A 57,671-nucleotide genomic window follows, 5' to 3' on the forward strand; every position below is an offset into this window, starting at 1 on the left:
CATGCTTTCACTCATAAGACCGTTCGTAAAGCCGAGGCGGAAAGCGCTGGCCGGCATTGCAAGCGACAGTCCCTTCAGCAGAGCAAAGATGATCAGCACGTTGGTGAAGGCCATTCCCTTGGGGAAAACCGTTTTGCCACGGAGCTGCAGCCAGAACCAGTACAGGAACACCGGCAGCATCAGCGCTTCGGATACGGGCACAAGCCAGGAAAGCCGGGAGAACAGCCCCTCGCAGACGGGCAGCGCCTCCGTTGCGTAGCCATTCCCGTTCATCCAGGCAAACAGCGTCAGGATCATGACGTAGAACAGGTGCAGGGCAATCCAGGGTGTCAGTCCGAAGGCGTTGAGATAGTGATAGACCTTGCGCTGCTTCCCGTCTTTGATATATCCATCCACCGCAAACAGTGCGATGCCATACAGGATGATCCCGGGAAAAGCCAGGGCCATGGCCAGATCGAACCGCCACTGCGGGATGGCCGCCACGCCTTCCGTCAGCCAGGACAGGGCACCGTGATACGCAGGATTCCCATACATCATCAGCCAGTCCCCGCCGCCGTAGCACAGGCAGCCCAGGATGCCGCAGAGCAGCGCGGCCTTCATGTGCTTCTTCATCCAGTATCCCCCCAACGCTTACATCATTCTTCCGATCAGCCAGTATAACCCGCCCACTGCCGCCGCCAGCGGCACCGAGAACGGGATCAGCTTCAGCAGCTTCCACTGCTTCACACGGGGGCTGTGCCAGGTGCCGTTGAGATCCTCCGTGCCGGGGATCAGCCACCAGTCGGACAGGGCGACCCAAATGGTGTCGATGAACAGCCAGTCGAAGAATTCCGCGCCGAGGAACAGCGCGTAAAATTGCCAGCAGCAGTCCCAATAAGTCCTCGCGCCGTTGATCCCAAGAATCATGACGCCGGGGATCACCAGCATCCATGCAATGAGCAGGGTGAAGGCGAAGCGCTTTCTGCTCCGAAATTCCGCTTCGGTGATCAGGCCTAGGGCTTTGACCCGGTCAATCATCACCTGCGGATAGAAGAAGATGCCGCCGATGGGGCCGCGTCTGTGCACCAGCACCGCCATGTAGGCCGCGTAGCATACCCACAGGATCAGGATTTCCATGACAATGGTCCAGAACATGTCTGTATCTCACTTTCTGCAGCAAAAGCAGCCGATCCCCTCGACCACTGTTACCTCAGCATTTTCGTACATTTGGGACAGCCTCTCCCGCAGGCTACTTTGCGTTTCATAAGGCGCGGTGAAAAAACCTTTCGGCTGATAGAGATGCCGGATGAACCAGTCTGTTCTTCTGCACTCGTCCCGGATGTAGAAGCATCCGCAGAAGGTACCGCCCTTTTTCAGCACCCGGAAGGTCTCCCTGTACGCCGCCTCCTTGTCCGGGAAGGCGTGAAAGCCGTTCAGGGACAGGACGATGTCAAAGGATTCGTCCGCAAAGGGGAGCGCCCCCACGTCGCCCTGGGTGAAAGTCACGTTGGCAATGCCAAGCCGCTTTGCTTTCTCCTGCGCTGCGGCCATCATGTCCGGGGAATAATCCAGGCAGGTGATAGCCGCCCTGGGCAGCGTCTGATAGACCGGCATGGTCAACACGCCTGTGCCTACCGGCACCTCCAGCAGCTTGCCTGAAAAGTCCTCCGGAATGCCGGAGAGTGCCTTCTCCAGGTAGGCTGCGTTCTTTTCTCCGTCCATGTTCCATACTATACGGCAGATGGCCTTCCCCAGCCATGTGGAATAGGTCATCATGCCGTCATAAAAGCTGGCCTGTCCGCCGGTGGTTTTGTAGGCATCCCTGATCTGATCTTTTCTGGACATGATGATCTTTACCCCTTTGCTTTTTCAAATTTGAAGCAGAAGTCCAGACCTGCGTAATTGCACCGTTTGACAGCCGTGAAGCCGCTCTTCAGGGCCTGCTGTTCAAACTCCTTCATCGTGAACAGCGGCTCCTCCGCGTGCTCCCAATGGAAGAGGGCGTCCGTCAGATGGACCCCTTTCCGCGTCAGGTCGTTGATGTACATCTCGCCGCCGGGTCTGAGAACACGGAAGGCTTCATCCAGGAATCGCCTCCAGCCCTCCACGTGGTGGAGGATCATAAAGTCTACGATCATGTCGAAGCTCCCGTCCGCAAACCGACTCAGATCGGCCGCGTCCCCCTGGACAAACCTTGCGTCCGGCAGCCCAAGCGCTTCCGCCTTTTCCAGCTGCTCCGGCATGATATCCATGCCGGTATAGCTTTTCGGATGGTCTTTGACGATCAGGGACGCGGAATAGCCGGACCCGCAGCCGACCTCCAGGATATCCTTCCCGGCGAAATCCATACCCCAGGCCTTAAAGCCGCTGATTTCCATGTGCTCGTTGATCCATTTGCGCCAGCCGGACTGCATGGCGTCGTATTCCTTGAGACTCAGTTTCATATTCAGCGCCTCCTTATCTGAACAGCGTACAGATCCACGCCGCGAGGGCCGAAGCCGCCGGGAAAATGACCAGAAGCTTCAGCAGCTGGCTTTTCAGGTTGTACCCGTATTTCCGGCCATTGTATACGGGCGCCACCTCGGGATAATAATACTGGAAGAAATGGAAACGGCACAGCAGAAACCAATCAAAGAAGGTCATGTCGTAGGCTTTGTAGATCGTAAAGATCAAAGCATAGCGCAGGAAGAACTGTATAAAAGAAAAGCTTCTCCGAAAACCGTCCCAGACGGCAATCACACCCACGCCCAATATCATCAGGATACTGATGATCATCAGCGCCCATCCCATTGCCTTTGCGCCGCAGAATAATTCCTTATTACGGGGCTTCAGGAGCTCCAGGGCTTCCTTCGGGGCTGATGAGAAAAACCACTTGTTTGTGCCATCATATTGAACGAAAGCCACGGCAGATATCAGCAAGAGCGTGATTGCCGCGCAGAACACGATGGCCAAGAATACTGTCAACAGCATGCTGTCCCTCCAATTCTTATTTTTTCACGCTGACCAGCAGGCCGTTTTCCTTCTTCACCAGCTCGTACGCCTGCGCAATGGGATGACGGTCTCCCACGATGCAGTAATCGCAGCAGGGCGATTCGACGCACGTCCCTTCCCGGATCAGGCAGGCGTGGAGCTTCTGCATGGCCAGATGGTCGCAGTTGCACATGACGGGCAGTACGTCCTCCATGTGATGGCGTTTGGCGAATTCCGCGTTGGGACATTGGGTAAAGCTGTAGCGGATCACGCCGTTTTCCCTGTCATAGGAGCAGGAACCCATCCGGAAGGAGCCGGGGAAGCGCCTGATCTCCTTGACCCGGATGTCGTTGGCCTTCTGAAAGATCCGGCTGGCCAGGCGGTTGTCCAGCCTGCGGTTGAGGTTGAAGACTTTGCCCAATGCATCGAATGCTCCCATAAAGCAGTCAAAAATGTCCTGCTGCACTTCTTCCAGCTTTGGCTTGTCCGGAACGACTTTGTACCAGGCGAAGATCAGGACCGGGTCATAGATGCTGACCTTGATCTTTGCGCCGGCCATGGGCGGCTCGTCCCGGAGAAACTCGCAGTACTGCAGCTGGATCTTCTCCCAGAGCTCTTTGCAGGCAGGATCGTCATACCAGCGATGCAGGAGCCGCAGAACGCATTTCTTCGACTTCCTTGTGTAGACCGCGTGCCGGGTGCGGTCGATGGGCAGGTCCTTTTCTTTCACTGTGCCACCTCTATTTCTTTTCCGGATCGAACCGCAGACGATAGTCGCAGCATTCCGCGCCCTCCGATACCGCCGTGGTGCGCTCGTAGCGAATGCGGTGAAAGCCCTGCATATAGGCTTTGTCCATACGGCAGATGCACAGCACGGCTTTCTCATTGCCCAATTTCCTGGCCAGCTCATGATACGGGCAGGAGAGAATATCCACCCCGAACATCTCAGGCGGTTCGGATACGATCCGGCGCTGATAGCCGAGGTTTTCTCCGCTCATGCGATCCATAATGCTGTCCACATGCCGCCAGATCAGCCCGGAAACGCCCGGAACGCTGGTGATGCAGTGTACAATCCCGGCAAAACGTCTGCCCATGGCGTCGCCGTAGGCATTGAGCAGATCCACCGCATCCGCCCCGGAGGCGGTCAACGCGCGGTACAGCGCGACTGCGGGCAGAACCATCGCGCCTTTGTGCTTTTTCAAGGCCGCGTTGCCTGACAGCATCGACTGATATTCCTTACCTGCGTCATCCCAGATGGTATTTGCCTGCGCTCTTCCAAGTGCCATGACAAGGCGCCTGCGAAACCCCCGGTAGAACCATTGCCTGTTTAATGGATTCATGACATCCGTCCTTTCCTGAGCAGCCGGATCCATTTCCGTTGCCTGTGGGCGCAGAACGCCTTTGCCCACAGCCAGACGAACACAATCATTTCATGCTTCCCCTGGCGTACTGTTTCCGGATCGCGTCCCAGCCCGGCATCTGTGCTTTTAGCTCCCGCCAGTTTGGCATGGGGAATTCCGGCCTGCGGGCAAGTACCTTCTCGAACTCCTCATCCAGCATCTCCATCTCCTCAAAGGCGTTCCGACAATGCTCACAGGCGATGAGATCCCCTGCGGTTTTCCACTTGGCCATGCCAAAGTAGAGAAACTGCATGACTGTGCCTTTGATTCCGGGGGCGTAGTATTGATCGTCGCCCTCCGGCAGAATTGGGATGCCCTGCGCCTTCAGCATCGTGTACGCCTCCCGGGAGGCCATGCGCATGAGCCTTCGCTGTTTCCCAGTGGAGCCTGTCAGATCCCCGTTGCAGGCATAGGCCAGATAGCAGATGGGAAGCACCGCCGCCAGATGGCAGATAAGATAGGCTTCCATATCCGGCTGCCAGTTGAGCCTGTAGCCGCTGCCGTTGAACATTGTTTCCAGCTTCGCCTTTGTACCGCTGCCCGGCAGGCTGTGCAGCCCGCCGATATCCATGGCGCCGACGCCGGCCCGTTCGCAGATCAGCATACCTTTTTCATGATCCCGTTTGCCCGCAGTGGCCTGAAAGCCGAACAGCACCTGCTTTTCGCACACCGAATGATCCAGAATTGCCTGCTGCATATCGGCGTGACGCATGTTGTTGCCTACCAGCACAATAATCGGAGCATGAATGGCCGCCAGCGGTTCAAGGATCGCCGGCATTTTGTTGTACGGCATGACGGCGAATACTGCGTCATAGGCTTTTTCCTCTTCAATGCCGCCGATCACCCTCGGGTGATCCAGCGTGGTCTTCCGCTGAAGATGATGGCGGATCCTCAACCCGTTCTGCTGAAGCTGCTCTTTCCATGGACCGCGAGCCAGCAGTGTCACATCATTTCCGACCGCGCAAAGGACGTGCGCCAGATAACAACCGATCACGCCGGAACCGTAAACCAGTACTTTCATCATCTTTTACCTCACCAGCACGATCAGCCATCCAACCAACGCCGCGGGGATCAGCGCAAAGAGGGTGCCCGGGAAGAGCATTCCTTTTACATGAAACCACTTCTGATGATAGGCCCTGTCCATATGTTCCGTGCCTTCCAGGCGGAACATGGGCAGATTGGCAAACAACACCCAATCCAGAAAACAGGTGTCATACACGCCTATCCAGGCCATCAACCCGAAGGTCAGCCAGAATCCCTGCCAGAAGGTGGCGGCTCCGGCAATCGCTGCGCACACAAACAGGATCCCTGTAAAAATCAGCACCCCCAGTGATTTCGTTAGCAGCACGTTTTTGGATTGATAGCTCACATCCACCCGCGTATGTGTCTTGAAATACTCCTCCTGGATGTCCGGCGGGTAATTGTGGATACTGGCCGGACTGTATTTTCTGTCACCGCGGTAATAAGCAAAAATGATAGCTGTAAACAAGGCAGCGAAAGCAGCGGCTTCCAAAGCGATGACCCACCAAAGCATGTTGATCGATCTCCTCTCAGATGTTGTGGGGCGGCCAGGGGATACAGCGGTTCACCCGCTTCATATAGTCGGCATAGTCCTGCCCGTACAGATTGAGCAGCCATTTCTCTTCCGTAAGCTTCAGGGCAACCGTCAGGATGACCCAGTTGATAGGAATGGTTAGCAGGCTCCAGGTATTGTGCCACTGGAGGCAGATGCCGGCAAACAGTATCCACCAGCCGCTGTACATGGGATTGCGCACCCAGGCATAGATGCCGCCGGTCTGCAGCCGGTTCTCGGCGATGCTTGCGTCCATGTCCGATCGCAGCGCGCCAATGAACCAGACAGCTAGCCCTGAGATGATCAACAGCACACCGGCGATCCGGCAGAGCAGCGCCCATGGGCCCTCCAGAATACCTGTTTTCCAGACATATGCGGACAGTATGATCCCTATGGCGGTAACTGCGCCCATTGCGAACACGATCATCGGGCCGATGCCATACAGGGGCAGCTTTTGCCCTTTCTTCACATAGTTCTTCATACCGGCGTCACCATAAACTCATCAATCGCCTTCAGCACAGGGACCGTGTATCGCTCCCCGCCAAAGAGCCATTGTTCATGCTGCATATCGAATTCCCGGATTTCCGGATCGCGGAAGTACTTCCTGTAGCGTTTCAAATATTTCTCGCCCATCTTATTGGCATAGATGAAGTGGACCAAAGTGTGTTCCACATGGATGTCGTCTTCAAGATGGGTGAGCAGATCCGTGTAGTACTCGTTCCGGATGGATTCGGGCTTGAATTTTGAGAAGCAGCCCATGAACCTGTCAGCCGTTTCATCGCTCATCTCAAAGAATGACTTGAGCTTTTCCCGGGTCTTTGCCTGCTTCTTTTCGCTGCTGGTGAAACTGGTCAGCAGCGGCACCACAAGCTTCGACTGCAGCCAGGCGCTTAACTTTCCGCTCTGGTCGAGGTCGGGACTGCCGAAGATGCCGTGATCGATATGCACCTTCTGCCGCATGATCAGCTGTCCCACGAAGGTGCTGCCCAAAGATGAGCCGAGCGCGCCGTTCAGCTTCCCGCCGAAGTGTTCCTGAATATACCACTCGATCCTCTCCGTCACCGTGATCATATCCGGGAAGACTGCGTCACTTCCGTCAAAGCCGTCGTAGTTGACGCAGATCAGGTGATACTTTTTCCCAAGCCTGTCCAGTACTGTGGCGAAATTCGTCTGATAATCGCAGGCGGTACCCGGAAGGAGCATTAGTGTCTTGCCTGACAGATTGCCCATCTCATCAAACTGCATGGTTTATTTCTCCTTTGCCTTTTTCATCGTGGCCAGCAGTCCGCCGAACATCCACAGGTTTCCGATGCTGATCCAGCCTGCTGTCAGGGCGTTGCGAAGCGGCGCCTCCGGGAAGAACTTCAGCAGCATGGTCAGCGCCATGCCCACCGCCGGACAGAAAATCCAGCACCACTTGGGATAAGGTGTCAGCCCTTTGGAAAAGGCGGCGATGTGGGCGATCTGATGCACCAGCCAGAAAATGAAGAACAGGATCATGCTGGGCAGCAGGAAATACAGGCCGAAGCGGACGGTGGCGTCCAAGGCCGTCTCCGAGTTGGCTGCCATCATGTACTTGTAAAAGAACACGCTGGCCAGGCAGGGAACGTGCACGCCGCAGCCGCCGAAGGCCAGGACGCCCAGGATGCCGCTGCGGTACAGGTGCGCCATGCGGGAGGAATACGGCACAATCAGCCGGTACACGGCGAAAGAACACAGCGCTTCCAGCGGGATCCCGATCAGCCCCAGCAGCGAGGACCAGAAGATCCGGCCGTCGGACAGGTTCAGATAGGCGGAAAGAAAGCCCTCCAGGCCTTGCTTTGCCGCGTCATGCATCCCCCAGCCCAGCAGCATGTCGCCTGCCAGGACCATCAAGCTAGCAGCGATGCCGATCTTCATCAGATGGGCGATTCTGGGCCAGTCCGGCTCCTTATTCATTCAACGTCGCCTCCTTCATCAGCCGCACCATCAGATCCCAGCCCTCTTTGGCCTCTTTCACGATCGGAAAGACAGGATAGCAGTGGAACATCCCATCGCCGACGATCATCTGATAATCCACGCCGTATTTCTTCATAGCCGCCTCAAAGGACGGCGCGCAGGCGTACAGCGTCTCATCGGAACCATAGATGAAGGTCACGCGGGGACAGTTTGTAAAATCGCCCCGCTGCAGCCAGAGCATGTAGTCTGGCACACTGTCGTCCCCGTGGCGCATGACCTCCACAGCGGCTTTCATATATTGGGCCGGGATGGCGACGTCCTTTTGATCCAATTCCAGCATCCGCTGCCATTCCTCCTCGGTATCCACACAGGTTCCCGGAGAGATGGCCATGATATATCCCGGCAAGGGCGTATCCGGATGCCCGTCATTGATGTATGGCACCATACCCAGCGCCAGATTCCCGCCGGACGATGTGCCCAGAACGGAGATGCGCTCCGGAGCATAATCCCTGAGCATCACTTTGTAAGTCTCATGGATCATCTCATAGGCTTTGGTCAGCGGATAATCCGTGCAAAGCGGATAATAGGGAATGAACAGATCGAGCCCTGTTTCCCTTGCAAACCGCAGCGCCTTTTTAACAGACGCAGGTCTTGGCGCGCTGATCATGCCGCCGCCGATCAGGAACAGATTCGCCCTGTCCGTATGCTCCCTGTGAATCAGCTTCAGCACTGGAAAACCCATGACGTCAATTCGGCTGATTTCAAAAGCATCATCCTTCAAAGCCGGGATGCGGTTCTTCGCGTTCTGCTTCCTCCGGTTTTCCAGCAGCTCTTCCGTCGTGGCGCTGAGCCAACGCTTTTTGAGTCCCGCCGCTACGACAAGCTTTTTCAGGACCTCATACTTGACAGACATTCGTATCACCTCGCATGTTAGCATGTGCTAACTCATCAACAAAAATAAATGCACGATACGTGCTTATCTGTTTATTTCTGCCTGCTTCTTCTCTCTGACATTTCTTTTGGCTTAGGCCCGGATCTGTGCTTTTCTGGTTTGACTGCGCTTTCCGGAATCGCCCAGGATCTGCCCAGCCGCTCTGCGCCTGGAATTCTTCCATCCAATGCGTACTGATTCACCCAGCGCACAGAGATACCCCAGCGCTTTGCAATTTCCTGTACAGAGCAATAGCCTTTCACAACAACACCTCGTATCATGGGTTCTCGACACCAGGAGGCAGCGTTGTTAGCCGCCTCTAACTATATTATATTCCATTTTTCGCAGAAGACAAGCAGAAAAATGAAAATACACCAAAAAATCAGTTTGCGGAATCTTCGCACTCTGCTTCCTGAGCTGCATTTGCACACCTCCAACGGTGAACACCGTGCTCAAAATGGCGTGGATACTCCTTGAACACTCATCTGCGATTACAGGCGGTTCATCATGAATTCTCGGAAGCCCAGTACAATCAACGGTTGAACGAGCAGGAATACTCTCCAACTGCTTTCTGCAAACTTTACCGCCTAAGCAGAGTTTACACAGCGTGCAATAAAGAACAATCAGGAATATGAATCGCTCATGACGCAACAAAAAAGCTGCCTCCGAAGAAGCAGCTTAGTCAATATTATGCATAGATCACTTCATAAAGAAGAATCTCCTCTGCCCGCTGTTGTATATTGTTCATACATCCAACCCACAACAGTTTCCAGCCTTTCTGAGTATAATCTGTACGGTTTTATTCAAAAGATGCTTAGGTCGCAGACTTTATCTACAGAGAGTCTATTCTGGCAGTGTGGTTCAAAACAGCTTGATTGAAAAAGCCGTCTCCGAAGAGGCGGCCGTATGGATGATGTTTATGCATAGATCAGTTCGTTGAGAATTATTTCTTCTGCCTGCTGCCGAATGTTGTTCATCCGTCCGACCCAGGCAAGTTGGTCTCGCGCTTTCAGATCTTCGTGAATTCCTTCGGCACCTGCCATCTGGTGAACCATTCGATCCATTCTGTCGGAGCAGCAGGTGTCGATTTCGGCCAGGTGATCATACAGCTTACCAGAGAGGAGAAGCCGCTCATACAGCCCGGGACGATACTCTTCCAGGTAGGCTTTCCGCATCCGGCCATAGCGGCCAATGGCCTGGTTGGGAGTCTCAGGGAGTTCCAGATCAGGAAAATAATAGTCTCCATGAAGCGTATAATGTATGCCGTTTTCAATGATTTCCTTTTTCAGATTTGTCATGGTAATGACCTCCTTCGATTCGTTACTTGATCAGTGTACTTGCTTTCGTACCCGTCAAACAGCGCATCTCAGCAGATCATCTCCGGGTGTTGGTTTCCACCCCAACCTCCACCCCAATCAGGGTTTCATCAGAGTGCATGATATTTACTATTGTTGTGTAAATCGGTTTTATAATCGAACCAAATTATACAGAATTGCACATTATTTACAGCCGTCTCCGACTTCAAGTCCTGTTTCCCGCACCAAAGAGCTTCTGAGAAATCAGAAGCTCTTTTTCGTGCGTGCTCAACTATTTACCAGGAATCGGTTCCCGGGTCATTTTTGCTTTCTGAACTGGGCAGGAGTTACGCCTTCTTCTTCCCGGAAGCATCGGATGAAATAATTGGGAGTTGCAAAGGCAAGATGGTCAGCAATCTGCTGAATGGACTGATTCGTGGACAACAGCAGCATTTTGGCACGGTTGATTCGCGCTTTTTTGATATACTGATGAATCGACTGTCCGGTTTCTTTTTTAAATTTCTCTGTCAGATAATAATCCGAATATCCGACCAAAGCTGCCAGGGAACTTATCTCCAGCTTTTTATCCAGACCAAGTTCAATATAATCACAGCACCGCTGTATGGGCTGGGAGTAATTTGGATTGGCGTGCAGGTGGTGCACGTGATATATGAAATCGTGATACATAGCGCTGGCCAGGGCGGACAATTCTCCGGAATCAAAGCAGTTTTCAATGGACTGAATATAGGAATTGTTCAGCGGATAAGCAATTTCCGGCGAAAGCCCGCCCTCCATTGCTGCCCGGCTTACGAGTGTGGTAAAGACTACCAGACTGGTTTTTGCCTGGCGAAGAGGATCCTTACCGTGTACCGGAACGCCGGGACTTATATTGATGGAGTGCTGAAGAGCACGCCGGTAGTTGATATCCCCGGTGCGTACCATGGTAAGCAGTATGTTTTCCGCCTGGTATACCTGATTCAGATCGCGATGCTCATCCGGTGAAATAGTTATCTCTTTTTCACCGGAATCAGTACTCATAAAGGCATCCAGCCCCAACTGATCATTGTTCAAGGCATTGTGCAGCATAACAGCATAGCGGATAAAAGACGAAAAGGACAAAACCGGCATTTCATCCAGGTGTGACAGCAGTGACTGAATCCATTCTTTCGGACGGGACGATACAGGCAGCAGAACGCGCCTGACTGTGTCCGCATCCGGCTGCTGATAGAATACGGGACCGATGACAAACATCAGTTCCCGGTTTCGGGCCTGCTGGAAGATCAAAACCCACTGCATTCCCACAGCACTGCCGATCAGCAGCGGACGCGTATTTACCCGATCCGCTGCTGCCCGCATTTTATCATAGGCACCCAGATGGACAAATAAATCCGGAAGCAGATCATCAGGATTTGATGCGGCAATAAGCTGCCCTTTCCGATTATAGCACCACAAATACAGTTTCTCATTGGCGGGCAAGGCGCGAATCAGGTAATCCAGCCTTTGCTCACCGGGAGTCAGCATATCCATCATCATTCCACCCTTACCCCCAAATTCTATCATATTGATTATCAATAATATTGTTGACCGGAAATATTATAAACAGTTTTAATCCCATGGATCAACAGCAAAGTTCCTGAATTTTTATCATTTTATACTGATTCTTTGACTTTTTTTGCACGAATCAATCTATCTATAATATGGACAGGATGGTAATTAACCAGCCAAACAGGACAAAATAACAAACTGACCATCAAAAGAAAGGAAGGTTTTCATGACAAACACGAATGCCATTCAGAACACTGACGGTGTGCAATACCGCAAAGCCAAGCTTTGGCAGATTATCCTGATCGCTTTCAATGCCTTTAACGGCATGGCGGTTTATTTCCTGATCGGTCTGGCAAGTTACTCTGCTTCCATCGGTTATGGCATTGCCACGCTGATTGTGGGCGGACTGCTGACTTTCACCCGCATTTTCGATGCGGTGACCGATCCGCTCCTGGCCTTCCTGTACGACCGGGTGAATACCCGCTGGGGAAAGGTTCGTCCCCTGATGCTGCTGGGCTGGGCCATCCAGACCGCCGGCCTGCTGTGCATGTTCAACTTCTTCTCCAGCAAGGGGCACGGCGTGCCGGTGTTCCTGCTGTTCTACATGGTGTACGTCATCGGCTATACCATCATCAACATGACCGCCCAGACCCTGCCTGCCCTGATCACCAACGATCCCAAGCAGCGCCCCACGGTAGGTGTGTGGCAGACGGTGCTGAACTATCTGACCCCCATGGCGCTGAACATTATCGTATACACCAAGCTGATGCCTGCCATGGGCGGCAGCTTTAACCAGGAATTTTTGAACGTGGTCACCTGGCTGTGTGTCGGCATTTCCTTTGTCGGCGTGCTGCTGACGTGCATCGGCGTGTCCCAGTATGACAAGCCTGAAAACTTCAAGGGCATCAAGAACGAACGCCTGAAGCTGCGGGATATGTTGGATGTGCTGAAGCACAACAAGCCCCTGCAGAGCTACATTGCTTCCGCTGCGTCCGATAAGATCGCCCAGCAGGCATCCTCCGCGTCCATTGTCAGCACCATGCTCAACGGTATCCTGATCGGTAACATGGGTCTGGCGACGACGCTCAGCATGATCGGTATGCTGCCATCCATTCTTTTTGCCGCCTACGGCGCGCGCTATGCTGGTAAACACGGCCATAAGGAAAGCATCGTCACCTGGACCCGGAACTGCATATTGGCCAATCTGGTTCTCATTGCTTTCTTCATCATCACCCGCCAGACGGTGGGCACAGAAACCATTGCCAACATGGGCGTGACAATGATCCTCTTTGTAGCCCTGACCTTCATCACCAACGGCTTTGCCATGTGCGTAACAACGGCAAATACCGGCTTCATGGCGGATATCATCGACTATGAGCTGGACCGCAGCGGCAAGTATATCCCGGCAGTCGTCACAGGCACCTACAGCCTGGTGGACAAGATCGTTTCCTCCTTCTCCGCAGCCATCGCCACCGGCTGCGTGGCCCTGATCGGCTATACCGCCACCATGCCTCAGCCCGGCGACCCCGCTACCTCCGGCGTGTTCTGGATGACCATGTTCCTGCGCTACGGTCTGGCTATCCTGGGCTGGATCGTTACCCTGATCGCCATGCGGTACTGCAAGCTGGATAAGAATGAAATGGTCAACGTTCAGAAGCGGATCGAGGAAAAGAAAGCTTCGGCGCAGAATGAACTGTTTGAAAAAGAACTGCACAAAGGAGATCCTGCCAATGCGTGAAATCACAGTATTAAAGGAAGGCTGGCGTTTCGGCAAAAGCCGGGACGCCGCCCTGGAGGCGGTTTCGCTGCCCCACACCTGGAATGCCGTCGACGGCCAGGATGGAGGCAACGACTATTACCGCGGCACCTGCTGGTACGCGCGGGAGCTGTCCGCGCGGGAAGCCTCCGGAGATACTGTGTTCCTCGAGCTGAATGGCGCTGCCCACACCTGTGAAGTGTATCTGAACGGGGAAAAGCTGTGCCATCATGAGGGCGGATATTCTGCCTTCCGGGTGGAACTGACCGGAAAGCTGCGGGACAGGAACCTGCTGGAGATCTCTGTAAGCAATGAAGACAGCGATCACGTATATCCACAGAAGGCGGACTTCACCTTCTACGGAGGACTATACCGTGAAGTACGGTTGATTTCCGTCCCCAAGGAACATTTTGAACTGGTGAAGGACGGAACACCCGGTATTAAGGTGACACCCATCGTAAACCTGAAAAAAAAGACTGCTTCTGTTACCGTGGAAACCTGGCAGAATGCGGACACCGTTACTGTTACTGTGAACGGTGAAAAGAAAACGGTTCCATCTGAAAACGGCCGCGCGAAAGCAGAGTTCGTGATCGAAAACGTTCATCTGTGGGACGGCGTTGACGACCCGTATCTGTATACCGCAACAGCCACGCTGGACAGCGGGGATGAAATCCATGCCCGCTTCGGATGCAGGAAATTTCACTGTGATCCGGAAAAGGGTTTCTTCCTGAACGGACGCTCATATCCCCTGCGGGGTGTATCCCGCCATCAGGACCTGAAGGGCAGGGGAAACGCACTGACATATGAGGATCACGCTGCCGATATGAAAATCATCCGGGAAATCGGTGCGAACACGGTGCGCCTGGCGCATTATCAGCATGCCCGGGAATTCTATGATCTGTGTGATGAAAACGGGATCGTGGTATGGGCGGAAATCCCTTACATCACTATGCACATGAAGAATGGCCGGGAAAACACGCTGAATCAGATGCGGGAACTGATCACCCAATGCTATAACCACCCCTGCATTGCGGTGTGGGGCCTGAGCAATGAAATCACAGCTGCCAGCGCGGTTGACGAGGATCTGCTGGAGAACCATCGGCTGCTGAACAACCTTTGCCACCGGATGGATAAGACGCGCCTGACCACCATGGCCGACGTGTTCATGCTGGAGATCGACAGCCCCATCCTGGAGATCCCCGACATCAACAGCTACAATCTGTACTTTGGCTGGTATCTGGGCGAGCTGGAGCAGACGGATGAATTCTTTGACGAGTACCATGCCAAGTATCACAACCGGGTGATTGGCTTTTCCGAATACGGAGCCGACGCCAACCCGGCCTTCCATTCCTCCCATCCCGAAAAGGGCGACTACACCGAGGAATATCAGGCGCTTTACCACGAGCATATGCTGCGCATGATTGAAGCACGGCCGTACCTCTGGGCTACCCATGTGTGGAACCTGTTTGACTTCGCCGCCGATGGGCGCGATGAAGGCGGCAAGCATGGCGAAAACCAGAAGGGCCTTGTCACCTTTGACCGGATGCTCCGCAAGGACGCCTTCTATCTCTATAAGGCCGCCTGGAATAAAACAGAGCCCTTCGTGCATCTGTGCGGCAAGCGGTATATCAACCGCTGCGAGGAAGAAACCGAAATCAAGGTGTATTCCAATCAGCCCCATGTGAAGCTGTATGTGGATGGAGCCTTCGTGGGCGAGCAGGATGGGAAAACCTTGTTCCGCTTCCGCATCCCGCTGATGGGTGAGCATCTGGTGGAAGCTTTTGCGGGTGACGTCCACGACAGCATGTGTGTCTGCCGGGTTTCCGAACCGGACGAAAGCTATATTTTCAACAAAGCTGCCGCTTCCGTCACCAACTGGTTTGACAGCGGGGATATTGACCCGACCTGTTTCTCCATCATGGACACCCTGGGCGAAATCCGTCAGCATCCCCAGGCCGGGACCATTGTGAACCAGATGATGGCCAAAGGAGCATCCGAGCGGGGCGATGTCGCCGACGCGGTGAAGGATAATCCTGCGCTCCAGCGCATGATGGGCCGCATGACCATGCTGAGCCTGCTCAAGCAGGGCGGCGCGGATGAACAGAGCATCAAGCAGCTGAACCGCATTTTGCAGGGGATCAAAAAATGAGGAAAGCAGTACAGCAAATCATGCTGGGGACCGTGACGGGCAGCGAAGCCGCTGCCCGTACGACCCTGCAGCGCATCAAGGCCGCCGGCTATGACGGCCTTGAACTCAACCGCTTCATGATTCATCCCTCTTCCCTGATGATCCGCATGATGACCCGGGCGGCGGGCATGCCCACCGGCAAGGGCGGGAATCTGGACTGGAAGAAGCTCATGCGGGAATCGGACCTGTCCGTCATCAGCCTGCATACCGATCTGGGAAGCCTGGAGAGAGAAGTGGAAGCCGCAGCCATGGAAGCCCGGGAATTGGGTACGGACAAGCTGGTGATCACCGGCATGTACCGCTTTGATTATGGGGACGAAAAGGCTGTGCGGGATCTGGCATCCCGGCTCAACAAGGTGGGCGAAGTGCTGAAAATGATGGGGCTTTCCCTTTTGTACCATAATCACAATGTGGAACTGCTGCAGGTAAAACCCGGTTTGCGCGCCTATGACCTGCTGCTCTCTGAAACCGATCCTGACTGTGTTGGCTTTGAGTTTGACAGCTATTGGTTCACGGATGGCGGCGCGAATGCCAGGGACTGGATGCGCCGCCTCGGAAGCCGCATGAAGCTGTGGCATATCACCGACCGGGGTTCCCATCAGAGCGGCCCGGCTATGACTCCCATTCTCAAGCAGGACAGCATGGAGCTTGGCACCGGCAATATGGATCTGGAAGGGCTGAAAGACATTGCCCTGCAGAACGGCACAGAGGCTGTCGTGCTGGAAAGCCATAAAAACTGGATTGACAAGGATCCCGTCAAAAGTTTGGAACTCAGTGCAAAATGGCTGAAAGAGAGGTGCTGAAATGCTGATCAGGAATGCGGTCCTTCCAGCCTGGCAGGCCCAATGGATCGACCCCGAGATGGCCCATGATGCGGGAGTCAAACAGCCTGCATCCTGCCTGTGCCGCCGGTTCACCGTAGAAATGCCCGGCAGCGCACGCCTGTATATCACCTGCCATGGCCTGTACGCCGCTTTCCTGAACGGGAAGCGGGTGGGTGATTTTGTGCTGGCGCCCGGCACCGGGGATTACCGCAAGCGCCTGACAGTGCAGTGCTATGATGTAACGGAACTGCTGAAAACCGGTGAAAACGAGCTGGCCGTCACCTTGGGCGACGGTTGGTATCGGGGCGGCGTGGGTATCGACGGCCTGCGGAATTTTTACGGGGATGACCTGGCCCTGCTCTGCCAGCTGGAATTGAACGGATCCGTCATTTTGTGCAGTGATGAAACCTGGGAGGCCAGTCAATCCGGCCCCATTCGGGAGAATGATCTGGAAATCGGTGAAATCTATGACGCCCGGATGGAGAAGATTACCGACTGGCACGGCGTGACTGTGCGGGACTTCAGCTTTGACAATCTGGCAGAGACCCAGAGCGTGCCCATCCTGGAGCAGGAACGCTTTCCGGGCAGGATCATCAAAACACCCAACGGTGAAACGGTTGTTGACTTTGGCCAAAACCTGGCAGGCTATACGGAACTGCGCGTTACCGCCAATGCTGGCCAGAAAATCATCCTGTGGCATGGGGAAACCCTGGATGAGAATGGAAACTTCACCCAGAAAAACTTTGAGCCAGGGGATCGCAACAAAAACGGCGGCATTCCCCAGAAAACCGAATATACATGCAAAGACGGCCTGAACGTGTACAAACCCAGTTTTGCCATTCACGGTTTCCGCTATGCCAAAGTGGAAACGGACATTGATCTGACGGACGCCCAATTCACCGCCATCGCAGTGTATTCCCGGATGCCTCAGACGGGTTTCTTCACCTGCGGAAACGCGGATGTGAACCGCCTGTTCCAAAACAGCCTGTGGAGCATGCGTTCCAATTTCTGCGATATCCCTACCGACTGCCCGACCAGAGAGCGGGCGGGCTGGACGGGTGACGCGGGTGTATTCGCCCCCACCGCTGCTTATCTCATGGACTGCTATCCTGTACTGCGCAAATGGCTGGGCGAATGCCGATCAGCCCAGGAAGAAAATGGCCTGGTACAGAATATCGCGCCTGTTAACGATCAACGGAATCAGATTACCATGATGCTTCAGGGCAGCGCCGGGTGGGGAGATGCCTGTATTCTGGTGCCCTGGGCGCTGTATCAGGCTTATGGGGAGCCAGCCATCCTGGAAGAAAACTACGATATGATGACCCGCTGGCTGGCCTTCTGTGAAAACAGGGCAAGGGAAAACACAAGGCCTCAGAACGAGAACAATCCCTGGAAAGAATACCTGGCAGACCAGGGCTTCCACTTCGGCGAATGGTGCGAACCGGATGTGAATAATATGCTCGCCATGCGGAAAAACGCCACGGAAGGTGCGCCGGAAGTGGCTACCGCATATTATTATCGTTCCGCTTCTTTACTGGCGCAAATCGCCGAAGTCCTGAGAAAACCTGAGGATGCTTCGCGTTACGCTGAAATTGCGGAAAAAGCAAAAAAAGCCTATCGCTTCTGCTGCCTGAAGGATGGCCAAATTATCTCTGACCGGCAGTGCGAATACGTGCGGCCCATTGCCTTTGGCCTTCTGGATGGGGAAGAAAACCAACAAGCGGCAGACGCTTTGAACGCGCTGGTGATCAAAAACGGATATCATTTGAATACCGGCTTCCTGTCCACTCCCGATCTGTGCCGGGTGCTGGCGGAAAACGGCCACACAGATACCGCCTATAAGCTGCTTTTGCAGAAGGACTGTCCCGGCTGGCTGTATGAAGTGAAGCAGGGCGCGACTACGATCTGGGAAACCTGGGACGGCGTGCGGCCTGACGGCACAGTGCACGATTCCCTGAATCACTATTCCTATGGGGCTGTTTGCGGGTGGCTGTTCAGCGGCGTGTGCGGCATTCAACCGGAAGCAGGCAAACTGACGATCCGTCCTTACCCGCATCCCTCCCTGGGCCACGCGGAGGCAAAATGGCTTTCTCCCGTGGGTGAGATCCGCAGCGAATGGCAATATGAAAACGATCAGATTCTGATGAATATCGCGGTCCCCGTTTCGGCTGAAATCATACTGCCGGATGGCAGGAAATACCAGGTGAAGGCAGGTGCGTACAGCTATGAAGTATCTCTGTAATCCCGTCAACATTAACTACCGTTATCAGTTTAATGCCGATCCCAGGCTGCACGGAAAAATCCAGATCTGCCGGGAAGCTGCTGACCCTTCCATGATCTTTTTCCATGGCCGGTATTATATCTTTGCTTCCATGACGCTGGGCGTGTGGGTATCCGATGATCTGTCCAACTGGGAGAACCATCGGCTTCCCAGGGAACTGCCTTTGTATGATTACGCCCCCGACGTACGGGTGATGGGCGACTGGGTATATTACTGCGCCTCCCGGCGGGAAGAGAACTGTGACCGGTACCGTACAAAGGATATCCTGAACGGGCCCTACGAAAAGATTGAAGGCAGCTTTCCTTTCTGGGATCCCAACCTGTTCATTGACGATGACGGGCGGGTGTATTTCTACTGGGGATGCTCCAATATCACGCCCATCTGGGGCGTGGAACTCGATCCCCAAACCATGCAGCCCATCGGTGAAAAGCGTGTGCTGGTGGAAGGCCATCCCTTTGAAATCGGCTATGAGCGAGTGGGAGAGGATAACAGTCAGCTGCCTGCCTCTGAAGCTGAAATAGACGCGGCTTACGAAGCGTTCCACAAGCGGCAGGGCATTTCTGAGGATCAGGTGCCGGAACAGGTGAAGCCGCTAATCCGGGGCATGTTCTCCAGAAAACCTTATATCGAAGGGGCCTGGATGGACAAACAGAATGGCAGGTATTATCTGCAATACGCCTGCCCGGGCACCCAGTACAATACCTACTCCGACGGCGTGTATGTGAGTTCCGGCCCGCTGGGGCCCTTCACGCTGGCAGACAATAATCCATATTCCTATAAGCCCGGCGGCTTCCTGCCCGGCGCGGGGCATGGCAGCACCATGCGGGATGAACAGGGTAACTGGTGGCACACATCCACCATGCGGATCAGCATGAATCATGATTTTGAACGCCGGGTGGGGATCTGGCCCGCAGGCTTCGATGCGGACGGTGAGCTTTTCTGCAACCAGCGCTACGGAGACTGGCCCATGACCCTGGAGGGTGATCCCTGGCGCAATCCCGCCTGGATGCTGCTGAGTGCGGGCAAAAAGGCCATAGCTTCTTCATTCACGGATGGCCATGAGCCGGAAAAAGCCACGGAGGAAAACGTGCAAAACTGGTGGCAGGCCGCATCCGCGGACCGGCACGAATGGCTGCAGATCGATCTGGGCCGGGAATTTGATGTGCATGCCATCCAGATTAATTTTGCCGATGATCAAATCGACATTCCCTGTCCCGGGCAGGTGTCGGGCGGCAGCCAGGCCCGGTATATTGAAGAACGGGATCTGACCACTCAATGGAAACTGACGGGAAGCACCGACGGGAAGGCGTGGTTTGTTATTACGGATAAGTCCGACGCGCAGACAGATCTGTCCCACGACCTGATTCTCCGGGAAGAAGGCTTCCGGGTACGTTTTCTGCGCCTTTCCGATATATCGGTGCCCTATGGCCGACAGCCCTGTATCTCCGGCCTGCGGGTGTTCGGCCTGGAGCATGGCGAGAAGCCGGCTGTGCCTGTGTTCACAGCCCGGCGGGACAGCGATCTGGATATGACGGTTTCCATTCAACCGCAGGATCATACGCTGGGTTATAACATTCTGTTCGGAAACAGCCCGGAAAAACTGTATCACAGCTATATGGTTTTCCAGACGGGAGAGAAGCGCGTCGGCGCGCTGATCAAAGGCAGAGATTACTTTGTGCGTGTAGACGCTTTTAACGAAAGCGGCATTACTGAGGGTACCTGTATTCAACTGTAAGGAGGGATTTCGCTATGTCGTTCCCCAAAGGCTTTTTGATCGGGGCGTCCACCGCCGCCCATCAGGTGGAAGGCAATAATATTAACAGCGATTACTGGGCGCAGGAGCAGATGCCCCATTCCAGCTTTACGGAGCCCAGCGGCATCGCCTGTGATCACTATAACCGATATGAAGAAGATATCCGTCTTTTAGCGCAGGCCGGATTGAACGCTTATCGTTTCTCCATCGAGTGGGCGAGAATTGAGCCGGAAGAAGGACGCTTTGATGAGAATGAGATCCGGCATTACCGGAAGGTAATTCACTGCTGCCGGGAAAACGGCGTGGAACCCATAGTGACGCTGATGCATTTCACCAGCCCGGTATGGCTGATCAAAAAGGGTGGCTGGGAGGCCGAAAACACCATCGGATATTTCCGCCGCTATGCTGCCTATGTGGCCGAAAAGCTGGGCGATGAAATCAGATATATCTGCACCATCAATGAAGCCAACATGGGCCTGCAGCTGGCGGCTATCTCCAAACGCTTTGAGCTGATGGCCCGGCAGGCCCGGAAGAACGCGCAGAAGGCAGAAGGCACAGTGCAGGTGGGTATGAATTTCCAGAAGATGATGGAAAACATAAAGTATGCCGCTATGGAGAACGCGGAAATCTTCGGCACCCCACAACCGCAGATTTTTGTTTCTTCCCGTACCCCGGAAGGCGACATCCTGGTATTCCGCGCTCATCAGGCAGCCAAGGAAGCCATCAAAGCCATTCATCCTGAAATCCAGGTTGGCATCACTCTGTCGCTCCACGATCTGCAGGCGCTTCCCGGCGGACAAGCCTTTGCAGAGAAAGCCTGGGATGAGGAATTCCGCCACTATCTTCCCTACATTCAGGGAGATGATTTCCTGGGTGTACAGAATTATACCCGCACCCAATATGGACCGGAAGGCCAGCTTCCATGTCCTGAGGGGGCTGAACTGACGCAGATGGATTATGAGTTCTATCCGGAGGCCCTGGAGCATGTGATCCGCAAGGTACATGAGGTGTTCAAAGGGGATTTGATTGTCACCGAGAACGGCATTGCTACGGCTGACGACACCCGTCGGGTGGAATTCATCCGCAGGGCTTTGCAGGGCGTTGAGGACTGCCTGAATGACGGGATCCCTGTGAAAGGTTATTGCCACTGGAGCCTGATGGATAATTTTGAGTGGCAGAAAGGCTTTGGCATGACCTTTGGCCTTATCGCAGTTGACCGGCAGACGCTGAAGCGTGTTCCTAAAGAGAGCCTGTTTTATCTGGGGAAATACCATCATGGGAATGCTCAGATATAGAATGAGGGGGAGAGAAACCACATGCTGAAGAACGTACTGAATACGGATCTGACCGGGAAAGTTGCCGCAGTAACCGGCGCGGGCGGTGTGCTGTGCTCGTGTTTCGCGAAGGCGCTGGCCCGGGCGGGAGCGAAGGTTGCCCTGCTGGACCTGAACTTTGACAATGCGGATCGGTTTGCGCAGGAGATCCGGGACGAAGGCGGCATCGCGAAAGCTTACGCTTGCAACGTGCTGGACAAGGAAATCTGTTACCAGGTGGCGGATGAAGTGCTGGCAGACCTGGGTCCCTGCGACATCCTGATTAACGGCGCGGGCGGTAACAATCCGAAAGCGACCACTGATAAAGAATACTTTGAGCCGGGTGATATTGAGAGCGAAACGAAATCGTTTTTTGACCTGGACAAATCCGGTGTGGAATTCGTCTTCAACCTGAACTTCATCGGCACCCTGCTGCCTACCCAGGCCTTTGCGCGCCAGATGGTTGGAAGGGAAGGCTGCAATATCCTGAATATCAGCTCCATGAACGCCTACTGTCCGCTGACCAAGATTCCGGCTTATTCCGGCGCGAAGGCGGCAGTGACCAACTTTACCCAGTGGCTGGCGGTGCATTTCAGCAAAGCTGGTATCCGGGTCAATGCCATTGCCCCTGGCTTCTTCGCCACGAAACAAAACGCCGCGCTGCTTTTCAATCCAGACGGAACGCCCACGGAACGAACCGGCAAGATCCTGGCCGCTACCCCGATGGGCCGTTTCGGCGACAGTGAAACGGAGCTGTCCGGCGCCGTACTCTTCTTACTGAACAACGATGCTGCTGGCTTCATCACCGGTGTGACCATTCCGATCGACGGCGGGTTTTCTGTGTATTCCGGAGTGTAAATACCAGATTGACGATTAGCTCTGCTGAGAACTGAAGCCATACTGTTCGGCGTTCCAAATCCCACGAAAATCTCATTATATTTTCACGAAAATGGAATCCGGTAAGGAAAAATGAGGATTGATCAGGAACAATACACAACATCTTCAAGTCCTGTTTCCCGCACCAAAGAGCTTCTGAGAAATCAGAAGCTCTTTTTCGTTGGCTGCATCGGAGAATGAAAGTTTGACAGGGAGATTGGATTCTATGTATAGTGGCGGTGAAAAAGGGAATGGAATCCCGTTCTAATCACTTCCATTTCGAGAAACAAAACACATCTGCTGCAGCACGGCCTGCCTGAATGGATCCGGAGAAAGGGGAAGGGCAATGAACGAAAGACTGCGGAAAATAACAGGGAAAATGGAACGGGGGGAAACGGTCATCGGCGTGTTCGTTCTCCTGGCGGACGCTTCGGTCAGCGAGATCGTCGGCTATTCCGGCTGCGATTTTGTGTGGATTGATTCCGAACACGGGATGATGGACCGCCGTGAAATCTATCATCACGTATTGGCTGCGCAGTCAGCGGGCGCCTGCGCCTTTGTGCGTGTTCCGGGGGTGGAGTATTATCAGATCAAGAACACCCTGGACATGGGGCCGGACGGCGTTATCTTTCCTTTTGTAAATACCCCGGAGATTGCGCGGAAAGCCGTGGAGGCCTGCACCTATCCCGCTGACGGCGGCAAGCGGGGGATCGGGCCGCTGCGCGCCATCCGATACGGGCTCGACAATGAAGCGGAATACCTGAAGGCTGCCCGGGATGAGGTATGGAAGATTCTCCAGATTGAAAGTATGGAAGCGGTCGATCACCTGGAGGAGATTGCGAAAGTACCCGGGTATCATTCCCTGTTTGTGGGGCCGGCCGATCTGGGAATGTCCATGACCGGCATCGATCCTGAAGACAAGCCGGCCCTGATTGCGGATATCCAGCGGCGGACAGCCCGGGCAGCCGCGGCAAACGGGAAGTACTGCGGCTCCTGCGCTGGGCCTTCCAAAGAATCCTGCAGGGAATTGCAGGACCGGGGCGTTCAATGGATGACAATCGCCCAGGATGCGAGAATCCTCAGCGCTTACCTGGCGGATGCCGTCCGAAAGATCAGGACATAAAACGTGAAGGGAGATACTGCGAGAAAGAGCTGGAACAGCGTGAGCGGAAACTGGGGGCTTTTTCCCAGGCCGTCCAGAACAGGAAGGAATCCTGGTATGACCGGATCCATGTGAGCGTGAAAACCATGGACTGGGTGATCGGGATTGTATCCGGCCTGCTGGTCATCGTCATCATCCTAATCATCCTGGAAGCAACCGGAGTGTTCAAACTGTAACTGTTTCCGGGTACGGCCGGGGAGAACTGAAAGACGGGCATCCTTTCCCGAGAAAGACGGAAGATGGCCGGTGGAGAAAAAAGCAAAGCGGAGATTGCCTCAGAATGAGACAGCCCCGCTTTTTTCAACGGATATTGTCAGGTGGATGATGAATGCGGCAGGCTTGCCATCGGGCGGGAGGAACATTATAATCTGATCAGAGGATAACCGGACAACTGGTAACGGAGTGAATGAAATGCATTACGATCCGATGGAAAAGCACCTGGAACTGATGCGGCATGCCCCGCGTGCGATGAAGTATGACGGCAGCGTGCCGTTTGAACAATGGCAGGAGACTGCCCGTCAAAAGCTGGCGGAGCTGCTCGGCCTGCCGCTGGAGATGCCGGAAAGCGACGGATTCGCCATCGAATACGATGAAATGCGGGAGGACTTCCGGGAGATCCGCTTTACCTATGCCAGCGAGCCGCTGGCGGACGTGTGCTGCTACCTGCTGCTGCCGAAGGAATATGAAGGCCGGCTGCCGATGGTGATCTGCCTGCAGGGGCATACCAAAGGCTGCCACATTTCCCTGGGCCGGGTGAAATATGAGGGGGACGAGCTGAAGATCGGGGACGGCGACCGGGATTTCGGCCTCCAGATCGTGCGCCGGGGCCAGGCAGCCCTGGTAATGGAGCAGCGCGCGTTCGGAGAACGCGGAGGAACTTCTGCGGGCTCCCAATGCGGCCTGCCCGCCATGTCGGCGCTCCTGCTGGGGCGCACGCTGGTGGGGGAACGGGTATGGGACGTGATGCGGGGAATCGACTGTGTGACCGCGCACTTTGACATGATCGACGCCGGGAAGATCGCGCTGATGGGCCAGTCGGGCGGCGGCACCGTCGCCTGCTATGCCGGCGCGCTGGAACAGCGCATCGCCGCGGTGATGCCCGCCTCATCCTTCTGCGGATATATGGAATCCATCGGGGTCCGGCAGCACTGCGCCTGCAACTATGTTCCGGGGATCATGAAGTATTTTGATATGGGGGATCTCGCGGGCATGACGGCGCCCCGGCCGATGGTGGTCGTGGGCGGCACGGAGGATCCGCTGTTCCCGCTGGAATCAGCCAGCCGGGAATTTGCCGTGGCCCGGGAATACTACCACACTGCCGGGACGCCGGGAAATGTGCGTCATGTGATCGGCAATGGCGGACACCGCTTCTACGCCGCGGACGCCTGGCCGGTTTTTGATGAAGTGACCGGATGGAGATAAGGGCACAGGCGATCTTTGCAATAGGTTTTTTCTCATCTATACTTGATTCAATCAAATCTTTTCCAAAGTGCAGGATTGAACTGTGCGATGTAATTTACCTTGTCTTTCAAGAACACTGCTGATATAATAGAGAGAAGACCAATCAGAACAGATAAAAACCGGGAGCAACTGTTTTCATGAAAACTGAGAGTGTGCCTGGAATGATGCAAACAACGAAGCAGAAAAGCAGATTTCTGCGGGGACTCCTTCGTATTCTGATTGCTTTTATCGTCCTGATGATAATCATCGGCGTGGCTGTGTATATATACAGCCTGTATACGCAGACCCATTACAGGATTACCTTCTATCAGGAAACGTCCGGCAAAGTCAGCGGCAATATCCGAATAGCAGTCATCTCCGACATCCATAACCGGGAATACGGGGAAAACAACAGGACACTGATTTCCGATATCCGTGCCCTGGATCCTGATCTGATTCTTTTCCCGGGCGACATGGTGATCCTGGATGAGGAAGATTACCAGCCTATGCTGAATCTTGTATCTGAATTATCCGGGATCGCCCCCTGCTACGGAGTTCTCGGCAACCATGAGAGCGAACGGATCTATTACCGGGACGACAGGGAACTGCCCGAAAAATTCAAAAACGCGGGACTGAAACTGCTGCGCAACGCGACAGAAGAAATCCGGATCAGGAATGACGTGATCCAGCTGATCGGGGTGGAAGGCAGCCCTTACGGATTTGAAGCATACGGAGGGCGGGAATTCATGGATAAGACCGTGATCAATCCGTATGCGTACAGCATCCTGATGGACCATGTCCCGATTATCTTCGAACCGCAGCTGTCCATATACGATTTCGACCTGGGAATTGCTGGGCATGTGCATGGCGGAATTGTGAGGCTTCCTTTTATTGGCGGCCTGTATACCCAGGAAGAAGGATTCTTCCCGCGCTTCACCGCGGGGGAATATAAGCTGGAAAAACAACAGATATTGATCATCAGCGCGGGACTCGGCGATTCAAAGCCGTTTCCGCCGAGGATCAACAACCTCCCTGAATTGGTTGTGATCGACATTAACCGGTATTGAGCGCTCTGCAGCACAGCCGCCGAACGAAAGGAAAACCGGAAAGTGAAGCGGCACACTGGCGGAACGGTTTCAGAAACAGGAAGGAGAAACAATGAACAAGAAAAACAGATTCAAAGCGGCCGGGGATGCGGGTTCATCCGGCATTTCCGGCAGAGTGTGGAACGGCATCCGGAATGCTGCCGAGGTGTTCCGGAAGCGGTGGTACGTCTTCCTGGCTGTTTTCCTGGTCATTTTTGTGGCTTTTTGCGGTTTTCACTATGCCAAAAGCGATCGCACGGCAAGCACGGTGCTTTCGCTGGATTATGAGGAGGCTTCCAAAGGCCTGACGCCCAGTCAGACACGGTTCAACATCTTCGAGATCCAGAGCGGCAAGGTGATGGAACGGCTGATTGAATATGCCGGACTGGAAGGGAAAATCACGCCGGAAGAACTGAGCAAATGCATCAGCGTCCAGGCAACGCATGACAAAAGCGTCAGCGGAAATGTAAACTATATCAGCACATCATTTGTCGTCCGGTTTACAGTCAACGATGCGATGGCCGGAAGGACAGCAGACGATATGCTTTCGCTCCTCTGCAAAGCATACCGTGAATACTTCGTGGAGCACTACGGATACAACCATTCCATCCTGGCTTTTGATACCGATGACCTGAAATTCAATGATGAGTATCTGCTGGCTGTGGATCTGCTGGAGCTCAAGTGCAGCCAGCTGGAGAAATATGTGCAGCTTCGCCAGCGGGAGAGCAAAAACTACCAGGACCCGGATACCGGGAATTCCTTCTCCGCCCTGGAACAACGGGTGAACAGCTTTTATACCTATGACCTTGCCAGGCTTCGTTCCTATATCATTGAAAACGGGATTGCGAACGATCAAGCCGGGCTGGTCAGTATGCTGGATTACAAAAACCGCATGGACCGCCTGATGTACGACAAACTGATGGCTGCATACGATGAGGACAACAATGGAATCCGGCTGTATGATGCGGCGATGAGCGCGGTCGTCATGATTCCCACCCAGGACCAGACACTGCAGTATTACATGTCCAGGACCAAAACCGGGATGGACAATATGGCCCTTCATGCAGACGCACAGCTGGAAGGCGCCGCAGAACGGATGGAACAGATTAAATACAGCACCTATCTGATAGAAAAGCTGGGGGCAGCCGTATCCGACCGGAAAAAGGCGGAGAAGGCGGATGCCATGATCCATGAGATGGAGGCAACGCTGGATAAGCTTGCCGCGGATATCGAAGCGGTGGACAGCACATATACGAGCGCAAGGGCCCGCAACTATATCAGCTTCAGTGACGACAGCACAGGTTTTAAGGATCAGATCGGCCTGGTTCGTTCCATTCTTTATGCCGTACTGATCATGATTGCAGTATTGGCCTGCGTGCTGCTGTGGAACATTTTTTCAGACAAGGAGAATGAAGTATGAGACAATTCAGCATTCTGCGCTATCTGAAGAAATTCAGCCTGCTGATCTTTCTTTTGTCCGCTATCGGCTCCCTGCTGATCTATTTCTACGCAAAATCCCAACAGCGGTATGTTGCATCTACGGTGATCCAGTATACAAACTCTGCGGCCAAGGAAGGGTATACGCCGGACGGGAGTCCGCTGAATGTGGAGGAAATCTATTCTTCGACGGTGATTGACGCGGCCATGACGGATCTGGGATACCATTCCAATATTGATTCCGTCCGTTCCAACTGCTATGTGGAAGAAGTGATTCCGGAAACCCGGCAGAAGCTGAATGAGGCACTGGTGGAAAAGGGAGAGGATCCCTCCTATGTAACAGATACCTACCGGGTATATTTCGTCGGCGACAATGATACCGGTGAGGATTATGCCTGGAATATGCTGGATGCCATAATCAAGAATTACTACGAGTTCTATGCGGGCAAGTATGTGGAGGAACAGCTGCAGGGCAACGGCGTTTCCGTGCTGGCGGAGGGAAACTACGACTATATGGAAAGCACGCAGGTGCTGGAGGATTCCATTTCGGAAATGCTGGATTACCTACTGAGCAAAAGAGAGGACTATCCGTATTTCCGGTCGGTGGAAACGGGATATACATACAATGACCTGTACCGGATCTACCGCCTGCTGTACAATTATGAGATTCCGGGCCTCTATGCAGCGATCCTGTCCGATGCAGAGACGGATGATATCGACCTGCTGGTGAGCCGGCTGACAAAAGACTGTGAGGATCTGCAGCTGAATATCGGGAACCGCCAGGAACGGGCTGATTTCCTGAAGAAACTGATTGACAATTACAGTGCCCGCAACAAGGAAATGATGGATTATCATTACCAGAGTGCGGAGAACGGAACGGAGTCCATCCTGAAGGACGTGGAGTACAACCACGAACACAGCAGCAAGGAAACCACCTATGACGAGCTGATCCAGGAATACGTGAACCTGAACATCGATGTCCAGCAGAAAACAATCGAAAAGGCGCACAAGGAATACCTGCTGTCTGTATTCGAAACCGTACACCGCACATCGGGACAGAAAACATTCAGCCCCGAAGAAATTCGTGAAAAGATCGCTCACTGTGCGGAACTGGCGACTAAATACTATCAGTATGTGGAAAACACAGGACGCGAACTGAACCGCCAGCTGAGCGCAAATTACCTGGCGATGATCAGCAGCATCAACGTCCAGCCAACGGTGAACATCAAGTTGTACCTTGCGCTGGCCATCGTACTGTTTGTGCTGGTGGGCGGCATCGGAGCTGTACTGCTGGGAAGAGCACTGGACTTTATCGACTATTTCCGGTATGTGGACAAGACGGTTCAGATTCCGAACCGGGCCAGGTGCGACGCATATATCGGCGAACTGTCAGACAAGCTCCTGGATGAGAATTTTTCCTGTGTGGCCATGAAGATGGATTCCCTGAGCAGCCTGTCCAATGAATACGGACGGGCAGCCGGCGATGAAGCCCTGAAGGACTTTGCGGCGATCCTGAAGAGCTACGGCGACCTGTACGGATTTGTAGGGCATAACGGCAGCGGCGTTTTCTATGCTTTCTTCCCGAAGTGCCCGCCGGATAAGCTGGATGTGATCCTGAAAGCAATCGGACGCCAGGTTGAGAAGTATAACAACATGAAACCGGGACATACGGTTCACTATATTTGCGGCAAAGCCGTTTCAAGCGCGGACCATATCTTTGAAATCCGGGATCTGCTCCGGCTTGCCCTGCAAAGGATGCATTCCGGGCAGAATGGCTCTGATTCAGAGACCGCTTCCGGGAAGAACGTGCCGGAGGACGCACAAAGTTGCAGCAAAGACAGGAAAAACGGGGAGAAATCATGACGAGCGATAAACTCCTGCTGAACGGTGACGGCAGCAGGATGCAGCAGACAGCGAGCGGGAAATGTCCTGTATTTGTGGCATTTCTCGCTGTTGCCTGCACCGTTCTTGCCGGCCTCGGAGACTGGAAAACCCTTAATGATACATACGGGGCGCTTCCGAAAGTCATCGTGCTCGGAACGATTGTATGCGCTTTTCTGTATTTTCTTGTGACCGCTGATTTCGCGAAGCTCAGGAAGGCACTGGGGTATTTCCCGATATTCCTGCTGATGATCGCTGTTTATACCCTGGTCAGCCTGTACATATGGATCACGGATCTGTCCCAGGCGGCATCCATCAGCCGGGCAGGGCAGAAGATCCTGTTCCAGACGATTATCATCATCTACTGTGTTTTCATGTGTTACCTGTTTGAAGACAGGGCAGTCAATTACATGTTCTTCGGCATGTGCGCCGCAAACACGGCCATCATCCTGCTGGAAATGCCCAAGTACGGTTTCGCGGAGAGCATTTCATCCGTAGTGACATGCCTTGTCACCTTCGGGGAAGCGGAAGGGTTTGTCCGCGCACTGGAAATCCATGATATCACTTTCCTGTTCGGGCAGTTTTTCATTTACTATATGATGTTTGCACCGAAAAGCTCGAAACCGGAGAGACGCATCCGGCGCTGGGGTGTGATCCTTTCCGTCTTCTTCATGCTGGTGGGACTGAAACGCAGCGTCCTGCCGGCGGTGATTCTTGTATGCGTGTTTGTAAAGCTGGTCCGAAAAGCCAGAAGACCGGGAAAGTGTGTGATGGCAACGGGAATCAGCCTGTTCCTGTTTTTCTATCTCTACCTCTATCTGACGCGGAACGGCATCCTGGTATCTTTTCTCGAATCGCTCGGTGTTGACATGATGGGCCGCGACGTCCTGTGGAAGCTGCCCAATGACTACTATGAGCTTTCCCTGTTCTGGAAGGGACTGGGCTTTGAGGGCGTGACCGACCTGGTGAATATATGGTACAGCAACGGACTGATCAATCATCCGTTTCCGCTTCACAATGATATCCTGAGGATCTTTATTGAACTCGGCGCGCTGGGATTCACCCTGTGGGCGGGTATCAATTACATCCTGTATCCTTCTTACTGGATGAAGCAGCATGATACGGAAACGGGATTGCTGTATATCGCGATCCTGGCCTATATGTCCGTAACGTACCTGACGGATAATACCGCCTTCTATTTCTGGAGCTGTATCGGTCTGAAACTGATTCCAATGAGTTACAGCTACCAGATCCGCGAACCCCTGAAACAGGTGCAGTGGAAAGCGCCAACGCCGAATGAAGCGATGAATGAAATCCGGCTGATTGAGATGGGAGAATAATGGGAAATGCTGCACATACTGAAGCGGCTGCCGGCTTATCTGAAGGGCGTGCTTCTCCTGACGCTGCTGCGGCCCGTCGCCGCGGTACTGAGGAAAACGAACAAAGCGTACCGCCAACTCTGGCTGGTAATGGAACGTGGGTATGACGCCCGGGATAACGGATACTGGTTCTTCCGCTACCTGCGGGAACAACAGCCGCAGGTCAACGCGTGCTTTGTCATCGATCCGGAAAGTCCGGATTACGGGAAGGTATCACAGCTCGGTCGGACTGTCCGGTGGAGATCGCTGAAGCACTACCTGATGTACCTGGCTGCTGATATGCTGATCGGTACTCATGTGCAGCCGGCTTCTCCGGACCTGGTTACGTTTTATCACCTGCGCCAGATCGGGATTCGGCCGCGGGGGAAACAAGCTTTCCTGCAGCACGGAATCATCGGAAACAAAATGAAGATGATGACATATCCCGGCCTGAAGGTTGACTTTTTCGCCAGTGGGGGCAGGATGGAATATGATTACCTCGTATCCGAATACGGTTTTCCGGAAGGCGTGATTCAATACACGGGATTATGCCGCTATGACAACCTCATTCGGGGTAACAAGCCTTCCAATGAAATCCTGGTTATGCCAACCTGGCGAGGGTCAGACTATCCCAGGGGAGAGCAGTTTTACGGAACGGAATTTTACCGGCATTTTCAGTCCCTGCTGAGAAATTCCCGCCTGATCCGTCTCCTGGAGGAGCGGGATCTCAGGCTGATTTTCTATCCCCACATTGAGCTTCAGAATGAACTGGACAAGTTCAAACCTGCGTCGGAACGGATCATTCTGGCCAGCTGGCGGGATTATGACGTCCAGACACTGCTGATGCGCTGCAGCCTGCTGATTACGGATTATTCCAGCGTGTTTTTCGATGCGGGATATATGGAAAAACCGGTGATTTATTACCAGTTTGATCCGGAGGATTTCCGAAAATACCATTATCAGGAAGGTTACTTTTCCGCGGAAAAGCACGGCTTCGGTCCTGTTTCCGGAACAGAGGAGGCACTGGTGGACGCCGTATATGAATGTGCCGGGAACGGTTTCCGGATGGAGGAAGAATACCGGAAACGCTTGGGAGCATTTTTCCCGGTCCGGGATGAGAAAAACTGCGAGCGGACGTACCGGATCCTCTGCCGTATGAGCGGGGAAAAATGACAGGAAATGGGCGCCGCGCCCCAAACAGCGGCAGGAGGAATCGGAAAGATGCTTCGTGTGCTGCATTCCGTCAGCAATATGGCACGTGCAGGAATCGAAACCATGCTGATGAACTATTACCGGGAGATCGATCGGAGCCGTATCCAGTTTGACTTCCTGGCCAATAAACCGGTGCCGGGAGAATATGATGAAGAGATCCGCAGCATGGGTGGACGGGTGTTTGTCAGCCCCGGCCTGAACCCGGTGCATTATCCCCGGTACAGGCGTTACGTGGCAGAGCTCCTGCATGAAAATCCCGATATCCGGATTGTTCATGCGCACAATGAAGCCATGGGGTATTACGCGCTCCAAAGCGCAAAAGACGCCGGGATCCGGGTCCGGATTGCGCATGCGCACAACACGCAGATTATCCGCGATTACAAGTATCCGCTGAAGATGGTCTGCAAGCAGCTGCTTCCCGGTGCGGCAACGGATTACTGGAGCTGCGGCAGGGACGCGGGGATATATTATTACGGGGAAAAACGGTGGAATGAATCCGGTGTGATCCTGCATAACGCGATCGACGTGGAAAGGTTCGGGTTTCGGCCGGACGTCCGTGAACGGCAGCGGCAGAAGTATGGACTGCAGGACTGTTTTGTGATTGGGCATGTGGGAAGGTTCAACGTCCAGAAGAACCACAGCCGGCTGCTGGATATTTTTGCGGCCGTGGCCAGGGACGTTCCGGAAGCCCGTCTCGTGCTGATCGGCACCGGCGAGCTGGAACAGGCCATGAAGGAAAAGGCGAACAGCCTTGGAATCATGGACAAAACGATCTTTGCGGGACAGATGGCGGATGTCAGCGAATGGTATCAGGCAATGGACTGCTTCATACTTCCTTCGCTGTTTGAAGGACTTCCGGTGGTCGGCATCGAGGCGCAGGCAGCCGGGCTTCCGTGCGTGTTCTCGGACCGGGTGACCGACGAGGTCCTGCTCTCCCCGGAAGCGTGCAGGATTTCCCTCGGCACGGATGACGCGGAATGGGCTGGGCGGATTGCCGCGGCAAGGCACCCGGAAACGAACCGGGCGCAGGGAATGGAAACTGTCCGCCGGGCAGGGTACGATATCCATACGGAAGCGCGGAAGCTTCAGGAGACCTACCTGGAGATGGAAGCTCGCGCGTATTCCGCAGCACAGCCGGAAGCCTGACGGACCGGCCGCCCGTCTGCTGTGAAAGGACGGAGTGATCAGAATGCAAAAGACAGCCAAACGGATCGCGATTATCGGGCACAAATTCATCCCTTCCCGGGACGGCGGGGTGGAGGTTGTCGTGAGCAACCTTGCGCCGCATCTCGCAGAGATCGGATATGACGTGACCTGCTATAACAGAACCGACCGGCAGCACAGGGAGCTCCGGAAACAAGGGGCGCTGCCGCGGGAATACCGGGGGGTGCGCCTGATCTGGACGCCGACGGTGGACCGCCGCGGGCTGGCTGCCGTCACTTCCTCGGCCCTTGCGACGGTAAGGGCGGCATTCGGCCGGTATGACCTGGTGCATTTCCATGCGGAAGGGCCGTGCGTTTTCTGCGGACTACCGAGGCTGACGGGCAGGAAGGTTGTGGTGACGGTCCACGGGCTGGACCATATGCGCGAGAAATGGGGAAAGTTCGCTTCCGCGTATATCCTGCTGGGAGAGAAAGCGGCGGTCCGCCATGCGCACCGCATCATCGTGCTGAACAGCAGCATGCAGGAATACTTCCTCCGGGAATACGGACGGGAAACGGTGCTGATTCCCAATGGCGTTGAACCGGCGGAGATCCGGCCGGCCTGCGAAATCACCGGGCAGTACGGGCTGGCCTCCCGGGAATATATCCTTTACCTGGGCCGACTGGATCCGGGGAAGGGAATCCACTACCTCATTGAAGCATACCGGAAGCTCCGGACGGACAAAAAGCTGGTGATCGTCGGCGGTTCGTCGGATACGGATGATTATGTGCGGCAGCTGCATGAAATGGCCGGGGACACATCCTCCATCATCTTCACCGGTTTCCTGCAGGGAACCGTCCTGGAGGAACTGTACAGCAACGCCTACCTGTATGTGCTGCCCAGCGACCACGAGGGCATGCCGCTTGGCCTGCTGGAGGCCATGAATTACGGATGCTGCTGTGTGACCTCCGATATCCGGGAGTGTACGGCCATTATGGACGGAAGCGGCTTCACCTTTCCCCGCGGGAACGCGGAAGCCCTGCGGGAAACGCTGCAGGACCTGTGCGATGATCCCGTCAAGGCGGAGGCACAGCGCAGCGAAGCACGGAAAGTGATTGCATCGAAATACACGTGGGAAGATATCACGAAGCAGACAGACAAACTCTACAGGGAACTCCTGGACGGCTGAGGCCGGGCACACGGCAGGAGAGCTCCTGCCCGGAAATCCCCTGAAATCCAACGGAAAGGACCGCGGCAACCGGCATGAAGCTTGAACGCACCCGAAACGCGACAAGGAATGTGGTGTTTGACGGAACGCTGGAAATGGCGAACCTGCTGTTTCCGTTCATCATCCGCTCTGTCATGCTGCACTGCCTGGGGACTGAATACCTGGGGCTGAACGGCCTGTTCAAGTCGCTCCTGACCTTCCTGAACCTGGCGGAGCTGGGTGTGGGCAGCGCAATGGTGTACAGCATGTACAAGCCCATTGCCGAAGACGATACCGGGGCCATCTGCGCCCTGCTGCGGCTGTACCGCACCCTCTACCGGATCATCGGCCTGGTGATTGGGGCAGCGGGGCTGCTCCTGATCCCCATCCTGCCGAATCTCATCAAGGGCGACGTGCCTGCCGGCATGAACCTGTACGTCCTGTACCTGATGAACCTGGGGAATACGGTGGTGACGTACTGGCTGTTCGCTTACAAAAGCAGCCTCCTCCAGGCGCACCAGCGCCGGGATGTGATCAGCAAGGTCAGCCTGGCAGTGCGGATTACGGAATATACCCTGAAGATCCTGATCCTTGTTTTCGCACGGAACTATTATCTCTATCTTGCGGTCCAGCTGCTGTGCCAGATCGCCGTGAACGTGCTGACCGCAGTATACGCATCCAGGATGTATCCCCGGTATGTGCCCGAAGGGAACCTGCCGAAGGAAAAACGACTGGATATCTTCCGCAGGGTGCGGGACCTTTTCACTTCCAAGCTTTCTGCCACGGTTTTTGATTCCGCGGATACCCTGGTGATTTCCGCCTTTATGGGGCTGACTGTCCTGGCGGTTTACCAGAATTACTATTTTGTAATTACCGCACTGCGGATTATGCTGGTTGTACTCCTCAACGCCTGTATGGCCGGGGTGGGCAACAAGATGGTCATGGAGAGCCGGGAAGCGAATTACCGGGACCTGGAAAAGATCAGCCTCCTGTTCAGCTGGGTACTGGGTGTAAGCAGCTCCGTGCTGCTGTGCGTTTTCCAGCCGTTTATGAATATCTGGATGGGCGAAGAGAATATGCTCCCCATCGGGCAGGTGCTCTGTTTCGTCGTATATTACTACTCCATGGGCGCCAACAAGCTGGTCAATATGTTCAAGGACGCGGCGGGCATCTGGCGGATCGACCGCTGGAGACCCCTGACGGCGGCACTGGTGAACCTGGGCCTGAACCTTGCCACGGTCCGGTGGCTGGGACTGTACGGCGTACTGCTTTCCTCAGTCGTCTCCATCGTGGTAATCCAGATTCCCTGGCTGTTCCGCAACCTGTTCCGGGAAGTGTTCCCCCGGGAACGGATGGGCCGGTATATCCGGCTCTTCTGCGGGATGACGGCGGTGGCCCTGGTATCCTGCATGGCATCATGGTTTGCCTGCCGGCTGTTTACGCTGGACGTATGGCCGGCTTTGATCCTGAATGCAGCAGTGAGCTTCCTGGTGCCGAACCTGTTCTACTTTGCCGTTTACGGGCGGAATCCCGTGTTCCGGGAGAGCCTTTCGCAGCTGAAACGAAGCTTCCTGCCGGGGAACCGGAAGGCACAGGACACGGATGCTCCGGCGCGGGAAGGGGGAACGGAAGAATGATCAGTGTCATCGTTCCGGTGTATAATGTGGAAAAATACCTGAGGAAATGCGTGGACAGCATCCTGAACCAGACCTATCCCGATTTTGAACTGCTGCTGGTGGATGACGGTTCGCCGGACGGGTGTCCGCAGATCTGTGACGATTATGCGGCCCGGGATCCGCGCGTTCGGGTAATCCATAAGCCCAACGGCGGCCTGATTTCCGCCCGGAACGAGGGAATCCGAGCTGCCCGGGGAAGCTACGTCTGCATCCTGGACGGGGATGACTGGGCCCTTGAAAACATGCTGCAGTTTATTCACGATACCGTGTCCCGGCTGCCCGAGTCCCCCGATATGGTTCTTTTTGCCGCGCATAACGTATATGCGGATCACATGGACGATACACTGAACAATGTTCCGGAAGGATACTACAACCGGGAACGCCTGGAAAAAGAAATCTTCCCGTATCTGATTATGGATACGCGGACCGGTCTTCATCCGGGGAAGATCCAGGCCCACACCTGGGACAAGGCATTCCGGCGGGAACTGCTGGCCGGGCATTATACGCGTGATGAGAGAATCCGCGTTTTTACTGACGTGCCCATGACGTATGAGTGCCTCCTGCACTGCCGGAACGTCTACATATGCAACGAACCTTTGTATATGTACAACAGGGCCAATGAAGACTCCATCCGCGCCAGGAGCCGGGAAAACCTCCTCACAAAGAGCTTCGGCTACCTGGCTGCGTATATGCGGGAACATATGGGCGGCCTGGCGCCGTCCATTGACCGCCAGCTCAACGAATATGCGGCAATGCTGATCATCCGTACCGGGAAGTGGCGCGCCGCGACGGAACCTTCCCTGCGGGAAGCGGCGAAGCGCCTGAAGGAAGGACTCCGCGAATCGGGTATGCTGTCCTTCGTATCTGCCGGACAGCTGCCGCGAAAAGCGGGAATCGTAATCCTGCTGCTGAAAATGCACCTGGTGATGCCGGCCGTGCTGCTGTGCGCCGCCCGGGTCAGGCAGGAGAAAAAACAAGACGGATAATTATCACGGAAAGCAAGGTGGAAGCATGTACAAACGAAGGGTACGCGGATGGTCTCAGCATATCGATTTTATGCTTCTGGACATCCTCTGCGCTTTTGCCAGTCTCCTGGCCGCATTCCTGATTGTTGAAAAAGGCGGAGTGCTGAACTCCCTCTTCTTCTGGTGGCTGGCCTTGGAAACCGCGCTGGTGAATACGGTTGTGATGATCGTCATGGACACTTATCACAGTGTGCTGCATCATTCACCGTGGGATGAGATGGTCCGCCTCCTGGGCCAGACGGGGAATGTGGTTTTCATCCTGGTGGTCCTCCGGCTGCTGGATCAGTCCGCGGAAGCCGACCTGCCAAAGATTGCGCTGCATGCCGTACCGCTGTACCTGGTGTCCTGCTATATCATGCGCCAGGTATACAAGAGCTTCCTGAAGAAAAAACACCATATCCATAACCGGCATTCCATGCTGATCGCACTGGAAGTATCCCAGATTCCGACGGTTATCCCGCGGATCCTCCGTTCGAATTACGGGATCTACCGGTTCTCCGGTATCGCAATCATGGGAACCAATACTTCCGAAGAGCAGGTGCGGCACGCACTGAACCAGGTACGGGAGGAGTATCCGGAGGTGGACACGATTCCGGTTGTGGCCACAGCGGATACCCTGGAGCAGTACCTGACCAACAACTGGGTGGATGAAGTGTACCTGGACGTGCCTCCCAAAACCGACATGCCCGTGGAACTGATCAACAGCCTGATGCGTATGGGCATCACTATCCATACCGCCCTGACATCCCTGGATGATATTGAATCCCGGCACAAGAACGTGGAATGGATATGCGGGCACCTGACCATTACCACATCCCTGGGATACATCACCGGCCGAGACCTGTTCCTGAAACGGCTCATGGATATTGCGGGCGGACTGATCGGTTCCCTGATCACCGTGCTCCTGATTCCGCCGGTGGGGCTGGCGATCCTGCTGTCGGATCCGGGACCGATCTTTTTCACCCAGACCCGGATCGGGGAGAACGGGAAGAAGTTCCAGATGTATAAGTTCCGCAGTATGTATATGGACGCGGAAGAACGGAAGAAGCAGGTGGCGCAGGAGAATGGCCAGGAAGACTACCTCATGTTCAAGATGGAACATGATCCGCGAATTATCGGAAAGAGACAAGGCCCTGATGGAAAATGGAAGAAGGGTGTCGGCGGATGGATCCGCGACCTGTCCCTGGATGAGTTTCCCCAGTTTTTCAATGTCCTGAAGGGGGATATGTCCCTGGTCGGCACCCGCCCGCCCACGGTGGATGAATGGCATCGGTACGAGCCCTATCACCGGTCCAGGATGTCCACGCGGCCGGGAATCACAGGGCTCTGGCAGGTCAGCGGCCGCAGCAATATCCGTGACTTTGATACCGTGGTCCGGATGGACCGGGAATACATCGAGAACTGGTCCCTCAAACAGGACATCCATATCCTGTTCAAAACCGTATGGGTTGTGTTCAGGCGGAATGGGACGATGTAATCTTCCAGCAAATGAGTCAGGCGGACTGTATATCCGGAATCCTGCAGGCGGCTTGTTTTCCGGATGTAAAGAAACCCTGCAGCTTCAATGGCTGCAGGGTTTCTTTCTTGACAATGAATTACTGAATCATTCTGGCTGTTATATCCTGTAAGTGCGATTCATTCCCGGCTGCTTGTTTTCACGGTTTCTGACGGAATGGTATAGATGCATTTACGGATTGGCAGACAACAATGTGAACGGGACATTACGATTTGCAGGAATACTACTGTCGGCACGCCGGAAAACGTATGCCATGTTATCTGCGAAGGCGGACACCGCTTCTACGCCGCGGACGCCTGGCCGGTTTTTGATGAAGTGACCGGATGGAGATAAGATAATAAAGACAACAGATCAGTTCTTGCCGAACCGCGCCCGCATCATGGGCTTGATTCCGCCTGCTTCCAGGATTTTCATGGCCTGGTCTCCCAGCTGCTCACAGGGAAGCACTTCGCCGGTTTCATGGACGGTGACCGTACCGGCCTCCAGGTCCAGCGTGAGGGTCTGCCCGTCCTGCACATGCCGGCTGATGCCTTTGCAGATGACGGGAAGCAGCCCCAGGTTGACAGCATTGCGGAAGAAAATGCGGGCAAAGGAGTCCGCCAGCACGGCGGAGGCTCCCATATTCAGGAGGGCAATCGGTGCATGCTCCCGGCTGGAGCCGCAGCCGAAATTGCGCCCGGCCACCACGATTCCGCCCCGGGGAAAATTGGGGGCGATCTCTTCGCTGACCCCGCACAGGCAATGACTGCCGATTTCCTTTGGATCGGTAATGGCAAGGAAACGGCCGGGATAGATCTGATCGGTGTCGATGTTGTCGCCCACCACGATGATTTTGCCGGTGATCCTGGTATTCATATTCGCTTCCTCCTTCTGTCAGTCAAGGTAAGGCCGGGGATCCGTGATGACGCCGTTCAGCAGGCTGGCCGCCACAGTGGCCGGGCTGGCCAGGTACATGAGCGCTTCGGTGGATCCCATGCGCCCGGGGAAATTGCGGTTGGTGCTGGTGATGCATACTTCACCGGGGGCCAGGATTCCTTCATGGGCGCCCAGGCATGCCCCGCAGCCGGGCGTTGTGATGGTGGCGCCCGCATCCATCAGGTCCTGGATATACCCCTTTGCCAGGCATTCCTGCATCACATCCCGGGAAGCGGGAACGATGATGAGCCGGGTATAGGCCGGAATATGCTTTCCCTTCAGGATTTTCGCGGCAACGGCGATATCCTCGGTGCGGCCGCCGGTGCAGGAACCGATATAGCCCTGGTCCAGCTTTACAGGACCGTTTGCCGTCACTTCGGAGAGGGGATGCACATTTTCCACGCTGCTGGGGCAGGCCAGCTCCGGCTCCAGGGCGGACACATCAAAGACATATGTTTCAGCATATTGGTATCCCGGATCGGTGTACTGGACCTCATAGGGCCGTACCGCCCGCCTGGAAACATAGTCCAGCACATCCTGGTTGGGCTGCATATAAGCCGTCTTGGCGCCCATTTCCACTGCCATATTGCAGATGGTCATGCGGCCGGCGACGTTGAGGCCTTCCACATAGCTGCCGGTAAAGTCAATTGCCTTGTATACCGCGCCGTCCGCCCGGATCCGGCCCAGTACCGCCAGGACCACGTCCTTGGGGTACACGCCCCGAGGCGCTTCTCCTTCCAGGCGCACTTCGATGATTTCCGGGACCCGGAACCACAGCTCACCCGTCATCAGGATGGTTGCCATGTCCGTGGCGCCGCAGCCCGTGCCCATGGCGCCGAAAGCACCGTGGGTGGTGGTGTGGCTGTCCGTGGCGACCACGATCATACCCGGATAGATGACCCCCGCTTCCGGCATCACCTGGTGGCAGACGCCGCAGTTGGTATCAAAGTGGTATTTCAGGTTGTTCTTCCGGGCAAACTCCCGCATTTCCCTGTGATTGGATGCGCTCTTAATGTCCGGGCAGGGAGCGTAATGGTCAAAGACGAAGGCGCAGCGGGTATTGTCCCACACTTTTTCGCCGCCCATCTCGTAGAAAGAGTACACCGTCTGCAGGTACAGGTCATTGATTTCGGCAAAGTCCACCCGGGCGGTTACGATCTCCCCGGTACGCACTTCGGTGCGCCCGCTGTTCCGGGCCAGGATCTTTTCGATGGCGTGCATAATAAGCCTTCCTCCTTGCTGTGTCGTTCAGAAAACGTATATTGAATATCGTATACGATATTCAATCTGAAACCAAAATACCATAACATCCGGAAAGATGCAAGCCTTTTTTGGAAATGAGGTTTTTTTCGTGCCCGGCCTTCCGGATTGTTTTTTCATTTTCAATCCGATATAATATGATGTATACGATATACAAAAAGCGGGTGATCATTTGGAAACACTGGAACTGCTGCCGATCCGGGTCCGGATTACTTCCATATTACGTAAAGCAATTTATGCCGGTGAATACAGGAGCGGGGATGAACTGAGCCTCACGGACGTTGCCGCACAATTGGGGGTCAGCCGCACGCCGGTCCGGGAAGCCTTTCAGGAGCTGGAGAGTGAAGGGCTCATTACCCTGCGGATGAACAAGGGAGCGATTGTCAACACCATCAACCGGAAGTTTGTCCGGGACATTTTTGAGATGCGCATTCTCCTGGAATCGGAAGCGGCCCGGAAGGCTGCCGAAAACGGAATGGAGGATGAAAAGACCGGCGGGCTGCTGGACAGGCTCCATTCCCTGCAGGACCATTTTGAGGGACTGGACGTTTCCGAATATGTGTCGCTCAACCAGGCCATTCATCAATCCATCTGGCAGGCGGCAGACAATCATCAGCTGACGAATTACCTGCTGGAGCTGTGGAACGGTCCCAGTGTGGGGAACGGGAAGAACGCGGCGGAACACCATTACAGGCAGTCAACGGTTGAACATATCGAAATCCTGCAGGCCATCCGGGACGGCCGGCAGGAGGAAGCCCGAAGGGCCATGGTCCGGCATATTTCCAGAAGCATGGAGAATATGCTGGAGCATTACGCGGAGGAATAAGCGGAAAGGACTGCGTGCCGGATGCCTTCCTGTACCATGGGGTTACAGGAGACTGAAGGGAGAAGAAAATGGACAGACAGGTGACAGCGGGCGGAAAGACATATCAGATTATCCGGCTGCTTGGACATGGAAAAGGCGGATACTCCTGGCTGGCGGAATGTGAAGGACAGCAGGCGGTAGTGAAACAGATCCACCATGAGCCGTGTGACTACTACACCTTCGGCAACAAGATCGAAGCGGAGCAGCGGGATTATGAACGCCTGCGGACGGCCGGTATCCGGATTCCGGGAATGCTGGCTGTCGACCCGGAGGCCGAACGAATTGTGAAGGAGTATATCGAAGGCCCGACTGTTTTTGACCTGGTAAAGGACGGCGCGCCTGCAGAGCCATATCTTGCGCAGGTGCGTGAAATGGCGGCGCAGGCAAAGAATGCCGGCCTGAACATCGACTATTTTCCCACCAATTTTGTGGTGCGGGACGGGCTGATCTGGTATGTGGATTATGAATGCAATGAATATATGGACGAATGGAACTTTGAGAACTGGGGGATCCGCTACTGGAGCCGGACACCGGAATTTGAGGCATATCTGAAAGAACACAAACCTGCGGTCATGATCCGGGAGGAACGGGTTACGGCGGAGGAATATATCGATTTCCTCCGGCGGACCGACCTGGGTTCCCAGTACCCGAAGGAACGGTTTGAAGAGCGCATCGCACGGCTGGTACAGACCGTATCCATCAGCCTGACCGCCCGGAATGAGCAGGGCCTGCTGGTGGGCGTGCTGTTCGGGCTGACGGATTTTGCCTACTGGCTGTATATCACCGACCTGGGAGTGGACCGGGAGTATACCCACCGGGGAATCGGCCGGCGCCTGATGAAGACCGCCCATGAGCTGGCCGGCGGGGAAAAGGACATCGCGGTGTACCTGATCGCCAATGAGGACGCTGTGCCTTTCTATGAAAAATGCGGCCTGAAAAGGGCCGATGACGTCATGAAGTACAACCATATTGAATGGACGGAATTTACGGTGACCTGAAGCGGCACCATGATGATTTCCCGGAGACCGGCAGAGGACCGGCCTCCGTTTTTTCTGCCGGCGCAGTCCGGTACTGTCCGGATATCCGTCCGGAAACAGGAAAAGGCGCCCTCTGTGTCAAAAACAGTTACAGGCAAACGCGGTATATCTTCCCGGTCCGGGACGGTATATGATTCTTTGCGGAAGGAGGGCGAAACCATGGGTTACCGAAACGCACAGGAGATTTTTCCGGAAAACCTCCTGAAACAGATCCAGCGGTATGTATCGGGCGAAACGATCTATATTCCGGCCCGGGACGAACGAAAGGCCTGGGGCGAAACATCCGGATACCAGCGCTATATCCGGGAGCGGAATGAAGAGATCCGCGCCTCATTCGCTGTCGGGGACACCATTGAGGCCCTGATGGACCGGTATTCGCTCTCCTATGATTCCATCAAACGAATCGTATACAACAGGAGGGAAACCGCAATGCTGAAATACAACGCAACACTTTCGTCCGCGAAGGCGTATGCTGAAGCGGGCAAGCTGGACGCCTGGATTCACCTGTACCTGAATTCGGACGGGCACAATATTCCGTTTTCGGACGGCCTGAAGAAATTCGACCGGCACTATATCAGCCCGGCCCTGTTCCCGGTGAGCCTGTTCACCCGGTGCACCGGCCCGGAGGAGGGAATGAAATACCGGCACGACCCGGAATGGTGGGAATACCGGGTGAAGGAAACGGAAAAGCGCGTGCAGGCGGACGATGACATGCCGCCGCTCATCGTGCACTACGCGGACGGGGAATTCGAACTGAACGACGGAAACCACCGCCACAAGGCGTACGAGAACCTGGGCATCGATAAGGCCTGGGCGGTCATCTGGATTACGGAAGACGCCGAGCTGGAAGACTTTATGGCGAAATACGGCGAATATGTGAAGAACTGCCGGATCATCCGCCGGTAGGAAGGGAAGGAAAAGAAAATGAGACTGTTTATCATCACCGGGACCAGCGGCGCCGGCAAATCCACGATGAAGGATATGCTGGAAAAGATCCTGGACCCGGAAAAGTATGCCTGCATCGATTCGGATGAGACCGGACTGAACTGGTGGGATTACGCGGGGACCGACCATCCGGAGAAGTACGCGGAGGACGGGCTGAACGTGGCGGTGAAGCGCGCGGCGGGAAAGGACCTGGTGTTCATCTCCTGCATGGCGCCCCATGATTACTGGACGAAGGTCAACGTATCCGCGGAGGTGAAAACCACGTATTTCATCGGCATGTGGGCACCGGACGAAACGATCCGGGCGAGGCTGCGCGCACGGCCGGAGGAGCGGGGATTCACTTCCGACGAGGTGATCCGCCCCCACATCGAATACAACCAGTGGATCGGAAAGAACCGCGGCAAGTACCAGCTGTTTATCGACAATGACAGCCAGACGGAGGAAGAGACCGCGGAAATCATCAAAGGATTCATCACCGGGCTGCCGGAGCAGGAATAAACCGAACGGCAAAAACGAAGGCGGGAAGCTGAGCGCTTCCCGCCGTTGTCATTTGGAGGGTTATACGTTCCGGGTGCTTTCCCGCCAGACCGGGGTGGAGCGGACCCGGGACCAGGTGAAGGGAATGGATGGATCCGCGATCCGGAACAGGAGTACATCGGCCGCGATGCGGCCGATTTCCTCGCTGCGGATCTGTACCGTGGTCAGCGGCGGATCGGAAAAGGTGGACTGGTCCGCACCGTCAAAGCCGGTGACCATGACCTCTTCCGGAACCGCGATTTTCCGCTTCTTCAGGGCCCGCAGGAGATGGAACGCCAGGTAATCATTGGCGCAGACGAAGGCATCCGGCAGGGAAGGCATCCGGTCGATGCGGGAGAGCAGCCAGTCGGGATCATCATAGGGGGAGGAATCGGGATCCCGGATGCAGATCTCCTCATCAAAACGGAGTCCGTATTTCCGCAGGGAATCCCGGAAACCGAGATAGCGCTCCCGGAAGGAGACGCAATGGCGGTAATCCCCGACAAACCCGATCTTCCGGGCCCCCGCGTCGATCAGGCGTTTGATGACGATCATGATCGCGGCCAGGTTTTCCATGGTGACATAGTCGCATTCCATCAGGGTGATTCCGGCATCCTCGGGACCGTCCGCCATGACCACCGGAATGCCCAGGTGGCAGATCATGTTGATATAATCCTTGTCAAAAAGCTCGATGCCGACAATTCCGGCGATCTGATCCGGGACAAAATGGGGCGGAAGCCGCCGGGCTTTCAGCTCTTCCGGGGATATTTCGTACATTTTCAGCGTATAGCCGGCCCGGCTGATCTGGTCGGTAAAGGCGGACTTGAAGGCGGAACCGAAATGGAGGCTGCTGGGCATGGACTGCGTCAGGAGCGCAATGTTCCCGGCAGGGACCGGCAGTTCCTGCACCTCATCCACAGGAGTCCCGTAGCCCAGCTCCCGGGCTTTCTGCAGGACCAGGTCCCGGGTGTTCCGCGGAACCGATCCGCGGCCGTTGAACACCTTGGAAACCGTATTCCGGGAAAGCCCGCAGGCATCCGCGATATCCTGCATGGTGATCCGTCTGGACGGCATGGGGATCAACCTCTCTTTTTACATTATGCACAAAATTCTCCTTCCATACTGTAACATGTCTTTTCCAAAAAGACAAGTTTACAAAATGTAAACTTTTAAAGCGTGAGATGTCGAAAAACAGGCAAAAGTATACCGAAAACCGGGTGGTGAAGTAAATAATTTGTATGGGTTGCACAAAATATTGGACATTATGTTGACAAAGTGTAAAAACGCGTGTAAGATAAAGCCAGATCCCGGAAACGGGAATAACGTTTCTTACAACTGAATCCGACGAGCACTGTCAACAGGCGAGGAGGGGAAAAATGCAAGGCGTCAAGTCAATGCCTGCCGTTGCAAAACGGCAGAAAAAGCCGACCGTGGAGTACAGGCTTCGGAATTTCCGGGAGAATTTTCCGTACCTGACCATGATTCTCCCGGCGGTCCTGGTGGTCTTCCTGTTCAACTATCTCCCGATTTACGGCGTGCTGATCGCGTTCCAGGACTTCATGCCCGGGGACAAGATCCTGTCCGACACCACGATCTGGGTCGGCTTTGAGAACTTCACGCGGTTCTTCAGTGATCCGCAGTTTTGGCCGCTGATGAAGAACACCTTCATCCTTTGTATTGTAGGCTTCATCATCGGTTTCCCGCTGCCCATCCTGGTATCCCTGGCGCTGAACGCCCTGAAGCGGAAAAAGGCCGGCAAGGTATTTCAGACCATCTATACCGCCCCCCACTTCATCTCCCTGGTCGTGCTGGTCGGTATGCTGCAGCTGTTCTTCGGACGCTACGGCCTGGTCAACAACATTGCGGCCCACCTGGGCGGGGAACGGGTCTCCTACTTCCTGGAGAGCTCCGCGTTCCGCCCGATGTACATCCTGTCGAGCAACTGGCAGGACTTCGGCTGGAGCGCTGTGATCTACATCGCCGCGCTGAGCAACGTCGACCCGGTGCAGCATGAAGCGGCCATGATCGACGGCGCGAGCCGGTTCCAGCGGGTCCTGCACGTGGACATCCCCGCAATCATGCCGATGATCAGCGTGATGCTGATCATGTCCATCGGCGGACTGATGGGTGTCGGCTATGAAAAGGCCCTGCTGATGCAGACAGACGGCAACCTGGAGGTCAGCGAACTGATCGCAACCTATGTGTATAAGCGCGGTCTGACCGGTGTTCCGGACCAGGCGTACGCGACGGCCATCGGCCTGTTCAACTCCATCATCAACGTCGTCCTGCTGATCATCGCCAACACGACGTCCAAACGGTTCTCCGAGAACTCGCTGTGGTAAGGAGGGGAACGAAGATGACACAGAAAGCACCTGCAATCAAAGTGAAGAATATGGCGCTCAAGGACACCAAGGGCGATAAAGTATTCTTCGCGATCAACGCGTTTTTCCTCGGACTCCTCGCGCTGATCATCCTGTATCCCCTCTACTTTATCGTGATTGCCTCCATCTCGGACCCGGACGCGGTGCTGGGCGGCCAGGTGGTGCTGGCCCCGGTGAACATCACCTTCGAAGGATTTGAGAAGGTGTTCCAGCGGGCCGATATCTGGAGGGGCTACCTCAATACGATCATCTATACGGTGGTCACGGTGATCCTCTCCCTGGTGGTAACCATTCCCGCCGGCTGGGGACTGAGCCGGAAGACCACGCCGGGCAAGAAGTTCTGGATGATCTACTTCATCATCCCGATGTTCTTCGGCGGCGGCCTGATCCCGTTCTACAACGTGATGAGCAGCCTGAAGCTTATCAACTCCGCCTGGTCTGTGATCCTGCCCGCGATCCTGAGCGTGTGGAACCTCTTCATGAGCAAGACGTTCTTCGAATCCTCCATCCCGGAGGGCATGCTGGAAGCGGCCCGGATCGACGGCGCCGGCAAGTACCGGACGTTCTTCTCGATCGTGCTTCCGCTTTCCAAGGCGATCATCGCCGTTATGGCGCTGTATTACGCCGTCGGCCAGTGGAACAGCTACTTCAACGCCATGATCTTCCTGCAGGATGCTGAGAAGTATCCGCTGCAGCTGGTGCTGAAGGAAATCCTGATCGCGAGCGAGAGCACGGTGGGCGGCAGCGGCGAGACGATCCTGCAGCAGTACCGGCTGGCCAACCAGCTGAAGTACGTCTCCGTGATCGTCAGCAGCCTGCCGGTGCTGTGCCTGTACCCGTTCGTCCAGAAGTATTTCGCACAGGGCGTCATGATCGGCTCCCTGAAGGGATAATGACTGCAACCTGCTAATTTGAAGGAGGTAAACAATCCATGAAGCAAATGAAGAAATGGCTGCTGATCCTGCTGGCAATCGCCGCGGCGGTTACGCTGACGGCCTGCAGCGGCGGCGGAAACAACAACACGGCGACTGCCCCCGCGGCGGAAAAGAAGGATACCGCGGCTGCGCCTGCGGCCAGCGGAAATGCGCTGACCGACACCTATGGCTTCCAGTGGAAAGACCCGGCCGCCCCGATCCTGAACGCTGAGGGCGCGAAGAATATCTCCTTCCGGGTATATTCCTCCAAGAACGCCAGCGCGCTGGACTACAACGACATGAAGATCATGAGCGACCTGTTCGCCCAGACCAACGTTCAGGTGAACTGGGAGAACGTTTCCGAATCCGTGTACTCCCAGCAGAAGAACCTGATCTTCGGCAACGCGGACAACCGGCCCGACGCGATCTACCACGCGGGCATGGGCGCCGGCGAAATCATCAAGTACGCCAAGCGCAAGGTGCTGGTTCCGATCAGCGATTACCTCGACTATATGCCGAACTTCTCCAAGCTGCTGAGCGAGCGGCCGGACATCAAGAACCAGCTGCTGAACGTGGAAGACGGCAAAATCTACTCCCTGCCCCGCATCGAGGAAATGGGCCTGCTGCAGAGCCCGAACCTGCTGTTCCTGAACGTCGCGTGGACCAAGGCCGCCATCGAAGCCGGCGCGGTGAGCGACCTGACGGCGGACCAGCTGGTGGACGGCCTTGCGCTGAAGAGCACCCAGCTGGAAGAACTCCTGAAGTACTTCCACGACAATGACATGAACGGCAACGGCAAGACGGATGACGAACGGCCGCTGAGCTTCGTTTACAACAACTGGCAGGGCAACCAGTGCGACCTGTACGGGATGTTCGGCCTGAACGACAACCTGGAGCACCGGGTGATCATCGACGGCAAAGTGACCTACACCATCCAGGACGAGCGCTTCAAGGAAGCGACCAATTTCCTGGCCAAATGGATAGATGCCGGTCTGATCGACAAGGTCAGCTTCGAGCAGAGTCAGGACAACTTCCTGGCCAACGGCAAGGGCATGGAGCTCTACGGCGCCTTCTACTGGTGGGAGAGCGAGACCGTGGTTTCCAACCCGGATAACTACATCGTGTGCAGCCCGCTGATCGGACCGAACGGCGACCAGACCATCTGCGTCTCCAACAACCCCGAAGTCAGCACCGGCGAACTGATCCTGTTCTCCACCTGCAAGTATCCGGAAGTGCTGCTGGCCTACTTTGACCGGTACTACGATCCCATGGTCTCCGCGCAGATCAACTACGGCCCCATCGGCATCGTGTATGAGGAAACGCTGGATGAGAAGGGCATGCTGGTGCAGAAGCCCCTGCCGGAAGGCGTGACCACGGACGAACTGCGGCTGCAGAACGCACCGCTGGGCATCATCTACCTGGGCGAATATGCCTGGAACAACGTGGTGCATATGGAACCCCGCGCCCAGCTGCGCCTGGAACGCCTGCAGAAGTGCGCGAAGCCCTTCGTGCCCGCGAACGTGATCCCGTTCCCGAACCTGCAGTTCACCCTGGAAGAGCTGAACACCCTGAGCAACTATGAAACCAACCTGAACGACTACGTCCGGACCAACCTGATCAAGTGGCTGCTGAAGGGCGGCGTGAGCGATGACGCCTGGACCGCCTTCCAGAACGACCTGAACGGCAAGGTGAACCTGGCCGGCATCCAGAAGGTTTACCAGGATGCCTATGACCGTTACGCAAATGCCAACAAGTAAGACAGGACGGAGGACAAGATTATGAAGAAAAGGATCGGACTGATCATTCTTTCCATGCTGCTGGTATTTGCCCTGGCATCCTGCAGCAACGCTCCCGCTCCGGCTCCCGCGCCCACCGAGGCTCCCGCCCCGGCGGAAAACGCGGCGCCCGTGATCAGTGGCGCGCAGGACCTGACCGTTGCGGCGGGGGATGAAATCGACCTGCTGGCCGGCCTCACCGCCACCGACGCGGAAGACGGCGACCTGACCGGCATGATTGCCATCGATTCCACTCCGGCCCTGGCCATCAAGAACGGCAAAGCCACCCCGGAAAACGCCGGTGATTATGAGCTGGTGTTCTCGGTAACCGACAAGGGCGAAAAGACGGCGGAAGCCTACGCCACCCTGACGGTGACCAAGAAGACAAGCGAGGAAAAGGTTTACAAGGAATTTGACTTCAGCACCGCGGCCGTGACCGACAACCGCGGATGGGAAGCCAAGATCGGCGAAGCGGCCGACGCGACGGCGGAGCTGAAGGAAGGCTCCTACGTCATTACCATCAAGAACCCCGGCAACGGCGACGGCGACGTGCAGCTGGCCAAGGCGGGCTACGCCCTGAAGGCCGCGGATTACAAAATCCTGATCTGGGCCAAGTCCACCAAGAACACCTATGCCCACATCCTCGCCAGGAATGAACAGGCGGAGGGATGGGAAACCTTCGGCGGCGCCTTCAACGTGGTCATCGGACCCGAAGTCGCGCCCCTGGAACTGAACTTTGCCTCTCCCGGCGAGGGAAGCGCGGAGCTGCTGTTCAACCTCGGCAAGATTACGCCGAATCCGGACAACGCGGCGGACACCACGCCGGAAGACTTCGTGGTGACCATCGACAAGATCGAGCTGTTTGAGATCTCCGGTGAAGAGCACGAGGTTCCGACCTACACCGCGGACTTCACGGCCAATGCGGGCGTGAAGGCGGATGCCGGAGACGGCGCGGCGGCCAGCGCGTCCTTCGCGGACGGCAAGGCGGTCGTGACCATCGACAATTATCCCACCGAGGGCGGCGTATGGAGCATCAAGGCCGACATCCTCCTGGGCGACACGAAGATCGAAAAGGGCAAGAAGTACTACTACAGCTTCAAGCTGAAGGCCGCCAACGGCCAGGGCGGTGAAGCCCTGGTGGAAAGCGACGGACGCGGCTGGGAATGCCGCGCGAACTTCAACGGCTTCAGCGCCGGCGCCGGCGAAGAAGCTGTGATCTCCTCCACGTTCACCGCGGAAGCGGACGTGGATGATCCCGTGATCCGCCTGCAGATCGGCAACCCGCCGGAAGGCGCGGCCAACAACACCATCGAGATCAGCGACGTGGTGTTCGGCAATGTGGAAGGCGACAAGGAAACCCAGAAGACCACCGATTCCTTCATGCCCTTCGGCGGAAATACCGCCAACGCGGAAAACCCCGCCACCCCGTGGGCGACCTTCAACGGAACGGATGAAGGCAACGAGCGCGGCGTCGGCGTCATCTGGGCGCAGGACGGCAGCTTCTTCTACCGCATTGACAACGGCGGCACCGTGGACTGGCACAACAAGCTGATCTGCGGTATCGGCGGCAACCCGCTGACCCTGGCCTCCGACAGCTACTACACGGTGGAAATCACCGCAAGGGCAACCCAGCCCGTATCCTGCGGCGTGTTCCTGAACCCGATGGGCGGATGGGATCCCCGGTTCTCCGAGGGCATGGACCTGACCACTGAGTTCCAGACCTTCCGCTTCTCCACCACCGATACCTTCATCACCGATATGGATTTCGAACTGCTGTTCCAGTTTGGTTCGGAAGCCCTGTCCAAGATGGGTGAAGTGACCGTGGAATTCCAGAACTTGACGATCTACCAGATGACCGTCCAGTAACAGGTAACGAACATCGGGGAGGATGGGTTGTCTCATCCTCCCTGCTTTTCGTCAGGAGGTAAACATGAACAAGAAATGGACCGCGCTGCTGTTTGCGCTTGTCCTGGCCTGCGCCGTGCTGGCCGGATGCCAGGGAAACCAGACCGCACAGCCTGCGGCTCCCGCAGCTGCCCCGGAAGCGGCTCCCGCCGCCCCGGCGGACAACGGGGAACCGTTTGCCGTGGTAGACAATGACAAGGATTTTTCAGCCCTGCGGACCCCGGGAAGCCAGGAGGCGGCATATGAGTACGGAATCTTTTTCAGGCCGGCGGTAGACGGAATCAACCAGCCGTATGTCGGCGACACGATGCCCTACTATGAGGACGGGACGTATTACGTCTATTACCTGAAGGAGGGCGGGGATTCCTACAACCACTCCATTTACCTGGCAACCACGAAGGACTTTGTGACCTATACGGAATATGACGATCCCATCCTGGAAAGCAACCGCAGCGGCGGGCAGGACGGATGGATCGGCACCGGATCGGTGGTCAAGGTCCAGGATACCTACTACCTGTTCTACACCGGACACGCCTCTTCCGACGCCTATGAGTACATGGAAAAGGTCATGGTGGCGAAGGGAACCAGCCCGGACAAGTTCGAGAAGGTCGAAGGCTGGGAGATCACCCCGCCGTCTGAGATCGGCCAGAAGCGCGACTTCCGCGACCCGCAGGCCTATTACGACGCGGAAAGCAATACCATCGTGATGACGATCACCGCCTCCCAGGGCGGCATCGCCCGGATCCTGAAGTATACCGTGAGCGCGGACCTGAAGAACGCTGCTTATGACGGAATCATCTTCACGAACAAGGTGGACAACTTCTGGAACCTGGAATGCAGCGACACCTTCAAGCTGGGTGACAAATACTATTTGACTTATTCCGCCCAGGATGATACGCTCTGGTACGCTGTTTCCGACACGCCCTACGGCCCGTACGGGGATGCGAAGCGCCTGGATGCCAAGCTGTTCTATGCCGCGAAGCATGCCGAAGGACCGGAAGGCTCCTTCATGATCGGCTGGGCCCGCCGCAGTGAATCCCCGTCGTCCACGTCGGATGTGTCCGGCTGGGCCGGGAACCTGGCCGTGCAGCAGCTGAAGCAGAAAGAGAACGGCGACCTGGCGCTGGTGCCGGTTTCCTCCATCGAGGCGCAGTTCACCAAGCGCCGCGAGCTGCGGATTCCGGAGGACAAAATCAAGATCCAGGCCGGCGCGCGCTATAACTACACGGATGTTTTCACCGCGTATGAAAGCTTCATGCTGAAGGGCAAATTCTCCTACAGCGGCAAGGGAACCTTCGGGCTCGCGTTTGACTTCAACGGCCAGGACGACAAGCAGAAGACCATCTGCCTGGAGCCGGCCACCCAGACGCTGCAGCTGCTGTTCAACGAGGGCAGCACGAAGATCACCGAGACCGCCGCGGTCCTTGAGGCCGGACGGGAATACAGCTTCACCTACATCCAGGAAGGCTCCGTCGGAATCTTCTGGCTGGAGGACGAAGCCGCCCTGACGGTCCGCGTTTACGGCGCCAGCGGGAAGCCCATCCGCCTGTTTGCGGAAAACAATACCATCGAGTTCACTGAACTGAGGGAATACACGAGGTAAACGATGAAAAAGACAGTTGAGCACAGCCTGTTGTTTGCAAGGGTATATGAACAGGTCGCCGGGGGAGATATTCCGAGGGAAAGCCGCCCGGTGTTCCACCTGACCCCGCTGACCGGATGGATGAACGATCCGAACGGTTTCTCCTATTATCACGGGCAGTATCATCTGTTCTACCAGTATAACCCGTATGACACCGAATGGGACGCCATGCACTGGGGCCACGCGGTGAGCCATGACCTGCTTCACTGGACGTACCTGCCGGCCGCGCTGGCCCCGGACGCGCCCTATGATTCCTTCGGCTGTTTCTCCGGCAGCGCGATGGAACTGCCCAACGGGAAACAGCTGCTGATGTACACCGGCGTGCGCCAGGAAGGCGGCGACAAGGGATACGAATACCAGACGCAGTGCCTGGCTGTGGGCGACGGAAAGGACTACACCAAGTATGAGAAGAACCCGGTGCTGGATACCGGCGACATTCCGGAAGGGCTGAGCCCGTACGATTTCCGGGACCCCAAAATGTGGCGGAAGCCGGAAGGCGGATTCCGCTGCGTGGTGGGCGCCCGCCGGAAGGACAAGCGCGGCGTGCTGCTGCTGTTTGACAGCGAAACCGGATTCGACTGGAAGTATGCCGGCATCCTCGCGGAAAACGACGGCCGCTTCGGCCTGATGTGGGAATGCCCGGATTTCTTCCCGCTGGACGGAAAGGACCTGATCTTTGTCAGCCCGCAGGATATGCTTCCGGAAGGGTTTGAATACCACAACGGAAACGGAACGGTCTGCCTGGTCGGGAAATTCGACGGAAAGCAGTTCACCGAGGAACACAACCAGGCGATCGACTACGGAATCGACTTCTACGCCCCGCAGACCATCCAGACCCCGGATGGACGGCGCGTGATGATCGGCTGGATGCAGAACTGGGATACCTGTAAAACCACCGGCTATGAGGAGCGCCCCTGGATCGGCCAGATGAGCATTCCGAGGGAGCTGTTCCTGAAAAACGGCCGGCTGTACCAGCAGCCGATCCGGGAACTGGCGCAGTACCGGGGCCGGAAGATCGAGTATAAGGACGTTTTGCTGGACGGGAAGAAGGAACTGAAGGGGATCGAGGGCCGCGTGGTGGAAATGGATATCACACTCCGCCCCGCGGACACGGAGAATCCCTTCCGGAAATTCACGATGCGCTTTGCGCAGAACGAGAAGTATCATTCCGACCTCAGCTTCTGGCCGTATGAATCCTGGCTGCAGATTGACCGCAAGTTCTCCGGCTCCCGCCGGGCCTACATCCACCAGCGCCGCTGCCTGGTTTCCGACCGGCAGGGCGAGATCCACCTGCATGTGGTGATGGACCGCTTCAGCGTGGAGGTGTTCATCAACGACGGGGAACAGGTGATGACGGCCACCATCCTGACCGATTCGGACGCCCGGGGAATCTCCTTCGAGACTGACGGAAAGGTCCTCATGGATATCACAAAATACACACTGTTTGATGAGGAATGAAACGGATGAAGCATTATGACGTAGCGGCTCTCGGGGAGCTGCTGATTGACTTTGCCCCGCATTCCACCAACCCCGCGGGTTATCCGGTCCTGTCCGCCAATCCCGGCGGCGCGCCGGGCAACTTCCTGGCCGCGCTGACGAAGTACGGCTGCCGGACGGCCATGGTCGGCAAGGTGGGGGATGATACCTTCGGGCGGATGCTGGTGAATACCCTGCAGGAAGCGGGAATCGACACCCGGGGGATCCGGATCGATCCGGATGTGTTTACCACGCTGGCTTTTGTTTCCCTGGATGAAAGCGGAAACCGGGACTTCAGCTTCGCGCGGAAGCCGGGGGCGGATACCTGCCTGAAACCGGAGGAAGTGGATGAGGAACTGATTGCGGACGCGAAGGTGTTCCACTTCGGAACGCTTTCCCTGACGGATGAGCCCGCGGCCTCAGCCACCCGCCGGGCCATTGAACTGGCCAAAGCCCACGGGCTGCTGATCAGCCTGGACCCGAACCTGCGCAAGCCGCTGTGGAAACGGGAAGAGGACGCAAAGGCCGCCATCGAGTGGAGCCTGAAGCAAGCGGACATCATCAAGATCAGCGATGAGGAAATCGCGTGGCTGTGGGGAATCTCCCCCGAGGAAGGCGCCGAAAAGCTGCTGAAGGAATACGGCGCTTCGCTGGTATATGCCACGCTGGGACCGAAGGGCTGCTATGCCGCGACCGCGAAGCACCGCGTAACGGTGCAGAGCCCCTCCGGCATCCGGGTGGTGGATACCACCGGCGCCGGGGATATCTTCGGCGGCAGCGCGATGAGCCAGTTCATCCGCCTGGGGAAGGCCCCCGCGGACCTGACGGAAGACGAGCTGCGGCAGATTGTCCGCTTTGCCTGCACGGCGGCGAGCCTTTCCACGCAGGTGCACGGCGGCATCACCAGCGTCCCGGACCCTGCGGCCGTGAAAGGAAAAATGAACGAATAATCGCCCGAAAGGGTAATAAGGAAGGGCACCTGAAGCCAGGTGCCCTTTCTGCAGCCTATGAACAAAGATTATTTCCACTGAACCGCTGCAACCAGTTCATCGGTGGCTTCCTCCAGGGATTTCCGGGAGAAAGCGGACAGGGAGAAGATGTAGGTTCCGCAGCTGCCGGTGATCCGGATGCTGCGCTGGAAGACGGTGATGCTGGAATTGGTGAGGCCCACCAGCATTTCCGCATCGCAGACGAGCACGGGAACGCCCCAGAGCTCCGTTTCAGCGGCTTCCGAGACCTCATAGCTTTTCATGGTGTTTCCCTTGGCCGCCTGCTGGGAACTCATAGCCGCCTCGGCATTCCGGAGCATGGTCGTGAATTCTTCCGCCGCAACCGGTTCCGTCGACGGAAGCCAGATCGCGCTGACGGCGGAGGTGGAAACTTCGCCGGTGACGGTCCGGTAGTAGACAAACAGCGGCTGCCCGACCACCTTGAAGCTGGAGTAGTCCAGCGGGACCGTCGTCTGCAGGGTGAAGTCCTCAAACTCCGAGGTAACCACGCGGTCCGCCGCGGCCGCGGCGCAGCCGAGGAGCATCACAGCGGACAGGAAAAGGGCGAGCAGGCGCTTCATGGCGTTCCCTCCTTCCGGTCAGGCAGATGAAAAGCATATCTTTGAACCAATCCATTCTTTGATGTATTGATTCGCCTCCGGGCCCCAAATTCCTTTTTGCCTGACAGGGATCCAAATCAATTAGATAATTATCAAATTGGTATTGCAAATCCGATTTGAATATGATATTATGACGACGATCGAAGGAAATGCCATGGAATTCGAAACAGATTGGACTGATGGAGGACAGAACCGGATGGAACAGAAAATGGAAAAGCTGAACCGGTATTTTGAGGAGAAGATTGCCGGATGCGGACAGCGGGACAGGGAACTGAGCGCGGATGGCCGCGGGGATGAAGCGGTGTTTGAGAAAGTGCGCGGGAACATCTATGACGCGATGCGCACGTGGCTGGCTGTGGCGGCCCGGATCAATCCGGGAAACGCGGACGGAGCAAAGGACTTCTTCATCCAGCGGGTGGAACAGATTCCGGCCTCCTGGGCAGCTGCCTATGACAAGGCAAAGGAGCATGGGGACACGGTGCGGATGCAGACGGAACAGGTGAAGCTGGACGTGGTCCGGGAGGTCCGCGCGAAATTCGATGAGATCTGGGAGGGAGTGGAATGACAGAGACGGAAGCAATCAGCCTGTTCAAATGCCTGGCGGACAAATCCCGGCTGCAGATCCTGAAATCCCTGGCGATGGAGGACATGTATGTGGAGCGCCTGGCTGAACGGCTGGGCATCTCCGCGCCGACGGTATCCTTCCACCTGAAGAAGCTGGCGGACGCCGGGGCAGTGACCTCCTACAAAAGCCAGTACTATATGATGTACTCGCTGAACAAGGACATTTTTGAGACCAGCATGCTGGAAATCATCCGGGAAAAATCCGATGAGGCGGAGATCCAGGCCCAGCGGGACGCGGAATACCGGAAAAAGGTGATTGACGCTTTCTTCGAATACGGAAAGCTGAAATCCATTCCGTCCCAGCGGAAAAAGGAGCGCATTGTCCTGGAGGTCATCGCGGACGCCTTCGAGTATGACCGGGTCTATACGGAGCGGGAAGTCAATGTCATTATTGCAGACTTTTTTGATGATTTCTGCACAATCCGCCGGGATATGGTCGCGGAAAACCTCCTGGACCGGGATGCCGGCAGATACTGGCGCGTTCGGACGTAAAAAACTGCATATTGAAAATCAGGCGTTCCTGAGGAATCGGGAACGCTTTTTGCTTGCAATATCGGGACGGAAACCGATTCCCCCCAAAGACAGGGAGAACGCGCATTGAGACTCAGACATGTGTTTTTTGGTACAAACAACCAAAAGTGATCAATAACAACAAAATAAGTACTTGTTTTCCTTTACAAATAAAAGTATTTTTTATACAATGTGATTATCCGGAACATGGATGAAGGAGCGTGGCAATGGAAGGACCGGTAAAGGGAGTTGAATTCCTGGCTCAGTTGCGGGAACAGGGTGGCAGGAAAAAACCCAATTTCCGGGATCTTGCCGGGCTGCTTGACCAGAAGGCCAGGCAGAAAGGGATTCCCATCAGCGGCCAGTTTGAACTGACACCGTTGTGCAACCTGGATTGCAAAATGTGCTATGTCCACCTGAATCCGGACCAGCTCCGGGGACACTCCGTACTTTCAGTTGCAGAATGGAAAGACATCATGCACCAGGCCTTTGAGGCGGGAATGTTCCAGGCCTCCCTGACCGGCGGCGAATGC

54 protein-coding genes (2 of these 54 only partly in view) are annotated in these 57,671 nt (G+C 55.6%); 34 read left to right on the forward strand and 20 right to left on the reverse strand.

Annotation, left to right across the window (positions count from 1 at the left end):
- The 16 genes from JNO48_12215 to JNO48_12290 all read right to left on the reverse strand — a co-directional run.
- Positions 1 to 612 carry the 5' portion of a hypothetical protein gene (locus JNO48_12215; GenBank protein ID QTE67938.1) on the reverse strand. It extends 51 nt beyond the left edge of the window, so the window shows 612 of its 663 coding nt (coding positions 1-612); the start codon lies at positions 610 to 612; its stop codon lies beyond the left edge, outside the window.
- Positions 613 to 630: 18 nt separating this feature from the next.
- Positions 631 to 1,134, reverse strand: a complete 504-nt coding sequence (locus tag JNO48_12220) for a hypothetical protein (protein ID QTE67939.1) — start codon at positions 1,132 to 1,134, stop codon at positions 631 to 633.
- A 9-nt stretch (positions 1,135 to 1,143) separates the two neighbouring features.
- Entirely contained in the window at positions 1,144 to 1,824 is a 681-nt protein-coding gene (locus JNO48_12225) for a class I SAM-dependent methyltransferase (protein ID QTE67940.1), read from the reverse strand.
- Between the two features lie 8 nt (positions 1,825 to 1,832).
- The gene (locus JNO48_12230) at positions 1,833 to 2,423 is read right to left on the reverse strand and encodes a class I SAM-dependent methyltransferase (protein ID QTE67941.1); all 591 of its coding nucleotides are present in this window, start codon (positions 2,421 to 2,423) and stop codon (positions 1,833 to 1,835) included.
- A 13-nt stretch (positions 2,424 to 2,436) separates the two neighbouring features.
- Positions 2,437 to 2,949, reverse strand: coding sequence for a hypothetical protein (locus tag JNO48_12235; protein ID QTE67942.1), 513 nt, complete (start codon positions 2,947 to 2,949; stop codon positions 2,437 to 2,439).
- A gap of 16 nt (positions 2,950 to 2,965) precedes the next feature.
- A complete protein-coding gene (locus JNO48_12240; protein ID QTE67943.1) occupies positions 2,966 to 3,679 on the reverse strand; it encodes an L-2-amino-thiazoline-4-carboxylic acid hydrolase in 714 nt (237 codons plus the stop codon).
- Positions 3,680 to 3,689: 10 nt separating this feature from the next.
- Positions 3,690 to 4,235, reverse strand: a complete 546-nt coding sequence (locus JNO48_12245; protein ID QTE67944.1) for an L-2-amino-thiazoline-4-carboxylic acid hydrolase — start codon at positions 4,233 to 4,235, stop codon at positions 3,690 to 3,692.
- Positions 4,236 to 4,374: 139 nt separating this feature from the next.
- Positions 4,375 to 5,373, reverse strand: a complete 999-nt coding sequence (locus JNO48_12250) for an NAD-binding protein (protein ID QTE67945.1) — start codon at positions 5,371 to 5,373, stop codon at positions 4,375 to 4,377.
- Between the two features lie 3 nt (positions 5,374 to 5,376).
- The gene (locus tag JNO48_12255) at positions 5,377 to 5,883 is read right to left on the reverse strand and encodes a hypothetical protein (protein ID QTE67946.1); all 507 of its coding nucleotides are present in this window, start codon (positions 5,881 to 5,883) and stop codon (positions 5,377 to 5,379) included.
- A gap of 16 nt (positions 5,884 to 5,899) precedes the next feature.
- Positions 5,900 to 6,403 carry an isoprenylcysteine carboxylmethyltransferase family protein gene (locus JNO48_12260; protein QTE67947.1) on the reverse strand — a complete coding sequence of 168 codons (504 nt, stop codon included), beginning with the start codon at positions 6,401 to 6,403 and terminating at the stop codon, positions 5,900 to 5,902.
- Positions 6,400 to 6,993, reverse strand: coding sequence for a 2-hydroxy-6-oxo-6-phenylhexa-2,4-dienoate hydrolase (locus tag JNO48_12265; protein ID QTE69765.1), 594 nt, complete (start codon positions 6,991 to 6,993; stop codon positions 6,400 to 6,402). Before JNO48_12265 ends, JNO48_12260 begins: the two co-directional genes overlap by 4 nt.
- A gap of 177 nt (positions 6,994 to 7,170) precedes the next feature.
- The gene (locus JNO48_12270; GenBank protein QTE67948.1) at positions 7,171 to 7,860 is read right to left on the reverse strand and encodes a hypothetical protein; all 690 of its coding nucleotides are present in this window, start codon (positions 7,858 to 7,860) and stop codon (positions 7,171 to 7,173) included.
- Positions 7,853 to 8,773, reverse strand: a complete 921-nt coding sequence (locus tag JNO48_12275; protein QTE67949.1) for an alpha/beta hydrolase — start codon at positions 8,771 to 8,773, stop codon at positions 7,853 to 7,855. Before JNO48_12275 ends, JNO48_12270 begins: the two co-directional genes overlap by 8 nt.
- Positions 8,774 to 8,844: 71 nt before the next feature.
- Entirely contained in the window at positions 8,845 to 9,072 is a 228-nt protein-coding gene (locus JNO48_12280) for a helix-turn-helix domain-containing protein (protein ID QTE67950.1), read from the reverse strand.
- Positions 9,073 to 9,708: 636 nt separating this feature from the next.
- Positions 9,709 to 10,089, reverse strand: coding sequence for a TnpV protein (locus JNO48_12285; protein QTE67951.1), 381 nt, complete (start codon positions 10,087 to 10,089; stop codon positions 9,709 to 9,711).
- A gap of 315 nt (positions 10,090 to 10,404) precedes the next feature.
- The gene (locus JNO48_12290; protein QTE67952.1) at positions 10,405 to 11,619 is read right to left on the reverse strand and encodes a helix-turn-helix transcriptional regulator; all 1,215 of its coding nucleotides are present in this window, start codon (positions 11,617 to 11,619) and stop codon (positions 10,405 to 10,407) included.
- A gap of 238 nt (positions 11,620 to 11,857) precedes the next feature.
- Here JNO48_12290 and JNO48_12295 point away from each other — a divergent pair, with 238 nt between their 5' ends.
- The 20 genes from JNO48_12295 to JNO48_12390 all read left to right on the forward strand — a co-directional run bounded on the left by JNO48_12295 (position 11,858) and on the right by JNO48_12390 (position 39,097).
- Complete coding sequence (locus JNO48_12295) at positions 11,858 to 13,369, forward strand: MFS transporter (protein QTE67953.1); 1,512 nt, start codon at positions 11,858 to 11,860, stop codon at positions 13,367 to 13,369.
- Positions 13,362 to 15,536 carry a glycoside hydrolase family 2 protein gene (locus JNO48_12300; GenBank protein QTE67954.1) on the forward strand — a complete coding sequence of 725 codons (2,175 nt, stop codon included), beginning with the start codon at positions 13,362 to 13,364 and terminating at the stop codon, positions 15,534 to 15,536. The genes JNO48_12295 and JNO48_12300 overlap by 8 nt, the downstream gene beginning before the upstream one ends.
- Positions 15,533 to 16,378, forward strand: coding sequence for a sugar phosphate isomerase/epimerase (locus JNO48_12305; protein ID QTE67955.1), 846 nt, complete (start codon positions 15,533 to 15,535; stop codon positions 16,376 to 16,378). Before JNO48_12300 ends, JNO48_12305 begins: the two co-directional genes overlap by 4 nt.
- A gap of 1 nt (position 16,379) precedes the next feature.
- On the forward strand, positions 16,380 to 18,641 hold the full coding sequence (locus JNO48_12310) for a family 78 glycoside hydrolase catalytic domain (protein ID QTE67956.1): 2,262 nt from the start codon (positions 16,380 to 16,382) through the stop codon (positions 18,639 to 18,641).
- Positions 18,625 to 20,415 carry a family 43 glycosylhydrolase gene (locus JNO48_12315; protein ID QTE67957.1) on the forward strand — a complete coding sequence of 597 codons (1,791 nt, stop codon included), beginning with the start codon at positions 18,625 to 18,627 and terminating at the stop codon, positions 20,413 to 20,415. Before JNO48_12310 ends, JNO48_12315 begins: the two co-directional genes overlap by 17 nt.
- Before the next feature lie 14 nt (positions 20,416 to 20,429).
- The gene (locus tag JNO48_12320) at positions 20,430 to 21,728 is read left to right on the forward strand and encodes a glycoside hydrolase family 1 protein (GenBank protein QTE67958.1); all 1,299 of its coding nucleotides are present in this window, start codon (positions 20,430 to 20,432) and stop codon (positions 21,726 to 21,728) included.
- Positions 21,729 to 21,749: 21 nt separating this feature from the next.
- Positions 21,750 to 22,604, forward strand: coding sequence for an SDR family oxidoreductase (locus JNO48_12325; GenBank protein ID QTE67959.1), 855 nt, complete (start codon positions 21,750 to 21,752; stop codon positions 22,602 to 22,604).
- 364 nt (positions 22,605 to 22,968) lie between these two features.
- Positions 22,969 to 23,745: a host specificity protein gene (locus tag JNO48_12330; protein ID QTE67960.1), complete on the forward strand. Its 777-nt coding sequence runs from the start codon at positions 22,969 to 22,971 to the stop codon at positions 23,743 to 23,745.
- A 450-nt stretch (positions 23,746 to 24,195) separates the two neighbouring features.
- On the forward strand, positions 24,196 to 25,206 hold the full coding sequence (locus JNO48_12335) for an acetylxylan esterase (GenBank protein ID QTE67961.1): 1,011 nt from the start codon (positions 24,196 to 24,198) through the stop codon (positions 25,204 to 25,206).
- Between the two features lie 176 nt (positions 25,207 to 25,382).
- Positions 25,383 to 26,291 carry a metallophosphoesterase gene (locus JNO48_12340; GenBank protein ID QTE67962.1) on the forward strand — a complete coding sequence of 303 codons (909 nt, stop codon included), beginning with the start codon at positions 25,383 to 25,385 and terminating at the stop codon, positions 26,289 to 26,291.
- A 91-nt stretch (positions 26,292 to 26,382) separates the two neighbouring features.
- On the forward strand, positions 26,383 to 27,729 hold the full coding sequence (locus tag JNO48_12345) for a hypothetical protein (GenBank protein QTE67963.1): 1,347 nt from the start codon (positions 26,383 to 26,385) through the stop codon (positions 27,727 to 27,729).
- Entirely contained in the window at positions 27,726 to 29,609 is a 1,884-nt protein-coding gene (locus JNO48_12350) for a GGDEF domain-containing protein (GenBank protein QTE67964.1), read from the forward strand. The genes JNO48_12345 and JNO48_12350 overlap by 4 nt, the downstream gene beginning before the upstream one ends.
- Entirely contained in the window at positions 29,606 to 30,967 is a 1,362-nt protein-coding gene (locus JNO48_12355) for an O-antigen ligase family protein (protein ID QTE67965.1), read from the forward strand. The genes JNO48_12350 and JNO48_12355 overlap by 4 nt, the downstream gene beginning before the upstream one ends.
- Positions 30,968 to 30,973: 6 nt before the next feature.
- A complete protein-coding gene (locus JNO48_12360) occupies positions 30,974 to 32,158 on the forward strand; it encodes a CDP-glycerol glycerophosphotransferase family protein (protein QTE67966.1) in 1,185 nt (394 codons plus the stop codon).
- A gap of 48 nt (positions 32,159 to 32,206) precedes the next feature.
- Positions 32,207 to 33,343, forward strand: coding sequence for a glycosyltransferase family 1 protein (locus JNO48_12365; protein ID QTE67967.1), 1,137 nt, complete (start codon positions 32,207 to 32,209; stop codon positions 33,341 to 33,343).
- Between the two features lie 43 nt (positions 33,344 to 33,386).
- Positions 33,387 to 34,529, forward strand: a complete 1,143-nt coding sequence (locus JNO48_12370) for a glycosyltransferase family 4 protein (protein ID QTE67968.1) — start codon at positions 33,387 to 33,389, stop codon at positions 34,527 to 34,529.
- Positions 34,530 to 34,603: 74 nt separating this feature from the next.
- Positions 34,604 to 36,184 (forward strand): polysaccharide biosynthesis protein, encoded by a 1,581-nt coding sequence (locus tag JNO48_12375; GenBank protein QTE67969.1) that lies wholly within the window; start codon positions 34,604 to 34,606, stop codon positions 36,182 to 36,184.
- Positions 36,181 to 37,209, forward strand: coding sequence for a glycosyltransferase family 2 protein (locus JNO48_12380; GenBank protein QTE67970.1), 1,029 nt, complete (start codon positions 36,181 to 36,183; stop codon positions 37,207 to 37,209). The genes JNO48_12375 and JNO48_12380 overlap by 4 nt, the downstream gene beginning before the upstream one ends.
- 25 nt (positions 37,210 to 37,234) lie before the next feature.
- Entirely contained in the window at positions 37,235 to 38,725 is a 1,491-nt protein-coding gene (locus tag JNO48_12385) for a sugar transferase (GenBank protein ID QTE67971.1), read from the forward strand.
- 204 nt (positions 38,726 to 38,929) lie between these two features.
- Positions 38,930 to 39,097 carry a hypothetical protein gene (locus tag JNO48_12390; protein QTE67972.1) on the forward strand — a complete coding sequence of 56 codons (168 nt, stop codon included), beginning with the start codon at positions 38,930 to 38,932 and terminating at the stop codon, positions 39,095 to 39,097.
- An 18-nt stretch (positions 39,098 to 39,115) separates the two neighbouring features.
- On the opposite strand, the gene JNO48_12395 is transcribed toward JNO48_12390, so the two are convergent.
- Both JNO48_12395 and JNO48_12400 read right to left on the reverse strand, forming a co-directional pair.
- Entirely contained in the window at positions 39,116 to 39,619 is a 504-nt protein-coding gene (locus JNO48_12395; GenBank protein ID QTE67973.1) for a 3-isopropylmalate dehydratase small subunit, read from the reverse strand.
- Positions 39,620 to 39,637: 18 nt separating this feature from the next.
- Positions 39,638 to 40,900 (reverse strand): 3-isopropylmalate dehydratase large subunit, encoded by a 1,263-nt coding sequence (locus JNO48_12400; GenBank protein QTE67974.1) that lies wholly within the window; start codon positions 40,898 to 40,900, stop codon positions 39,638 to 39,640.
- Between the two features lie 211 nt (positions 40,901 to 41,111).
- Between JNO48_12400 and JNO48_12405 the strand changes: the two genes are divergently transcribed.
- The 4 genes from JNO48_12405 (at position 41,112) to JNO48_12420 (ending at position 44,284) form a co-directional block, all read left to right on the forward strand.
- The gene (locus tag JNO48_12405; GenBank protein ID QTE67975.1) at positions 41,112 to 41,765 is read left to right on the forward strand and encodes a GntR family transcriptional regulator; all 654 of its coding nucleotides are present in this window, start codon (positions 41,112 to 41,114) and stop codon (positions 41,763 to 41,765) included.
- 68 nt (positions 41,766 to 41,833) lie between these two features.
- Complete coding sequence (locus JNO48_12410) at positions 41,834 to 42,802, forward strand: GNAT family N-acetyltransferase (GenBank protein ID QTE67976.1); 969 nt, start codon at positions 41,834 to 41,836, stop codon at positions 42,800 to 42,802.
- Positions 42,803 to 43,000: 198 nt separating this feature from the next.
- Complete coding sequence (locus JNO48_12415; protein ID QTE67977.1) at positions 43,001 to 43,747, forward strand: ParB N-terminal domain-containing protein; 747 nt, start codon at positions 43,001 to 43,003, stop codon at positions 43,745 to 43,747.
- An 18-nt stretch (positions 43,748 to 43,765) separates the two neighbouring features.
- Entirely contained in the window at positions 43,766 to 44,284 is a 519-nt protein-coding gene (locus tag JNO48_12420; GenBank protein QTE67978.1) for a hypothetical protein, read from the forward strand.
- 60 nt (positions 44,285 to 44,344) lie between these two features.
- Here the strand turns inward: JNO48_12420 and JNO48_12425 are convergent, their stop codons facing one another.
- Entirely contained in the window at positions 44,345 to 45,376 is a 1,032-nt protein-coding gene (locus JNO48_12425) for a LacI family DNA-binding transcriptional regulator (protein QTE67979.1), read from the reverse strand.
- 302 nt (positions 45,377 to 45,678) lie between these two features.
- On the opposite strand from JNO48_12425, the gene JNO48_12430 reads away from it, so the two are divergent.
- The 7 genes from JNO48_12430 to JNO48_12460 all read left to right on the forward strand — a co-directional run bounded on the left by JNO48_12430 (position 45,679) and on the right by JNO48_12460 (position 55,345).
- Positions 45,679 to 46,644 carry a sugar ABC transporter permease gene (locus JNO48_12430; protein QTE67980.1) on the forward strand — a complete coding sequence of 322 codons (966 nt, stop codon included), beginning with the start codon at positions 45,679 to 45,681 and terminating at the stop codon, positions 46,642 to 46,644.
- A gap of 50 nt (positions 46,645 to 46,694) precedes the next feature.
- Positions 46,695 to 47,576: a carbohydrate ABC transporter permease gene (locus JNO48_12435; protein QTE69766.1), complete on the forward strand. Its 882-nt coding sequence runs from the start codon at positions 46,695 to 46,697 to the stop codon at positions 47,574 to 47,576.
- A 38-nt stretch (positions 47,577 to 47,614) separates the two neighbouring features.
- Positions 47,615 to 49,354: a hypothetical protein gene (locus JNO48_12440; GenBank protein QTE67981.1), complete on the forward strand. Its 1,740-nt coding sequence runs from the start codon at positions 47,615 to 47,617 to the stop codon at positions 49,352 to 49,354.
- Positions 49,355 to 49,375: 21 nt separating this feature from the next.
- Positions 49,376 to 51,238, forward strand: a complete 1,863-nt coding sequence (locus JNO48_12445; GenBank protein QTE67982.1) for a hypothetical protein — start codon at positions 49,376 to 49,378, stop codon at positions 51,236 to 51,238.
- Positions 51,239 to 51,302: 64 nt separating this feature from the next.
- Positions 51,303 to 52,880, forward strand: coding sequence for a hypothetical protein (locus JNO48_12450; GenBank protein QTE67983.1), 1,578 nt, complete (start codon positions 51,303 to 51,305; stop codon positions 52,878 to 52,880).
- Positions 52,881 to 52,883: 3 nt separating this feature from the next.
- Entirely contained in the window at positions 52,884 to 54,377 is a 1,494-nt protein-coding gene (locus JNO48_12455; GenBank protein ID QTE67984.1) for a glycoside hydrolase family 32 protein, read from the forward strand.
- Positions 54,378 to 54,382: 5 nt separating this feature from the next.
- On the forward strand, positions 54,383 to 55,345 hold the full coding sequence (locus JNO48_12460) for a carbohydrate kinase (GenBank protein QTE67985.1): 963 nt from the start codon (positions 54,383 to 54,385) through the stop codon (positions 55,343 to 55,345).
- 68 nt (positions 55,346 to 55,413) lie between these two features.
- Here JNO48_12460 and JNO48_12465 read toward each other — a convergent pair whose 3' ends face one another.
- Positions 55,414 to 55,965 carry a hypothetical protein gene (locus tag JNO48_12465; GenBank protein ID QTE67986.1) on the reverse strand — a complete coding sequence of 184 codons (552 nt, stop codon included), beginning with the start codon at positions 55,963 to 55,965 and terminating at the stop codon, positions 55,414 to 55,416.
- 235 nt (positions 55,966 to 56,200) lie between these two features.
- On the opposite strand from JNO48_12465, the gene JNO48_12470 reads away from it, so the two are divergent.
- The 3 genes from JNO48_12470 to JNO48_12480 all read left to right on the forward strand — a co-directional run.
- Entirely contained in the window at positions 56,201 to 56,569 is a 369-nt protein-coding gene (locus JNO48_12470) for a hypothetical protein (GenBank protein ID QTE67987.1), read from the forward strand.
- On the forward strand, positions 56,566 to 57,120 hold the full coding sequence (locus JNO48_12475) for a metalloregulator ArsR/SmtB family transcription factor (GenBank protein ID QTE67988.1): 555 nt from the start codon (positions 56,566 to 56,568) through the stop codon (positions 57,118 to 57,120). The genes JNO48_12470 and JNO48_12475 overlap by 4 nt, the downstream gene beginning before the upstream one ends.
- Before the next feature lie 245 nt (positions 57,121 to 57,365).
- A protein-coding gene (locus JNO48_12480; protein QTE67989.1) for a radical SAM protein crosses the window boundary here: on the forward strand, positions 57,366 to 57,671 show its 5' end (the start). The gene runs 840 nt beyond the window's last position; the window shows 306 of its 1,146 coding nt (coding positions 1-306); its start codon is at positions 57,366 to 57,368; its stop codon lies beyond the right edge, outside the window.

This window comes from Clostridiales bacterium (genome assembly GCA_017569285.1).
Lineage (GTDB): Bacteria > Bacillota > Clostridia > Christensenellales > Aristaeellaceae > Aristaeella.

What these genes read in the sequence shown, in the direction of transcription:
- JNO48_12220 (QTE67939.1), bottom strand. Translation starts at nt 1,134, where the DNA reads ATGTTCTGGACCATTGTCATGGAAATCCTGATCCTGTGGGTATGCTAC.
- JNO48_12225 (QTE67940.1), bottom strand. Translation starts at nt 1,824, where the DNA reads ATGTCCAGAAAAGATCAGATCAGGGATGCCTACAAAACCACCGGCGGA.
- JNO48_12230 (QTE67941.1), bottom strand. Translation starts at nt 2,423, where the DNA reads ATGAAACTGAGTCTCAAGGAATACGACGCCATGCAGTCCGGCTGGCGC.
- JNO48_12235 (QTE67942.1), bottom strand. Translation starts at nt 2,949, where the DNA reads ATGCTGTTGACAGTATTCTTGGCCATCGTGTTCTGCGCGGCAATCACG.
- JNO48_12245 (QTE67944.1), bottom strand. Translation starts at nt 4,235, where the DNA reads ATGGCACTTGGAAGAGCGCAGGCAAATACCATCTGGGATGACGCAGGT.
- JNO48_12250 (QTE67945.1), bottom strand. Translation starts at nt 5,373, where the DNA reads ATGATGAAAGTACTGGTTTACGGTTCCGGCGTGATCGGTTGTTATCTG.
- JNO48_12255 (QTE67946.1), bottom strand. Translation starts at nt 5,883, where the DNA reads ATGCTTTGGTGGGTCATCGCTTTGGAAGCCGCTGCTTTCGCTGCCTTG.
- JNO48_12260 (QTE67947.1), bottom strand. Translation starts at nt 6,403, where the DNA reads ATGAAGAACTATGTGAAGAAAGGGCAAAAGCTGCCCCTGTATGGCATC.
- JNO48_12265 (QTE69765.1), bottom strand. Translation starts at nt 6,993, where the DNA reads ATGATCACGGTGACGGAGAGGATCGAGTGGTATATTCAGGAACACTTC.
- JNO48_12270 (QTE67948.1), bottom strand. Translation starts at nt 7,860, where the DNA reads ATGAATAAGGAGCCGGACTGGCCCAGAATCGCCCATCTGATGAAGATC.
- JNO48_12275 (QTE67949.1), bottom strand. Translation starts at nt 8,773, where the DNA reads ATGTCTGTCAAGTATGAGGTCCTGAAAAAGCTTGTCGTAGCGGCGGGA.
- JNO48_12280 (QTE67950.1), bottom strand. Translation starts at nt 9,072, where the DNA reads ATGATACGAGGTGTTGTTGTGAAAGGCTATTGCTCTGTACAGGAAATT.
- JNO48_12285 (QTE67951.1), bottom strand. Translation starts at nt 10,089, where the DNA reads ATGACAAATCTGAAAAAGGAAATCATTGAAAACGGCATACATTATACG.
- JNO48_12290 (QTE67952.1), bottom strand. Translation starts at nt 11,619, where the DNA reads ATGATGATGGATATGCTGACTCCCGGTGAGCAAAGGCTGGATTACCTG.
- JNO48_12295 (QTE67953.1), top strand. Translation starts at nt 11,858, where the DNA reads ATGACAAACACGAATGCCATTCAGAACACTGACGGTGTGCAATACCGC.
- JNO48_12300 (QTE67954.1), top strand. Translation starts at nt 13,362, where the DNA reads ATGCGTGAAATCACAGTATTAAAGGAAGGCTGGCGTTTCGGCAAAAGC.
- JNO48_12305 (QTE67955.1), top strand. Translation starts at nt 15,533, where the DNA reads ATGAGGAAAGCAGTACAGCAAATCATGCTGGGGACCGTGACGGGCAGC.
- JNO48_12310 (QTE67956.1), top strand. Translation starts at nt 16,380, where the DNA reads ATGCTGATCAGGAATGCGGTCCTTCCAGCCTGGCAGGCCCAATGGATC.
- JNO48_12315 (QTE67957.1), top strand. Translation starts at nt 18,625, where the DNA reads ATGAAGTATCTCTGTAATCCCGTCAACATTAACTACCGTTATCAGTTT.
- JNO48_12320 (QTE67958.1), top strand. Translation starts at nt 20,430, where the DNA reads ATGTCGTTCCCCAAAGGCTTTTTGATCGGGGCGTCCACCGCCGCCCAT.
- JNO48_12325 (QTE67959.1), top strand. Translation starts at nt 21,750, where the DNA reads ATGCTGAAGAACGTACTGAATACGGATCTGACCGGGAAAGTTGCCGCA.
- JNO48_12330 (QTE67960.1), top strand. Translation starts at nt 22,969, where the DNA reads ATGAACGAAAGACTGCGGAAAATAACAGGGAAAATGGAACGGGGGGAA.
- JNO48_12335 (QTE67961.1), top strand. Translation starts at nt 24,196, where the DNA reads ATGCATTACGATCCGATGGAAAAGCACCTGGAACTGATGCGGCATGCC.
- JNO48_12340 (QTE67962.1), top strand. Translation starts at nt 25,383, where the DNA reads ATGAAAACTGAGAGTGTGCCTGGAATGATGCAAACAACGAAGCAGAAA.
- JNO48_12345 (QTE67963.1), top strand. Translation starts at nt 26,383, where the DNA reads ATGAACAAGAAAAACAGATTCAAAGCGGCCGGGGATGCGGGTTCATCC.
- JNO48_12350 (QTE67964.1), top strand. Translation starts at nt 27,726, where the DNA reads ATGAGACAATTCAGCATTCTGCGCTATCTGAAGAAATTCAGCCTGCTG.
- JNO48_12355 (QTE67965.1), top strand. Translation starts at nt 29,606, where the DNA reads ATGACGAGCGATAAACTCCTGCTGAACGGTGACGGCAGCAGGATGCAG.
- JNO48_12360 (QTE67966.1), top strand. Translation starts at nt 30,974, where the DNA reads ATGCTGCACATACTGAAGCGGCTGCCGGCTTATCTGAAGGGCGTGCTT.
- JNO48_12365 (QTE67967.1), top strand. Translation starts at nt 32,207, where the DNA reads ATGCTTCGTGTGCTGCATTCCGTCAGCAATATGGCACGTGCAGGAATC.
- JNO48_12370 (QTE67968.1), top strand. Translation starts at nt 33,387, where the DNA reads ATGCAAAAGACAGCCAAACGGATCGCGATTATCGGGCACAAATTCATC.
- JNO48_12375 (QTE67969.1), top strand. Translation starts at nt 34,604, where the DNA reads ATGAAGCTTGAACGCACCCGAAACGCGACAAGGAATGTGGTGTTTGAC.
- JNO48_12380 (QTE67970.1), top strand. Translation starts at nt 36,181, where the DNA reads ATGATCAGTGTCATCGTTCCGGTGTATAATGTGGAAAAATACCTGAGG.
- JNO48_12385 (QTE67971.1), top strand. Translation starts at nt 37,235, where the DNA reads ATGTACAAACGAAGGGTACGCGGATGGTCTCAGCATATCGATTTTATG.
- JNO48_12390 (QTE67972.1), top strand. Translation starts at nt 38,930, where the DNA reads ATGCATTTACGGATTGGCAGACAACAATGTGAACGGGACATTACGATT.
- JNO48_12395 (QTE67973.1), bottom strand. Translation starts at nt 39,619, where the DNA reads ATGAATACCAGGATCACCGGCAAAATCATCGTGGTGGGCGACAACATC.
- JNO48_12400 (QTE67974.1), bottom strand. Translation starts at nt 40,900, where the DNA reads ATGCACGCCATCGAAAAGATCCTGGCCCGGAACAGCGGGCGCACCGAA.
- JNO48_12410 (QTE67976.1), top strand. Translation starts at nt 41,834, where the DNA reads ATGGACAGACAGGTGACAGCGGGCGGAAAGACATATCAGATTATCCGG.
- JNO48_12415 (QTE67977.1), top strand. Translation starts at nt 43,001, where the DNA reads ATGGGTTACCGAAACGCACAGGAGATTTTTCCGGAAAACCTCCTGAAA.
- JNO48_12420 (QTE67978.1), top strand. Translation starts at nt 43,766, where the DNA reads ATGAGACTGTTTATCATCACCGGGACCAGCGGCGCCGGCAAATCCACG.
- JNO48_12425 (QTE67979.1), bottom strand. Translation starts at nt 45,376, where the DNA reads ATGCCGTCCAGACGGATCACCATGCAGGATATCGCGGATGCCTGCGGG.
- JNO48_12430 (QTE67980.1), top strand. Translation starts at nt 45,679, where the DNA reads ATGCAAGGCGTCAAGTCAATGCCTGCCGTTGCAAAACGGCAGAAAAAG.
- JNO48_12435 (QTE69766.1), top strand. Translation starts at nt 46,695, where the DNA reads ATGGCGCTCAAGGACACCAAGGGCGATAAAGTATTCTTCGCGATCAAC.
- JNO48_12440 (QTE67981.1), top strand. Translation starts at nt 47,615, where the DNA reads ATGAAGCAAATGAAGAAATGGCTGCTGATCCTGCTGGCAATCGCCGCG.
- JNO48_12445 (QTE67982.1), top strand. Translation starts at nt 49,376, where the DNA reads ATGAAGAAAAGGATCGGACTGATCATTCTTTCCATGCTGCTGGTATTT.
- JNO48_12450 (QTE67983.1), top strand. Translation starts at nt 51,303, where the DNA reads ATGAACAAGAAATGGACCGCGCTGCTGTTTGCGCTTGTCCTGGCCTGC.
- JNO48_12455 (QTE67984.1), top strand. Translation starts at nt 52,884, where the DNA reads ATGAAAAAGACAGTTGAGCACAGCCTGTTGTTTGCAAGGGTATATGAA.
- JNO48_12460 (QTE67985.1), top strand. Translation starts at nt 54,383, where the DNA reads ATGAAGCATTATGACGTAGCGGCTCTCGGGGAGCTGCTGATTGACTTT.
- JNO48_12465 (QTE67986.1), bottom strand. Translation starts at nt 55,965, where the DNA reads ATGAAGCGCCTGCTCGCCCTTTTCCTGTCCGCTGTGATGCTCCTCGGC.
- JNO48_12470 (QTE67987.1), top strand. Translation starts at nt 56,201, where the DNA reads ATGGAACAGAAAATGGAAAAGCTGAACCGGTATTTTGAGGAGAAGATT.
- JNO48_12475 (QTE67988.1), top strand. Translation starts at nt 56,566, where the DNA reads ATGACAGAGACGGAAGCAATCAGCCTGTTCAAATGCCTGGCGGACAAA.